This window comes from Rhodococcus sp. NPDC019647, from assembly GCF_044389235.1.
GTDB classification, from domain to species: domain Bacteria; phylum Actinomycetota; class Actinomycetes; order Mycobacteriales; family Mycobacteriaceae; genus Rhodococcus_F; species Rhodococcus_F oxybenzonivorans.
This window is the reverse complement of sequence record NZ_JBIRXS010000002.1, coordinates 393860-451530: the sequence shown is the minus strand read 5'-3', so window position 1 is coordinate 451530 and position 57671 is coordinate 393860. Positions and strand designations below refer to the sequence as shown.

General features: G+C 66.0%; 45 protein-coding genes and 1 tRNA gene (2 of these 46 running past the window's edge). 27 read left to right on the top strand and 19 right to left on the bottom strand.

Going from position 1 to position 57671, the window contains the following annotated elements:
• On the top strand, nucleotides 1-923 hold the 3' portion of the coding sequence (locus ACH49N_RS06750; RefSeq protein WP_159919317.1) for an NAD-dependent epimerase/dehydratase family protein. It extends 76 nt beyond the left edge of the window; only the last 923 of its 999 coding nucleotides appear in the window; its start codon lies beyond the left edge, outside the window; the stop codon is at nucleotides 921-923.
• Here ACH49N_RS06750 and ACH49N_RS06745 read toward each other — a convergent pair.
• Together ACH49N_RS06745 and ACH49N_RS06740 are read right to left on the bottom strand one after the other, a co-directional pair.
• Nucleotides 902-2494, bottom strand: coding sequence for a trehalose-6-phosphate synthase (locus tag ACH49N_RS06745; RefSeq protein ID WP_358271235.1), 1593 nt, complete (start codon nucleotides 2492-2494; stop codon nucleotides 902-904). The two genes, ACH49N_RS06750 and ACH49N_RS06745, sit on opposite strands and share 22 nt — an antisense overlap.
• A 33-nt stretch (nucleotides 2495-2527) precedes the next feature.
• Entirely contained in the window at nucleotides 2528-2701 is a 174-nt protein-coding gene (locus ACH49N_RS06740) for a hypothetical protein (RefSeq protein WP_201453505.1), read from the bottom strand.
• A 157-nt stretch (nucleotides 2702-2858) separates the two neighbouring features.
• Here ACH49N_RS06740 and ACH49N_RS06735 point away from each other — a divergent pair, with 157 nt between their 5' ends.
• Both ACH49N_RS06735 and ACH49N_RS06730 read left to right on the top strand, forming a co-directional pair.
• Nucleotides 2859-4565 (top strand): ABC transporter ATP-binding protein, encoded by a 1707-nt coding sequence (locus ACH49N_RS06735; protein ID WP_358271234.1) that lies wholly within the window; start codon nucleotides 2859-2861, stop codon nucleotides 4563-4565.
• Nucleotides 4562-6307, top strand: a complete 1746-nt coding sequence (locus ACH49N_RS06730) for an ABC transporter ATP-binding protein (protein ID WP_358271233.1) — start codon at nucleotides 4562-4564, stop codon at nucleotides 6305-6307. The genes ACH49N_RS06735 and ACH49N_RS06730 overlap by 4 nt, the downstream gene beginning before the upstream one ends.
• 90 nt (nucleotides 6308-6397) lie before the next feature.
• Here the strand turns inward: ACH49N_RS06730 and ACH49N_RS06725 are convergent, their stop codons facing one another.
• Complete coding sequence (locus tag ACH49N_RS06725; protein WP_358271232.1) at nucleotides 6398-7333, bottom strand: methionyl-tRNA formyltransferase; 936 nt, start codon at nucleotides 7331-7333, stop codon at nucleotides 6398-6400.
• Between the two features lie 111 nt (nucleotides 7334-7444).
• On the opposite strand from ACH49N_RS06725, the gene ACH49N_RS06720 reads away from it, so the two are divergent.
• The 4 genes from ACH49N_RS06720 to ACH49N_RS06705 all read left to right on the top strand — a co-directional run bounded on the left by ACH49N_RS06720 (nucleotide 7445) and on the right by ACH49N_RS06705 (nucleotide 26922).
• Nucleotides 7445-8248, top strand: a complete 804-nt coding sequence (locus ACH49N_RS06720) for an alpha/beta fold hydrolase (protein ID WP_109326929.1) — start codon at nucleotides 7445-7447, stop codon at nucleotides 8246-8248.
• 158 nt (nucleotides 8249-8406) lie between these two features.
• On the top strand, nucleotides 8407-25167 hold the full coding sequence (locus tag ACH49N_RS06715; protein ID WP_358271431.1) for an amino acid adenylation domain-containing protein: 16761 nt from the start codon (nucleotides 8407-8409) through the stop codon (nucleotides 25165-25167).
• A 160-nt stretch (nucleotides 25168-25327) separates the two neighbouring features.
• On the top strand, nucleotides 25328-26674 hold the full coding sequence (locus ACH49N_RS06710) for a SidA/IucD/PvdA family monooxygenase (RefSeq protein ID WP_358271230.1): 1347 nt from the start codon (nucleotides 25328-25330) through the stop codon (nucleotides 26672-26674).
• Nucleotides 26671-26922, top strand: a complete 252-nt coding sequence (locus tag ACH49N_RS06705) for an MbtH family protein (protein ID WP_109326935.1) — start codon at nucleotides 26671-26673, stop codon at nucleotides 26920-26922. Before ACH49N_RS06710 ends, ACH49N_RS06705 begins: the two co-directional genes overlap by 4 nt.
• A 96-nt stretch (nucleotides 26923-27018) precedes the next feature.
• On the opposite strand, the gene ACH49N_RS06700 is transcribed toward ACH49N_RS06705, so the two are convergent.
• On the bottom strand, nucleotides 27019-28452 hold the full coding sequence (locus ACH49N_RS06700; RefSeq protein WP_159926885.1) for a threonine/serine exporter ThrE family protein: 1434 nt from the start codon (nucleotides 28450-28452) through the stop codon (nucleotides 27019-27021).
• A 22-nt stretch (nucleotides 28453-28474) separates the two neighbouring features.
• Nucleotides 28475-28855, bottom strand: a complete 381-nt coding sequence (locus tag ACH49N_RS06695; protein ID WP_109326936.1) for a nuclear transport factor 2 family protein — start codon at nucleotides 28853-28855, stop codon at nucleotides 28475-28477.
• Nucleotides 28856-28927: 72 nt separating this feature from the next.
• Here ACH49N_RS06695 and ACH49N_RS06690 point away from each other — a divergent pair.
• A tRNA-Thr gene (locus tag ACH49N_RS06690) sits at nucleotides 28928-28999 on the top strand.
• Between the two features lie 45 nt (nucleotides 29000-29044).
• Here the strand turns inward: ACH49N_RS06690 and ACH49N_RS06685 are convergent.
• The 4 genes from ACH49N_RS06685 to ACH49N_RS06670 form a co-directional block, all read right to left on the bottom strand.
• On the bottom strand, nucleotides 29045-29203 hold the full coding sequence (locus tag ACH49N_RS06685; protein ID WP_358271229.1) for a hypothetical protein: 159 nt from the start codon (nucleotides 29201-29203) through the stop codon (nucleotides 29045-29047).
• 31 nt (nucleotides 29204-29234) lie between these two features.
• A complete protein-coding gene (locus ACH49N_RS06680; RefSeq protein ID WP_236603378.1) occupies nucleotides 29235-30137 on the bottom strand; it encodes a SigB/SigF/SigG family RNA polymerase sigma factor in 903 nt (300 codons plus the stop codon).
• Nucleotides 30138-30228: 91 nt separating this feature from the next.
• Nucleotides 30229-30405 (bottom strand): hypothetical protein, encoded by a 177-nt coding sequence (locus ACH49N_RS06675; protein WP_358271227.1) that lies wholly within the window; start codon nucleotides 30403-30405, stop codon nucleotides 30229-30231.
• A 229-nt stretch (nucleotides 30406-30634) separates the two neighbouring features.
• Nucleotides 30635-30778 (bottom strand): hypothetical protein, encoded by a 144-nt coding sequence (locus ACH49N_RS06670; RefSeq protein ID WP_358271225.1) that lies wholly within the window; start codon nucleotides 30776-30778, stop codon nucleotides 30635-30637.
• Nucleotides 30779-31267: 489 nt separating this feature from the next.
• Between ACH49N_RS06670 and ACH49N_RS06665 the strand changes: the two genes are divergently transcribed.
• Entirely contained in the window at nucleotides 31268-31585 is a 318-nt protein-coding gene (locus ACH49N_RS06665; RefSeq protein WP_159926889.1) for a helix-turn-helix transcriptional regulator, read from the top strand.
• A gap of 48 nt (nucleotides 31586-31633) precedes the next feature.
• Here the strand turns inward: ACH49N_RS06665 and ACH49N_RS06660 are convergent, their stop codons facing one another.
• A complete protein-coding gene (locus tag ACH49N_RS06660) occupies nucleotides 31634-32020 on the bottom strand; it encodes a hypothetical protein (protein ID WP_358271223.1) in 387 nt (128 codons plus the stop codon).
• Between the two features lie 192 nt (nucleotides 32021-32212).
• The gene (locus tag ACH49N_RS06655) at nucleotides 32213-33043 is read right to left on the bottom strand and encodes an NAD(P)-dependent oxidoreductase (protein ID WP_358271222.1); all 831 of its coding nucleotides are present in this window, start codon (nucleotides 33041-33043) and stop codon (nucleotides 32213-32215) included.
• Nucleotides 33044-33128: 85 nt separating this feature from the next.
• Here ACH49N_RS06655 and ACH49N_RS06650 point away from each other — a divergent pair, with 85 nt between their 5' ends.
• From ACH49N_RS06650 to ACH49N_RS06635, 4 genes are all read left to right on the top strand, one after another.
• Nucleotides 33129-34706: a methylmalonyl-CoA mutase family protein gene (locus ACH49N_RS06650; RefSeq protein ID WP_358271220.1), complete on the top strand. Its 1578-nt coding sequence runs from the start codon at nucleotides 33129-33131 to the stop codon at nucleotides 34704-34706.
• Entirely contained in the window at nucleotides 34706-35107 is a 402-nt protein-coding gene (locus ACH49N_RS06645; protein ID WP_109326953.1) for a cobalamin B12-binding domain-containing protein, read from the top strand. The genes ACH49N_RS06650 and ACH49N_RS06645 overlap by 1 nt, the downstream gene beginning before the upstream one ends.
• Before the next feature lie 87 nt (nucleotides 35108-35194).
• Nucleotides 35195-36151, top strand: coding sequence for an LLM class F420-dependent oxidoreductase (locus ACH49N_RS06640; protein ID WP_358271218.1), 957 nt, complete (start codon nucleotides 35195-35197; stop codon nucleotides 36149-36151).
• Nucleotides 36148-37200 (top strand): CoA transferase, encoded by a 1053-nt coding sequence (locus tag ACH49N_RS06635; RefSeq protein WP_358271216.1) that lies wholly within the window; start codon nucleotides 36148-36150, stop codon nucleotides 37198-37200. The genes ACH49N_RS06640 and ACH49N_RS06635 overlap by 4 nt, the downstream gene beginning before the upstream one ends.
• Here ACH49N_RS06635 and ACH49N_RS06630 read toward each other — a convergent pair.
• Entirely contained in the window at nucleotides 37191-38192 is a 1002-nt protein-coding gene (locus tag ACH49N_RS06630; RefSeq protein WP_250771031.1) for a ferredoxin--NADP reductase, read from the bottom strand. The two genes, ACH49N_RS06635 and ACH49N_RS06630, sit on opposite strands and share 10 nt — an antisense overlap.
• Before the next feature lie 73 nt (nucleotides 38193-38265).
• On the opposite strand from ACH49N_RS06630, the gene ACH49N_RS06625 reads away from it, so the two are divergent.
• The 5 genes from ACH49N_RS06625 to ACH49N_RS06605 are packed head-to-tail and all read left to right on the top strand — an operon-like array spanning nucleotide 38266 to nucleotide 43251.
• The gene (locus tag ACH49N_RS06625; RefSeq protein ID WP_250771027.1) at nucleotides 38266-39735 is read left to right on the top strand and encodes a class I adenylate-forming enzyme family protein; all 1470 of its coding nucleotides are present in this window, start codon (nucleotides 38266-38268) and stop codon (nucleotides 39733-39735) included.
• A complete protein-coding gene (locus ACH49N_RS06620; RefSeq protein WP_358271214.1) occupies nucleotides 39713-40618 on the top strand; it encodes an acyl-CoA dehydrogenase family protein in 906 nt (301 codons plus the stop codon). The genes ACH49N_RS06625 and ACH49N_RS06620 overlap by 23 nt, the downstream gene beginning before the upstream one ends.
• Nucleotides 40605-41693 (top strand): acyl-CoA dehydrogenase family protein, encoded by a 1089-nt coding sequence (locus tag ACH49N_RS06615; RefSeq protein WP_358271212.1) that lies wholly within the window; start codon nucleotides 40605-40607, stop codon nucleotides 41691-41693. Before ACH49N_RS06620 ends, ACH49N_RS06615 begins: the two co-directional genes overlap by 14 nt.
• A 1-nt stretch (nucleotide 41694) precedes the next feature.
• Nucleotides 41695-42462: an enoyl-CoA hydratase/isomerase family protein gene (locus ACH49N_RS06610; protein ID WP_159919348.1), complete on the top strand. Its 768-nt coding sequence runs from the start codon at nucleotides 41695-41697 to the stop codon at nucleotides 42460-42462.
• 6 nt (nucleotides 42463-42468) lie between these two features.
• A complete protein-coding gene (locus ACH49N_RS06605; RefSeq protein ID WP_109326963.1) occupies nucleotides 42469-43251 on the top strand; it encodes an enoyl-CoA hydratase/isomerase family protein in 783 nt (260 codons plus the stop codon).
• Nucleotides 43252-43304: 53 nt separating this feature from the next.
• On the opposite strand, the gene ACH49N_RS06600 is transcribed toward ACH49N_RS06605, so the two are convergent.
• Complete coding sequence (locus tag ACH49N_RS06600; protein ID WP_358271210.1) at nucleotides 43305-44228, bottom strand: TIGR03564 family F420-dependent LLM class oxidoreductase; 924 nt, start codon at nucleotides 44226-44228, stop codon at nucleotides 43305-43307.
• Nucleotides 44229-44367: 139 nt separating this feature from the next.
• On the opposite strand from ACH49N_RS06600, the gene ACH49N_RS06595 reads away from it, so the two are divergent.
• Entirely contained in the window at nucleotides 44368-45201 is an 834-nt protein-coding gene (locus ACH49N_RS06595) for a TauD/TfdA family dioxygenase (protein WP_358271208.1), read from the top strand.
• A gap of 66 nt (nucleotides 45202-45267) precedes the next feature.
• Nucleotides 45268-45828, top strand: a complete 561-nt coding sequence (locus ACH49N_RS06590) for a nuclear transport factor 2 family protein (protein WP_109326966.1) — start codon at nucleotides 45268-45270, stop codon at nucleotides 45826-45828.
• 74 nt (nucleotides 45829-45902) lie between these two features.
• Here ACH49N_RS06590 and ACH49N_RS06585 read toward each other — a convergent pair whose 3' ends face one another.
• Nucleotides 45903-46667 (bottom strand): SDR family oxidoreductase, encoded by a 765-nt coding sequence (locus ACH49N_RS06585; protein WP_109326970.1) that lies wholly within the window; start codon nucleotides 46665-46667, stop codon nucleotides 45903-45905.
• Nucleotides 46668-46720: 53 nt separating this feature from the next.
• Between ACH49N_RS06585 and ACH49N_RS06580 the strand changes: the two genes are divergently transcribed.
• From ACH49N_RS06580 to meaB, 3 genes are read left to right on the top strand one after another with little or no spacing between them, the layout of a single operon-like run.
• Complete coding sequence (locus tag ACH49N_RS06580) at nucleotides 46721-48160, top strand: AMP-binding protein (protein WP_358271206.1); 1440 nt, start codon at nucleotides 46721-46723, stop codon at nucleotides 48158-48160.
• A complete protein-coding gene (locus tag ACH49N_RS06575) occupies nucleotides 48153-49292 on the top strand; it encodes a thiolase family protein (RefSeq protein WP_208962634.1) in 1140 nt (379 codons plus the stop codon). The genes ACH49N_RS06580 and ACH49N_RS06575 overlap by 8 nt, the downstream gene beginning before the upstream one ends.
• Before the next feature lie 29 nt (nucleotides 49293-49321).
• Nucleotides 49322-50293 carry a methylmalonyl Co-A mutase-associated GTPase MeaB gene (gene meaB / locus ACH49N_RS06570; protein WP_358271204.1) on the top strand — a complete coding sequence of 324 codons (972 nt, stop codon included), beginning with the start codon at nucleotides 49322-49324 and terminating at the stop codon, nucleotides 50291-50293.
• On the opposite strand, the gene ACH49N_RS06565 is transcribed toward meaB, so the two are convergent.
• Genes ACH49N_RS06565 through ACH49N_RS06555 form a run of 3 tightly spaced genes read right to left on the bottom strand, consistent with a single transcriptional unit; the run spans nucleotide 50282 to nucleotide 52919 of the window.
• Entirely contained in the window at nucleotides 50282-51361 is a 1080-nt protein-coding gene (locus tag ACH49N_RS06565; protein ID WP_358271203.1) for a dihydrodipicolinate reductase, read from the bottom strand. The two genes, meaB and ACH49N_RS06565, sit on opposite strands and share 12 nt — an antisense overlap.
• Nucleotides 51362-51403: 42 nt before the next feature.
• Entirely contained in the window at nucleotides 51404-52219 is an 816-nt protein-coding gene (locus ACH49N_RS06560) for an acyl-CoA thioesterase domain-containing protein (RefSeq protein WP_358271201.1), read from the bottom strand.
• Nucleotides 52220-52265: 46 nt separating this feature from the next.
• The gene (locus tag ACH49N_RS06555) at nucleotides 52266-52919 is read right to left on the bottom strand and encodes a TetR/AcrR family transcriptional regulator (RefSeq protein ID WP_358271199.1); all 654 of its coding nucleotides are present in this window, start codon (nucleotides 52917-52919) and stop codon (nucleotides 52266-52268) included.
• A 173-nt stretch (nucleotides 52920-53092) separates the two neighbouring features.
• Here ACH49N_RS06555 and ACH49N_RS06550 point away from each other — a divergent pair, with 173 nt between their 5' ends.
• From ACH49N_RS06550 to ACH49N_RS06540, 3 genes are read left to right on the top strand one after another with little or no spacing between them, the layout of a single operon-like run.
• A complete protein-coding gene (locus ACH49N_RS06550) occupies nucleotides 53093-54091 on the top strand; it encodes an acyl-CoA dehydrogenase family protein (RefSeq protein ID WP_358271197.1) in 999 nt (332 codons plus the stop codon).
• A complete protein-coding gene (locus ACH49N_RS06545) occupies nucleotides 54075-55250 on the top strand; it encodes an acyl-CoA dehydrogenase family protein (protein WP_159919371.1) in 1176 nt (391 codons plus the stop codon). The genes ACH49N_RS06550 and ACH49N_RS06545 overlap by 17 nt, the downstream gene beginning before the upstream one ends.
• 10 nt (nucleotides 55251-55260) lie before the next feature.
• Nucleotides 55261-56043 (top strand): enoyl-CoA hydratase, encoded by a 783-nt coding sequence (locus ACH49N_RS06540; RefSeq protein ID WP_208962630.1) that lies wholly within the window; start codon nucleotides 55261-55263, stop codon nucleotides 56041-56043.
• Nucleotides 56044-56114: 71 nt separating this feature from the next.
• Here the strand turns inward: ACH49N_RS06540 and ACH49N_RS06535 are convergent, their stop codons facing one another.
• A complete protein-coding gene (locus ACH49N_RS06535) occupies nucleotides 56115-56882 on the bottom strand; it encodes a glucose 1-dehydrogenase (RefSeq protein ID WP_358271195.1) in 768 nt (255 codons plus the stop codon).
• A gap of 138 nt (nucleotides 56883-57020) precedes the next feature.
• On the opposite strand from ACH49N_RS06535, the gene ACH49N_RS06530 reads away from it, so the two are divergent.
• Nucleotides 57021-57470 (top strand): nuclear transport factor 2 family protein, encoded by a 450-nt coding sequence (locus ACH49N_RS06530; protein WP_358271194.1) that lies wholly within the window; start codon nucleotides 57021-57023, stop codon nucleotides 57468-57470.
• Between the two features lie 6 nt (nucleotides 57471-57476).
• Here ACH49N_RS06530 and ACH49N_RS06525 read toward each other — a convergent pair whose 3' ends face one another.
• A protein-coding gene (locus ACH49N_RS06525; RefSeq protein ID WP_358271192.1) for an acyl-CoA dehydrogenase family protein crosses the window boundary here: on the bottom strand, nucleotides 57477-57671 show its final stretch. Its footprint extends 609 nt past the window's final position; 195 of the gene's 804 nt are visible here — the last part of the coding sequence; its start codon lies off the right edge, out of view — the gene reads right to left on this strand; it ends in the stop codon at nucleotides 57477-57479.

The window sequence follows — 57671 nt, the reverse complement described above, 5'->3', positions numbered from 1 at the left end:
AGGTGACCGCCATCGACCGCATCCGTTCCGAGCACGCTCCCGAGGGAGTCACCTGGATGAACGGCGACGTGCTCGACGTGGAATCGATGAAGAGGGCCCTGGACGGTGTCGAGGTGGTCTATCACCTCGTCGCCATGATCACCCTCGCACAGAAGGACGATCTGGCGTGGACCGTCAACACCAAGGGTGTTCGCACCGTGGCCGAGGCTGCGCTTGCCGTGGGTGTGCGGCGGATGGTCCATTGCAGTTCCGTGCACTCGTTCGATCAGAGCAACTGCGGGGGAGTGCTCGACGAGCAGTCGCCGCGATCCGTGGACGCGTCGATCCCGGTGTACGACAGGTCGAAATGGGCCGGTGAGATCGAACTGCGTGCGGTGATCGAGACCGGTCTCGACGCGGTGATCTGCAACCCCACTGGGGTGTACGGCCCCGTGGACTATGGTCTCTCCCGCGTAAACAGTTTGCTACGCAACGCTGCTCGTGGCCGGGTGCCTGCCGCGGTGCACGGAGCGTTCGACTTCGTCGACGTTCGCGACGTGGCCGCCGGGTTGATCGCCGCGGGGGAGAAGGGGCGGACGGGGGAGAACTATCTGATCTCGGGGCACATGCTGGGCATGCACGACGCCGTGCGGAAGGCCGCCCGAGCGGCAGGTCGGCGTGGACCGATGTACTCGTTCCCCCTCAGCGTGATCGAACGAGTGCTGCCCCTCGCAGAACCCATCGGAGCCAGGTTCGGCTCCGACGTGCTGTCCCGGTCGGCGATGGCGGCGCTGCTCGCGGCACCCGTGATCGACGGTGCGAAGGCAGCGTCCGAACTGGGGTACGTCCCTCGTCCCGCCGACGAGACGATCCGCGACCTCGTCGCGTTCCTGGTCACGTCGGGTCAGCTGGGACGCCGCAGTCAGTTGTCCTCGGTCGTGTAACCGGCCTCGCCGGCCTCGGTGATGTGGTCCGCCTCGTCGGCCTCGGCGGCGTACTCGGCCTCATCGGCCTCGGCAGGCGCGATCAACGCCGGCCCGGCCGCACCGCTGTGCGACAGTGCGTCGAGGAATGCCTTCGCCCAGCGGTCGACGTCGTGCGCGAGCACCTGCCGACGCAGCGCACGCATGTGCCGGCGACCGCTTTCGTGCGGCTGGTTCAACGCCTGTTCCATCGCGTCTTTGACACCGTCGAGGTCGTGCGGATTGCAGAGGAAGGCCTGCCGGAGTTCGGCCGCCGCCCCGGTGAACTCGCTGAGCAGGAGGGCGCCGCCGAGATCGCTGCGGCAGGCCACATACTCCTTGGCGACGAGGTTCATGCCGTCGCGCAGTGGCGTCACGAGCATCACGTCGGCGGCCACGAAGAAGGCGATCAGTTCTTCGCGCGGGATCGGGCGATGGATGTAGTGCACCACCGGCCGGCCGACCTCGCTGTATTCGCCGTTGATGCGCGACACCTTCCGCTCGATGTCGTCGCGCATCTGGACGTAGCTGTCGACCCGCTCGCGGCTGGGCGTGGCCAGCTGGACCAGCACGGTGTTCGCCGGGTCGACCCGGTGTTCGTCGAGGAGTTCGTGCAGCGCAGCAAGGCGGACGTCGATGCCCTTGGTGTAGTCGAGTCGATCGACGCCCAGCATGATGTGCTTCGGGTTGCCCAGTTCCTTGCGGATCTGTCTCGCACGGTCGCGGATCGACTTGGAACGTGACTGTTCGTCCAGCTCGCCGGAGTCGATGGAGATGGGGAACGCCCCCACGCGGACCGTCCGCCAACCGACCTGCACGACACCGAGCTTGGAGCGGACACCGACGGTGCCGCGCGACGTCGGCTGGCCGGCGAGGCGTCGAGCGAGGAACAAGAAGTTCTGCGCACCACCCGGGAGGTGGAAGCCGATGAGATCCGCACCGAGAAGTCCCTCGACGATCTCGGTCCGCCACGGCATCTGCATGAACAGCTCGACCGGCGGGAACGGGATGTGCAGGAAGAAGCCGATCGTGAGGTCGGGGCGGAGCATGCGCAGCATTTTCGGCACGAGCTGCAGCTGGTAATCCTGGATCCAGACGGTGGCACCCTGCGCCGCCGCCTTGGACGTTGCCTCCGCGAACCGCCGGTTCACCTCGACGTAGGCGTTCCACCAGTCGCGGTTGTACTCCGGCTTCACGATGACATCGTGGTAGAGCGGCCACAGGGTGGCGTTGGAGAAGCCCTCGTAATAGTCGCGGATCTCGGCGCCGCTCAGCGGGACGGGGTAGAGCTCGAGCCCGTCCTCGACGACCGGCTCCAGATCAGCGTCTGCGACACCCGCCCAGCCGACCCATGCACCCTTGTTGCGTCGAAGGATCGGCTCGAGCGCGGTGACGAGTCCGCCTGGGCTCCGCTTCCACTTGGTGGTGCCGTCCGGCAGCCGCTCGAGATCGACAGGGAGTCGATTCGCAACGACGACGAAGGTGGCTTGCCCGGAGACAGGGTCAGATATCGAACTCGATGACGAAACTGACGATTCCGAGCTGAGTGCCACGGGCTTCCTTCGCGGTCGAAGTGGATGAAATTATCAGTCGAGCTTGGCGGTGGGCCCGATTCCGAGCATCGAGAGCAGCATCCTGCACTCGTCGGCGTCCTCGGCGTATGCAGCGACAACGCGCTGTGCCTGGCGGGCGGTCTCGTCGGCCAAGGGTTCGAGATCCTCGTCCGCGATGTCGGTCTCGGCGGTCGTGTTCGCGGCCATTCTTGTCCTCTCGGGGCTTGCTGCTGCGTCAACGCAGTAGTTCGTATCGGCGACTCTATGAGAACCGGGCACGTCGACGCTAGTTGCCCTTCCGATAGTGTTCCTCTAGTTAGGGTCTGCTTACTTGTCGGGAACCGTCAGGGTGGGAGTTGTCTGCGTGAAGACTGGTGGCGCCGCAATTCTGCGTCGAGCTCTGGTGCGCAATCGTGTGCGCCTGGGTATCGGCACAGTTCTGGTCTGCCTGCATCAGGTGGCCGAAACGCTCGTGCCGATCGCAATCGGCGTCATCGTCGACCGCGCGGTCGCGACGGGCGATACGTCGGCGCTGGTCGTCTGGCTGTGTGCTCTTGCCCTGCTGTTTGTCGTTCTCACCACAGCGTGGCGGTTCGGTGCCCGATTCCTCGTGCTGGTGATGCAGAACGAGGGACACCGGCTGAGGATGGAGGTGGCGCACCGAATACTCGACCCCCGCGGCGTGCGCACCGACCTGCGCGCCGGGGAGTTGCTCTCGGTGTCCTCGACCGACGCAGATCGGTCCGCCTTCATCGCGGACATCGTGCCGCGCGCGGCCTCGGCCCTCACGGCAGCCGTCGCCTCGGCGGTCGCCCTGCTACTCATCGACGTCCCGCTCGGACTTGCGGTCCTCGTCGGAACGCCCGTCATCCTCGGTCTCCTGCAACGTGCCGCCCCGCTCATCACCCGACGAGCCACCGACCAGCAAGCCGCCGTCGCGCGGGCCTCCGGCATGGCCACCGACCTGGTGAGTGGGCTTCGTCCCCTCCGCGGGATCGGCGCCGAGGACGCTGCGTCGCAGCGTTACCGCAGCGCGAGCCGGGACGCCCTCGACGCGACCCTCCACACCGCGCGAAGCTCGGCGGTGTTCACCGGGGTGTCGATGACCGTCAGCGCACTGCTCGCCGTCGGGATCGCGGGATTCGCGGGTTGGTTCGCTCTGGAAGGGCGGATCACGATCGGGGAACTGATCACCGTGGTCGGCCTCTCACAGTTCTTCATCGAACCGCTCGGCGTCCTGGCGGGTCTGCCGGGATCTCTCGCGCTCACCCGGGCATCGGCAGATCGGGTGGCGTTGGTCCTGGACGCCGAACCGCTGTTGCCTGCGGGTTCCGGACTCATCCCGGCCGGCAGCGAGCTGTCGTTGTCGGGCGTGAGCTACCGGTCTCTCACAGCGCTGGACCTTCGCGTCGGGTCCGGTGAGTTACTCGGCGTCGTCGCCTATCGGCCGCAGGACGCCGAGGCGTTGGCCGCGCTGCTGTCGGGGCAGGTTCCGCCCGAGCGCTACGAGGGCGAGGTGACCGTCGGCGGTGTTCGACTCTCGGATGCCGACCTGGGGCACGCGCGGCGGACTGTGCTGGTCGAACCCCACAACGGTGACTTGTTCTCCGGAACGGTGGCGTCGAACGTGACCGCAGGCCGGCCGGGTGCGCCGGAAGCCGAGGTCCAGGCGGCGCTGCGGGCGTCCGCAGCGGTCGATGTCATCGATGCACACCCGGACGGTCTCGACCACGAGGTGACCGATCGCGGGGCGTCGTTGTCCGGCGGGCAACGCCAGCGCGTTGCGCTCGCCCGGGCGCTGATGAAGAGGTCTCCGGTGCTGGTGCTGCACGACCCGACAACGGCGGTGGACGCGGTGACCGAACACATGATCGCCGGAGGAATCGCCGACTCGAGGCACCGCGACTCCGCTGGCAGCGGCCAGACGACCATCCTCCTCACGAGCAGTCCTGCGTTGTTGTCGGTGACCGAACGCGTCGTCGTCCTCGACGAGGGAACGGTCGTCGCCGAGGGCACGCATGCACAGATGGCCGCCGACGATGCGCACTACCGGCGGGCGGTGCTGCGATGAGTGAACTGCTCCCCATCGCGTCCGCACGCGACACCTGGGTATGGCTGAGAACCGAGCTGGGCCGGCGGCGCGGACGAAGCCTGCTCACCCTGCTCGTGGCGGCCTCTGCCGCCGGGATGGCACTGGTGCCCGTCTACGTGTTCGGTGTGCTCGTCGACCGAGTGCAGGACGGCGCCCCACCGTCGACGATCGGGTGGGTGGTCGCGGTGATCGCCTCGGCCGCTGTGATCGGCGGAGTCTGCGCCGGCTGTGCGTCGTTCCTCATCCGGAGTCTCGGCGAGGGCATCCTCGCGGACCTGCGGGAGCGGACCGTCGACCGGGCGCTACGGCTTCCGGTGCAGACGATCGAACGCGTCGGCAAGGGCGACTTGCTGTCCCGGGTGGGCGACGACGTGGCGGTGATCGGCAAGGCCGTGAGCGATGTGGTGCCCAACCTCGTGACGGCGATACTACTGGTGCTGCTGAGCATCGTCACGATGCTGGGCATCGACTGGCGTCTCGGGCTCGCAGGCATGGTGGCCTTGCCGATGTATGCGCTCGCAATGCGCTGGTATCTCCCGCGGTCGGCCCCCGTCTACGCGAGCGAACGTGTGGCGATGGGCGAGCGCTCGCAAGCGCTGATCAGCAGCATGCAGGGTGCCCGCACGGTGCGGGCCTACGGTCTCGAAGACCTTCACCTCGGGCAGATCGACGACGCCTCGCGGAAAACCCGGAATCTGTCCGTCGGCGTGTTCGCGCTGTTCACCCGCTTCGCCGGTCGCGGCAACAGAGCCGAATTCGTCGGTCTGGCCACCATTCTCGCCGTGGGTTTCGCGCTGGTGCAACGCGACCTCGTGACGGTCGGGCAGACCACCACTGCCGCTCTGCTCTTCCACCGATTGTTCAATCCGATCGGCATGCTCATGTACACCTTCGACGAGGTGCAGTCGGCGGGCGCAAGCCTCGCGCGGCTCGTCGGGGTGGTGGCTCGGCGTGACGAGGCGGGTGGCGTCGCAGGCGTCCCGGCTGCTGCCGAATCGACCCTCGACCTGGTCGAAGTCCGGCACACCTACGACGGCGAGCACGAGGTGGTGCACGGCATCAGCCTGCGCGTCGAGCACGGCGAACGAGTCGCACTGGTCGGGTCGACAGGGGCCGGGAAGACCACTGTCGCAGCGATTGCCGCCGGGTCGATCGTCCCGACGTCGGGCTCGGTGCGCATCGGGGGCACCGCGCTGTCGGAGTTGTCGCCGCGTGAACTCCGCCGTCGGGTGGCCATCGTCAGCCAGGAGGTACACGTCTTCGCGGGGCCTCTCATCGACGATCTGCGCCTGGCGGCCCCCGGCGCCTCCGAGGAGGACGCGGCGATGGCACTGAAGACGGTGGGTGCGGCCGACTGGGTGAACGCGCTCACCGATGGTGTCCGCACCCTCGTCGGCGAGGGAGGGCACGAACTGACTGCGGCGCAGGCACAGCAGTTGGCCCTGGCCCGCCTCGTCCTCGCCGATCCCGCGGTCGCAGTCCTCGACGAGGCAACTGCCGAGGCCGGCAGCGCCGGGGCACGGGACCTCGAGGCATCCGCCGAAGCCGCAACCCGCGGTCGGACCACGCTGATCGTGGCGCACCGGCTCACCCAGGCCGCCACTGCCGACCGCGTCGTCGTGCTCGAACACGGCCGGATCGTGGAGGGAGGGCCGCACTCTGCACTCGTCGACGCCGGCGGCCGCTACGCGCAGCTCTGGTCGGCGTGGGAGGGGCGCTGACCCCTGGAACGCGACGGCGAATGTACCTTTCGGCGCTCCTGAGGCGCTGAAAGGTACATTCGCCCCCTCGGAAGGTGCCGGGTGGGACGGTCAGCCTAGGTAGCCGCCGCCGTGGGGGAAGAACTCGGTGCCGGCCAGCTCGGTGCCGTCGTCGAGGCGGACGCGCCGAATCTTGAGTCCCTTGTTCTTCCCGGTGCGGGCGTCGGGTCCGGCGACGATGACCATCCCGTCGCCTTCGTGGATGAAGACACGCCCGGGGGTTCCGCCGTAGTTGCCTTCGGACACTGCGGCCTCGAGGATTCTGATGCGCTGTCCCTTGTAATGGGTGAACGCGTTGGGATACGGGTCGGACTGCGCGCGGACCAGCCGCTCGATGGCGTCGGCCGGCCATGCCCAGTCGATGCGACTGTCCTCGGGCGCCCGCTTGTGGAAGAAGGTGGCCTGCGAGCGGTCCTGCGGTGTCCAGTCGGTGCGGCCGGACGCGATGAGGTCGAGGGCGTCGAGAGTGATCGGTCCGATCATGTCGACGGTGCGGTGGAACAGGTCGGTGACGGTGTCCGTGGGTCCGACCGGGGTGGATCGCTGCAGGACGATGTCGCCTGCGTCGAGTTCCTCGTCCATGAGGTGCGCGGTCAGCCCGACCTCGTCTTCACCGTTGATGAGCGCCCAGATGAGCGGTGAGAATCCCGTGTACTTGGGCAGGAGGGAGTCGTGAATGTTGAGGGTGCCGTAGCGGGGCGAGTCGAACACGTCCCGCGGCAGCCACGTGCGCCAGTTGTTGGCGACGATGATGTCGGGGTCCGCTTGTTTCAGGGCCGCCTTGAAGTCTTCGTCGGGCTTGTTCGCGATATGAACGGGGACGCCGTGCTCGGTGGCCAGATCTGCGACGGAGTCGGCCCACATCTGTTCGTAGACGTGCTCGCTCTTGGGATGTGTGATCGCAAGGACGACCTCGTGCTCCGACTCGAGCAGGGCCCTCAGGGTACGGTGACCCCAGGTTTGATATCCGAGTGTGGCGACTCTCAACGCGGTCCTCCTGGACGAGCTTGACGATCAGCGCCGCACAGAAGCGGCAGCAATGCGAGCTTAGGCTATCCAACCCAATTTGGTGAGACCGCCCTTGGAAGGAAGGCAGACATGACGATCGCCACGATCAACGGAATATCCTTGAACTACCAGGTCAAAGGGTCCGGCGATCTCGTGGTACTCATCATGGGCACCGGCAGTCCGGGACGTGTGTGGGATCTCCACCAGACCCCCGCGCTCGTCGACGCCGGCTATCGTGTCTGCACCTTCGACAACCGCGGCATCGCTCCTTCCGCCGAGAGCGTGGAGGGCATCACGATGGATGACCTCGTTGCGGACACCGCGGCACTGATCGAACACCTCGGCGGCGGGCCCGCGCGAGTTGTCGGCACCTCGATGGGTGCCCGGGTCGCTCAGGAACTCGCGTTGTCGCGCCCGGACCTCGTCTACAAGGCCGCCTTCCTCGCTGGTCATGCCCGCATGGACTACTTCCAGCAGACGCTCACCGAGGGCGAGCGCGCGCTGCACGACAGCGGCGTCGAGCTTCCGGCCAAGTACCGGGCGGCGGTCACCGCGGTGATGAATCTGTCTCCGGCCTCGCTCGTCGACCCGCATACCGCCAGGGATTGGCTCGACCTCTTCGAGTTCAGTGGCGGCAGGACGTCCGCCGGTGTGCGCGCCCAGATGGAGATGGACCGCACGTTCGACCGCCGGCAGGCGTACCGGGCGATTACCACACCGTGTCTGTCGGTCGGGTTTGCCGACGACCGGATGATCCCGCCGTATCTCTCTCGTGAGGTAGCCGAGTCCATCCCGTCGGCTCGCTACTACGAGATCCCAGATGTCGGGCACTATGGTTACCTCGAGCAGCCCGAGGTCATCAACAAAGTTCTGCTGGAGTTCCTCGCGGACTGAGCGTTCCGGTCGACGTAGGGGTTGAGCCCCCGGCGTTACAGTGATATTTGGCACCTGTGAAGAAACTGGGAATCGGTTGTTGCTGGTGGGTAGCCTAACCTAAACTCCTTCGGGTGCTGGTCGTGCGACGAGCACTCTCGACGGACGATCGGATCACCATGTCACCGGACCACTCGGCGGCTGCCCAGGCTCAGTTCCTCTCTGCAGAGAGCGCGCACACGTCTGCTTCTACGCCGACCGCGCTGCCCCTCACTGCCGCGCAGTCCGAGGTCTGGGTGGGGCAGGAGTTGCACCCGGGCAGCCCGGTGTACAACCTGTCGCTGGTCGTCGAGGTCGCTGGTCCGATCGATCTGAACCGCACGATCGCCGCTGTCCGGAAGACGGTCGAACGTGCCGAGGCGCTGCACGTGCGTTTCGAGCGGGGAGACGACGACGAACTCCTGCAGGTGCCCACGCCCCCCGACAGCTGGTCCCTGGACGTCGTCGACCTGCGCGCCGACGAGGATCCGGAGTCCAGTGCGCATGCCTGGATGGACCGTGACATGCAGACCGTGGTCGCTGTCGGGGGCGAGGAGCCCTTGTTCCATCACGCCCTGCTGCGCACCGGCGACGAATCGTTGATCTGGTACCAGCGCTATCACCACAGCATCATCGACGGCTATGGCATCACCCTCCTGGTAGGTGACGTCGTCGAGCGTTACGACGACCCCGACCTCGAGACCGCCGCAGGACCCTGGCCCCTCGACTCGCTGCTTGCCGCCGATCGCGAGTACCGCGGGTCCGCGCGCTTCGCAGCCGATCGCGAATTCTGGCTGCAGCAGGTGATCGACGCACCGGAACCCCCGCGGTTGCTCCCTCTTGTCGACGACCGGTCGGAAGCACCGATTTCGGCGGTAGTCGAGATCGACGGGGAGGACGCCGACGCCCTTTACGCCTTTGCAGCCGACGCCGGAATTCGCCGCACGCGACTGCCTCTCGCGATCGTGGTGGCCTATGTCCACCGGATCACCGGCAGGCGCGACCTCACGTTGTCGCTGCCGATGGCGGCGCGGGTCGGGCGCGACATGCGCCGGGTGCCCGGGATGGCCTCCACCATCTTGCCGTTGCGGATTCAGGTCGATTCCGGCATGACTGTGGGCGCGCTGGCCCGGCGGATCGATACGACACTCGTCTCGGTGCTGCGGCACGGCCGTTACCGCGGTGAAGATTTAGCCCGTGACCTGCGATCGCTCGACCCGGACCGGCAGATTTTCGGACCAGGTATCAATTCGATGATGTTCGAGCATTCGCTCACCTTCGGCGGGTTCCCGGCGTGGGTGCGGAGTTCGGCCACTGGACCGGTATCGGACCTCGACTTTTCCATTCGCGGAGGACAGGATTCGGAAGCCATCGAGATCGATCTACGGGCGCCCTACGGCCTGGATGCCGAACTCGAGGAACACCGTCGCCGGCTCGAACACTTCGTCGGCCAGTTCGTCGCCGACCCTTCCGCGACCATCTCCACTCTCGACCCGTTGACCGAGGCCGAACGTCACCAACTGCTGACGGACTTCAACGACTCTGGGCGCGCACAGGAGTCGGCGACGATCCCCGAACTGTTCCAGGAGCAGGTGCGACGCAGCCCGGACGCGGAGGCGCTGGTCGCCGGCGAGATCCGCCTCACCTACCGCGAGCTCGGTGAACGGGTGGCTCAGCTCGCCCAGCACCTGCGGCTTCGCGGCGTGGGATCCGAAGACGTTGTGGCCGTGGGGTTACCGCGCTCGGCCGAGATGGTGGTCGGGCTCCTGGCCGTGGTGTGCGCGGGCGGCGCCTTCGTTCCCCTCGACCCGTCGTGGCCGCAGGAGCGTCGCGTTGCGGTTCTCGAGGACGCGGGGGCGAGCCTCGTCCTCACTGGACCCGGCGGGGTGGCGGACGCCGGTGGCAGCGCTGTCCCGGTCGACCTGGCGGACTGGGCGTACGCGGGCTACTCCACCGACCTGCCCGCTCCCACCGTGCAGGGTGCCCGACTGGCGTACGTCATCTTCACCTCGGGATCGACAGGCAGGCCCAAGGGTGCGATGATTCGCCACGACGCGGTGTGCGCCCGCTTGCTGTGGCAGCGTGACGAGATTCTGCATTTCGGAACCGGGGACGCGTCGTTGTTCAAGGCCCCCTTGTCTTTCGACATCTCGGTCAACGAAATTCTGCTACCACTGGTGTCGGGTGGGCGGCTGGTGGTGGCCGAGCACGGCGGGGAGCGCGACCCTCAGTACCTGCTCGACCTCATCGCGCGGGAGTCGGTGACGTTCGTCTACCTCGTCTCCTCGATGCTCGATGTACTTCTCGACCTGTCGCGGGGCACGGATCGGCTGTCGGTACTGAAGCATGTGTGGTGTGGCGGTGAGGTTCTCACACCGGAACTGTTCGAACGTTTCCGCGCTCAGTTGTCGACGACGCTGTATCACGGTTACGGTCCGGCAGAAGCGACCATCGGTGTCTCACACGTCGTGTACCGGGAAGACGCCGCACGGATCGCGACGTCGATCGGCCGCCCCAACCCCGGCACCCAACTCTACGTACTGGACGGCCACCTGAACCCGGTACCGCTCGGTGCGAGCGGTGAGCTCTACGCGGGCGGATTCCTGCTCGGACGCGGGTATGTCGGAGCGTCGGCGCTGACGGCGGCTCGCTTCGTTGCCAACCCCTTCGCCGCCGACGGTTCACGCCTCTATCGAACCGGTGACCTGGCCCGGTGGACCCCCGACGGTTCGCTCGACTTTCTCGGCCGCGCCGATAATCAGGTGAAGATCCGGGGGATGCGCCTCGAACTCGAGGATGTGGAGGCGGGACTCGCCGCGCATCCCGCCGTGCGGCACAGCGCCGTGGTGGTGCGGGAGACGCCGACCGGCGCCAAGTATCTCGCCGCCTACCTCGTGCCCGATTCCGGTTCGGCACTCGACGATTCCGAACTGCGGACGTGGGCGTCGTCGAGACTGCCCGAGTACATGGTGCCGTCGGCTTTCGTGATTCTCGACCGGTTTCCGCTCACGGCCAACGGCAAACTGGATCGGCGGGCCCTGCCGGAACCCGATTTGGGCGCGGCGGGGAACAAGGTCGCCCCGCGTACCGTCGTCGAGGAATCGTTGTGCGCGTTGATGGCCGGAGTCCTCGGAGTGGAGTCGGTCGGGGTCACCGATGACTTCTTCGCCCTCGGCGGCGACAGTATCGTCGCCATCTCGTTGGTGAACCATGCCCGCAGGGAAGGGCTGTCGATCAGTCCGCGCGAGGTGTTCCAGCTCCGCACCGCCGAAGCGCTCGCCCGGGCCGAGGCCGGGCGCGAGGTGGCAGCGGTCGACACGGAGGACATCGCGTTCGGCGCTGTGGCCGGCACTCCGATCCTCGCCCGCATCAGCAAGGCGGGAGACCAGATCACCCGGTTCCACCAGTCGGTGCTGGTGCAAACCCCGCCCGAATTCGACGAACAGTGTGCGCGCGAAGCGCTCTCCGCCGTCCTCGAGCGGCACGACGCCCTGCGAGCACGGTTGGTTCGCGGGAAGCGGTGGACACTGTCGGTGCCGCACTGGGATCCCTCCTCGGCATCCGACGTGCTGCGCGTCGTCGAGGTCGAGGGCAGTATGGATCAGCTCCTTTCCGAGCGGCTCGACGGCGAAACCGCGGCAGCGCTCGACCGGCTCGATCCTGATGGCGGCGCGATGCTGCAGGCCGTCCTCTTCCGGGTGGCCTCCGGTCCGGGCAGGCTGCTTCTGATCGGCCACCACCTGGTAGTGGACGGCGTCTCCTGGCGCATCATTCTCGAAGACCTGGCGCAGGCGGGCGCTGCTCTCATCTCCGGTGCCGAGCCCGCCCTTGCGCCCGTCGGCACGTCGTTACGCAGGTGGTCTGCGCTGCTCGAAGAACGCGCGCACACAGGATCTTTCGATACCGAACTGCCGTTCTGGAAGGCAGTGACGTCGACTCCCGAACCGATGCTCGGATCCCGTGCACTCGACCCCGCGGTCGATCTGGCCGGTCAAGCCGAAACTCTCACGGTCACGCTGGCGCCCGAGTTCACCCGCCCACTGCTGTCGGCCGTTCCCGCAGCGTTCTCCGGATCCGTCAACGACGTGCTGCTCACCGCGTTCGCCGTGGCTGCCGCGAGGTGGCGGGCCGCTCGTCGAGCGGAGGCCGCGCCGGGTCCGGTCCTGCTCGATCTCGAAGGACACGGACGCGAAGAAGACCTGGTGCGCGCGCCCGGCGGACCGGCGGTCGATCTGTCTCGGACCGTCGGCTGGTTCACCACGGTGTATCCCGTGGCGATCGACGCCGGTGTGGCAGACAGCGACGAGGTGCTGGCGTCGGCGCTGAAGGCCGTCAAGGAGCAGCTGCGCAGCATCCCGGGAGCCGGTTTCGGTTACGGGGTACTGCGTTACCTCGGTGACTCGGTGCCGGAACTCGAGCACGCGCCGACCCCTCAGGTGCTCTTCAACTACCTCGGCCGAGTCGCGGCCGGGGGAGACGTCGACTGGTTGCCTCAGGCGATGGGCGGCGCCGACGACCCACGCATGCCGCTCGGGCACGTCCTGACTTTGAACGTGATTGCCGAAGACGGCGGGGACGGGCCGGTGCTGAGCACCTCCTTCACCTGGGCGCCCGGAATTCTCGGGCGGGACGACGTCGAGGCGCTCGCCGAGGAGTGGACCACGGCGTTGTCGGCCGTAGCCGGCATCGAACGCCTGGGCGGCCGCACACCCTCGGACTTCCCGCTGGTCGGATTGACGCAGCAGGACGCCGACGCGTTGTCGGGGCCGGCCGATGTGCTCCCGCTGACGCCGTTGCAGGAGGGAATCTACTTCCAGTCTGCGTTCGAGGACACGGGTTCGGACTCCTACGTGGTGCAACAGGTCATCGAGCTGAGCGGCCCCGTCGACCCCGGCGCACTGCACCGGGCCTTGCAGACCGTGGTCGATCGGCACGCTGCACTGCGCACCGGAATCTCGTCCGTGTCGGACGGCCGGATCGTGCAGGTGATCCGCGACGGTGTCCGGGTACCGATGGACGTGCTGGACCTCACCGAAGTCGCGAACCCGTCTCAGCGGATCGAGGAGGTGCTGGCCGCGGATCGCGCTCGCGGCTTCGCCTTCGACCGGCCGCCGCTGCTGCGCTACACCCTCACCCGACTGGAGTCGGAGAAGTACCTTCTGCTGCAGTCGATCCACCACGTGATCGCCGACGGGTGGTCGGTGCCGGTGATGCTGCGGGAGATGCTGGCCCTCTACAGCACGTCGGGTACACCGCCGGTGTTGCCGGCACCCACCCCGTACCGCAGCTACCTCGAATGGCTGGCCGCGCGGAACCGGAACGCGTCCCTCGAGGTGTGGCGAGAGGCGCTCAGGGACCTACCGGAGCCGGTGGAGTTGCCCCGCACCGCGTCTCCGATCGAGTCCGGCATTCGCAGCGTGCAGGTGGCGCTGCCGGCCGCGGATACCGACGCACTCGTGGCCGTCGGCCGGTCCCGCGGACTGACCCTGAGCACGCTCGTCCACGGCACCTGGGGACTTGTCGTTGGCCGGTTCACCGGCACGGACGACGTGGTGTTCGGATCCACGGTGTCCGGGCGCGGCGGCGACCTGCCCGGAATCGAATCCATGGTGGGGTTGTTCATCAACACCGTTCCGGCGCGACTACGGTATCGGCCCACCGAGACGGTGGCCGAGGCGCTCACGCGATGGCAGGACGAGCAATCGGCGTTGCTCGACCACCAGCATGTCGGACTGGCCGAACTGCGCCGCGATGCAGGCTTGCACACCATGTTCGAGACACTCGTCGTCTTCGAGAACTACCCGCTGGGTGACGGCGCTGCCACCGACCCGTCCGGGTCCGTACACCTGACGAACGTGCGTTTCGAAGAGCACCCGCCGTACCCGATGACGCTGATCGTCGTGCCCGGTGACACGGTGGCCCTCGAGCTGAAATACGATGCGACGCGCATCGATTCGGCGACAGCCGACCGTTTCGCCGAATCGATGGTGGCTTATCTTCGCGAGGTCACTCGCGACGCCGACCAAGCCGTGTCGAGTGTGGCTCTGGCTTCACGTCGACCGGTCCACTCGGCCGTGCCCGATGCGCGTCCGGCGTTCCCCGACGCGACACTCACCGCTCTTCTCGCGGAGCAGGCGGCCCGAACACCCGACGCGGTGGCCGTCGTGTTCGAGGACGAACAACTTACCTATGCCGAATTGCATTTACGGGCCAACCGTCTCGCGCGGCTGCTGATCGAGCGTGGTGTCTACCCGGGGTCCAGGGTGGCCGTGGCGTTGCCACGTTCACTCGACCTGATGGTGTCGCTGCTGGCGATCGGCAAGGCGGGCGGAGCCTATGTGCCGCTCGACACCGGCTACCCCGCAGAGCGATTGGCGTACATGCTCGAGGACGCGCACCCGGTGTGCGTGGTCACCGACGGCGGATCCGCCGCTCTCTTCACCGACGCCGGCGTTCCCCAGATGCGCGTCAGCGAAGCGGACGACTACTCGTCGGCACCGCTGCCCGAGTCGGGCTCGCCGGGCCATCCCGCGTACGTGATCTACACGTCCGGTTCGACCGGTTGGCCCAAGGGCGTCGTCGTGCCGCACGCCGGCATCGTCAACCGACTGCTGTGGATGCAGTCGTTCCGGCCGATCACCCCGTCGGACAGGGTGCTTCAGAAGACTCCGGCCAGCTTCGACGTCTCGGTGCCCGAACTCTTCGGCCCTCTCCTCGCGGGCGCTACCGTCGTACTCGCGCGGCCGGACGGACACAAGGATCCGGGCTACCTCGCGGATGTCATCGTCGAAAAGTCGGTAACCAGAGCGCATTTCGTCCCCTCGATGCTCGAGGCGTTTCTCGCCGAGCCTGCCGCGGCCGGGTGCACCGGGCTGCGGATCATCGCCTGCAGCGGTGAGGCGTTGCCCGTGGCGTCGGCACGGCGGGTGGCCGAGGTGCTGCCGGGCGTGGAAGTCGACAACCTGTACGGGCCGACCGAGGCATCCGTGGAGGTGAGCTACGCGGCGTCGGTGCAGAACATCGACGCTGCAGCGTCGTCGGTGCCGATCGGCTTCCCGACGTCGAACACCGGCTTGTACGTCCTCGACCGGTACCTGCATCCGGTGCCGCCGGGTGCCTCGGGAGAGCTGTACTTGTCGGGACCGCAGGTGGCCGACGGATACCTCGGCAGGGCAGCGCTGAGTGCGGAGCGGTTCGTCGCCGACCCGTTCTCACCCTCCGGTACTCGCATGTACCGCACCGGCGATATCGCACGGATCAATGCCGACGGAGCCGTCGAGTATGTCGGCCGAGTGGACGATCAGGTGAAGCTGCGGGGCTTCCGAATCGAGCTCGGCGAGATCGAGGCGCACCTGTCGGCCTGTCCCGGAGTGCGGCAGGCGGCCGCCGTCGTCCGTTCGGACCGGCCGGGCAGGCAGCAGTTGGTGGGCTACCTCGTGGGTGACATCGACCTCGACGACGTTCGTGCCCGGCTCAGTTCCGCTCTGCCCGAGTACATGGTTCCCGTCCTTTTCGTCATCCTCGACGCGTTCCCGCTCACCCCGAGCGGCAAGCTGGATCGCACCTCTCTTCCCGCGCCCGCCCTCCCGGCTCCGGCAGCGTCGGCACACGCCGGCGGCAACGACACCGCAGAAATGCTCGCCGCCCGTTTCGCCGAAGTCCTCGGGCTCGACGTGGTCGGGGTGGACGACGACTTCTTCATGCTCGGTGGAGACAGCATCCTGGCCATCCGGCTCGTCAATCTCGCACGGCGGGAGGGGTTGACGATCACCCCACGCCAGATCTTCGAGCAGCGGACACCGGCTGCCCTCGCGAGGCTCGCCGGTGACACGCCGGCCGCCGTGGCCGAGGCCGCAGTGCCGATCGAGTCGGGGACGGGGGCACTGTTGCCGCTTCCCGTCGTTCACCGGCTGTCCGAGTGGAGCGGAGAGAAAGACCGCTTCAACCAGGCCGTTCTCCTGCTCACACCGGCCGGCACCAGCAGCGACGTGCTCACTTCCGCGCTGCGCTCGGTGATCGCCCATCACGACGGGCTTCGCCAGCACTTGACCCGGCATGCGCCCGGAGTCTGGTCACTCGAGATCGCGGAGACGGCGGAGGCGTCGATCCGCCGGGTCGACGCGACCGGACTCGACGACAAGGCACTGCGTCAGCTGGTGGCCGCGGAATCCGACGCCGCCACCGACCGGCTCGACCCGGACAGCGGGATCATGGTGTCGGCCGTCTGGTTCGACGCGGGACCGGACGAGCTCGGCAGGCTTCTGCTCGTCGCCCATCACCTGGTCGTCGACGGGGTGTCCTGGCGAATCCTCGTCGAAGACCTCGCCATGGCCTGGGTGGCCGCCGACAGCGGACAAGCCTCGGCACTCGATCCCGTGCCCACATCGCTGCGGACGTTCTCGCGCATCGTCACGGAACAGGCGCACGCGCCGACACGTCTCGCCGAACTCGACCACTGGCTCGAGGTCACCGAACCGGGCGCCGACCTCGTCCCCGGTGTCTCCGGTACCGCGGTCGTGGGCAGCGGCGCTCGTCGCACCGTGCGCCTGGACTCCGCGCTGACGAACGCGCTTCTGACCACCGTTCCCGCGGCGGTCGGCGCTGGCGTCACGGACGTGCTGGTCGCCGCACTGCGGCTGGCTGTCGACCGGTGGCGCGCAGCGAACGAACGCAACCACGACCTCTTGGTGGACCTCGAACGGCACGGCCGCGAGGAACTGGTTCGAGGACTGGACCTCTCGCGCACGGTCGGCTGGCTGACCAATGTCGCCCCGGTGCGGTTGCCCAGCGCCGGCGGCCCACTCGACACCCTGAAGGCCGTCAAGGAACAGCTGCGTGCGGCGCCCGACGGCGGCATCGGATACGGCATGTTGCGGTACCTCAACGCGCGGACCGCTCGACTCCTCGGGTCGCGGTCCGAGTCCCAGGTGTTGTTCAACTACCTGGGCCGGATGCCACACGCGGTGTCCGGGCCGTGGACCCCGGCGGCCGAATCCGATTCCCTCCACACGGACCCCGATGCCGATTTCGGCGCGCCCTACCGATTGGTGATCAACGCGCTCTGTGAAGACGGCGAACAGGGTTCGCAGCTGCACGCCGTCTTCGCCTGGTCGGAGGACGATCTGAGCGAGGACGACGCGATCGCGCTCAGCGAGGGCTGGGCGTCGGCTCTCGGCGAGTTGGCGGAGTCGGTATCCGAACATCGGGGGCCGGCGCTACTGACCCCGTCGGATCTGCCGCTGGTTCGCCTGACCCAGGATGAGATCGACCGCATCGCGGCGACCTGCCCTGCGGGCGTGGAGACGGTGCTCCCGTTGTCACCACTTCAGGAAGGGTTGTACTTCCAGGCAGGGTTCGCGGCAGGTTCGGACATCTACACGGCGCAGTTCTCGCTCGATTTCGCGCACCGACTGGACCCCGACCGCCTTGCCGCTGCGCTGCGCACCCTGCAACGACGCAATCCCACGCTCCGGGCGGGATTCGTCAGTGACGGGCTCTCGGCTCCGGTGCAATTCGTCAGCGCAGGGCTCGACGTGCCGATCACCGAATACGATCTTCGGGATCTGGGTGACGCCGAACGGGCCGACTACGCCGAGCAATTGGCCGCCCGCGACCGTCTGGCGCCGTTCGATCTGACGGCTCCGCCGCTGTGGCGCGTGATGGTTCTCCATCTCACCGACGACCACGACCGATTGGTGGTCAACCGGCAGTTCCTGCTGTGGGACGGCTGGTCCAACGGCCTGGTGGTGAGTCAACTTCTCGCCCTCTATGATTCGGCTGGTGACGACTCGAGCTTCGGTTCCCCGGAGGGGACCTTCGAGGACTACCTGACCTGGCTGGCCGCACAGGACCCGGACGCAGCGCAGGCGGCATGGACGGAAGCCCTCCGCGAACTCGAAGAACCCACCCTGGTGGCCGCGGCAGCCGTGGACGCCCCACAGCCGCCCCAACGCCGGGACGCCGTGCTCGATGCGGACCTCAGCGAACGACTTCGTGCCGCCGCCCGCGGTGCCGGTGTCACCTTCAACGCCGTGCTCAATGCCGCTCTGGCCGTCGTACTCGGCATCGAAACGGGAAGAGCGGACCTGGTGTTCGGCACCACGGTGGCCGGCCGGCCCCCCGAGGTGCCGGGCCTCGATGCCGTCGCCGGCATGTTCCTCAACACGGTCCCGGTCCGCATGACCTTGCGTCCCGGCGAGACCGTCACCGAGCTGCTGCGCCGGGCGCAGTCCGAACGGCTGGCGCTGACCCCGTACGACTATCTCGGTCTTGCCTCTATTCAGCGCGTCTCGGACCACCGGCAGCTCTTCGACGTGCTGTATGTGCTGCAGAACTTCGTGGACGAGAAGCAGGTTTCGGCGCTCAATGCCGCCCACGACATCAGCGGCGGCGACAGCATCGACCACACCCACTACCCGCTGACCGTCGTCGTGACGCCGGGCGCCAGCGTGAAGGTGAAGTTCGAATTCCATCCCCATCGCGTGTCGCAGTCGCGGGTGGAAGCCATGCTGGCCCGCTTCGTGGACCTGCTCACACAGTGGTCCACCGACATGTCCGCGATGGTGGGCAGTATTCCCGGTGCGGCCGCGGTCACCCCGCCGGCCACCAGAGAGTTGCCCGACGCGACTATCGCCGACCTGTTCGCGGACGCCGCCCGGCAGCGCCCGGACCTCTCGGTGCTCGTCTTCGGGGACCGCACGGTGACGTATGCGGAACTCGACGCCGACATCAACCGCATGTCGCGGCTCCTGCTCGATCACGGCGCCGGCCCCGAGAAGATTGTCGCGCTGGCACTTCCGCGGTCGGTGGAGATGGTCGTGGCGTTGTTCGCCGTGCTGCGCACCGGATCCGCCTACCTGCCGCTCGAACTGGACCACCCCGCCGAACGCCTGGTGGGCATGCTCGACGATGCGCGCCCGGTCACCCTGGTGACCACCGCCGAGGTCGCGGGCACGCTGGCCGCGGCCCACGTCGACGTCCTCCCGGTCGACACCGCACTTCTCGACACCGCACTTCTCGACACCGTGTCTTCGGAGCCGCTGTCCGATGACGAACTCGGAAGCTTCGTGCCGGGGACGCCGGGGCGGCTGGACCATCCGGCCTACGTCATCTACACGTCGGGGTCGACAGGCAAGCCGAAGGGTGTGGTCACCCCGTACCGCGGTCTGACCAACATGCAGTTCAACCACCGGGAGGCGATCTTCGAACCGGTGGTGAGCGCCGCGGGAGGCCGGCGTCTGCGCATCGCCCACACCGTGTCGTTCGCATTCGACATGTCGTGGGAGGAACTGCTGTGGCTCGTCGAAGGCCACGAGGTCCACATCTGCGACGAGAACCTCCGCCGCGATGCCGAAGCCCTGGTGTCCTACTGCGACACCCATCGGATCGACGTCGTCAACGTCACGCCCACGTACGCGCAACACCTGATCGAGGAGGGATTGCTCGACGACGGTGACGGACGCCATCGGCCACCTCTGGTGCTGCTCGGCGGCGAGGCCGTGTCGGATTCGGTCTGGAACCGTCTGCGGGACACCGAGGGAACGTGTGGTTACAACCTGTACGGCCCCACCGAGTACACGATCAACACCCTCGGGGCAGGTACCGGCGACAGCGTCACTCCGACGGTCGGAACTCCGATCTGGAACACCTCGGCGTATGTACTGGACGCCTGGCTGCGTCCGGTCTCGGACGGTGTTCCCGGTGAGCTGTACATCTCCGGTGTCGGGCTGGCGCGCGGCTACCTCAACCGGTTCGCGCTGACGGCGGAGCGGTTCGTCGCCGATCCGTTCGGCACGTCCGTACGTATGTATCGGACGGGTGATCTGGTCCGTCGCCGTGAGGACGGGAATCTCGACTTCCTCGGCCGCACCGACGATCAGGTGAAGATCCGCGGCCACCGGGTGGAACTCGGCGAAATCGCGTCGGCGCTCGAAGCGTTGGACGACGTGCGCCAGGCCGCCGTGGTCGTCGATACCGGCCCGGGTGGTTTCAAGCGGCTCGTGGGCTACACCGTCCCCGTGAGTACTTATCAACCGCGGGATGTTAATAAGTACTCACGGGCGCTGCGCGCAACCCTGCCGGACTACATGATTCCGGCCGCGGTCATCGAGGTCGAGTCGTTGCCGATGACCGTCAACGGCAAGCTCGACGTCAAGGCGCTCCCGTCTGCGGAGGAGGTGCTCGGCGTCCACGCCGGTGCCCGCACCGAGCCGCGGGACACCACCGAACGGGTGCTGTCCGACCTGTTCGGCGATGTCCTCGGTGTTCCGGCCCCGGGTGTCGACGACAATTTCTTCGACCTCGGCGGGCACTCGCTGCTGGCCACCCGTCTGATCAGCCGGGCCCGGGCCGCCCTCGACACGGACCTCGTCATGCGCGACCTGTTCGAGGCGCCCACCGTCGCCGAACTGGCCGACCGCATTCGGGGCAACACGGGGTCGACGCGTCCCGTGCTGACCGCGAGACCGCGCCCCCGGAATCTCCCGCTTTCGGCTGCGCAACAACGTTTGTGGCTTCTGCAGCAGATGGACCCGGATTCGGCGGCCTACAACTTCCCGATCGTGCTGCGACTGCGGGACGGGCTCGATCCCGGGTTGCTGGCGCAGGCACTGGCCGACGTGGTGGCGAGGCACGAATCGCTCCGCACCGTGTTCGGGCAGCACGACGGCGAACCGGTGCAGGTGATCCTCGACGACGTGCGACCCGAGGTCAGCGTGGTGGACGGCACGGATGCCGACCTCGTCCGACTGGTAGGCGACACGGTTGGTCGCCCGTTCGATCTGGCGACGGAGATTCCGATCCGAGCGGCCCTGATCCGGATCGGTGACGAGCAGGTGCTGGCGATCGTGTTGCACCACATCGCCACCGACGAATGGTCCGACCGGCCGTTCCTCCGGGACCTGATGACGGCCTATGCCTCCCGGGCGCAGAATTCGGCACCGGCATGGGAACCGCTCGACGTGCAATACGCCGATTACACCCTGTGGCAACGGGAAATGCTCGGCGATCCGCAGGACCCGTCGAGCCTGGTGAGCCGTCAACTCGACTACTGGGCGAAGACTCTCGACGGGGCACCCGAAGAATTGGTGCTCCCCGCCGACCGCACTCGCCCGGCGCGACCGAGCTTTTCGGGTGGTGCCATCGAAACGGTGCTGGACGCCGCCACCACGCGCTCGCTCCGTACCTTGGCGCGCGCCACCGGCACGACCATGTTCATGGTGATGCACGCGGCATCCGCGGCGTTGCTGCACAGGCTCGGTGCGGGGGACGACCTGCCGATCGGGGCACCCGTCGCGGGAAGAAGCGAGCAGGGTCTCGACGACTTGATCGGGTTCTTCGTCAACACCGTCGTGTTGCGGACGGATGTGTCCGGCAATCCGACGTTCGACGAGTTGCTGAGTCGAGTCCGTGGCATCGACCTGGCTGCGTTCGCGCACTCGGACGTCCCGTTCGAGGCGGTGGTGGAGAAGGTCAATCCCGGCCGCACCCTGGCCCGGAATCCGCTGTTCCAGGTGATGGTCGGCTACCACAGCCGGACAGCGGATGCTGCTCTCGCACCCGGTCTTTCGGTGACTCCGGTGCAGTTCGAGGAGCGCACCGCCAAGTTCGACCTGGTGTTCAACTACACCGAGTACCTCGACGAGGACCGGGTGGAACTGCGTCTCGAGTACGGCAGCGACCTGTTCGACCGCGACACCGCGGCGAAGATCGCACGTCGACTGATCTCCGTGTTCGATACAGTCGCAGTGCAGTCCGACGTTCCGGTCGGTGATCTCGACGTATTCCTCGACGAAGAACGAGAACTGGTGGTGCGTGGGTTCAACGACACCGCGCTGCCCGTGCCGGAGGAGACGTTCTACGATGCGTTCGCACGCCACGTGGATTCCGCTCCGCACGCCGTCGCTGTGGTCGACGAGCGCGGTCAGGCATCCTATGCGGAATTGAGTGCACGCGCCGACCGCATTGCAGCACTGCTGCATCGTCGCGGGGTGTCGGTCGAGAGCGTTGTCGGACTGGCTGTTCCGCGGTCGGTGGACATGGTGGCCGTGGTTCTCGCTGCACTGAAGCTGGGTGCCGCCTATCTGCCGCTGGACCTGAACCATCCGTCCGACCGCATCTCGTTCATGCTTTCCGACTCCGGCGCGCAGGTACTCGTGACGACCATCTCGGAGAGCCCGCGCATCGCAGAGGTTGACGGACTGAGCCGCGTACTCCTCGACGACGCATCGATTCTTGCCGAACTCGACACCGCGCACGGCGAAGATCTGCCGGGTCCGCCGCGAGGTGTGGACCACGCCGCGTACGTCATCTACACGTCGGGTTCCACCGGAAAACCGAAGGGCGCGATCCTCACCCACGACGGCATCCCCAGCCTGGTGGCCACGGCGCAGGAGCGGATGCGACTGGTTCCCGGTTCGGTGGTCATGCAGTTCGCGTCGATCGGCTTCGACGTGGCGGTCTTCGAGCTGTCGATGGCCCTGTGCACGGGTTCGCGTCTGGTCATCGTCCCGGACGACGCCAGGGTGGCAGGACCCGAACTCACCGACTTCATGGCCGAGCACGCGGTGACGCACGCGATCATCCCGCCGTCCCTGCTGGCGGCGCTTCCCGCGGGGTGCGTCGTCCCCGAGGGATGTACGGTGCTGGTGGGTACGGAGACGGTGCCGCCCGAGCTGATCGGCCGATGGGCGGAGAGGCTCAATCTTCTCGCCGCGTACGGGCTCACCGAGGCCACCGTCAACAACACTCTGTGGCAGGCCGAACCGGGCTGGACCTCGGCCGTGCCGATCGGCATTCCCGACCCCAATGAGCAGGCGTACGTGCTCGACGACCGCCTGCAGCCGGTCCCGCCCGGGGTGGCGGGGGAGTTGTACATCGCCGGGCGTGGGCTCGCACGTGGGTATCTGGGCCGGCCCGACCTCACCGCGGCACGCTTCGTGGTTTCGCCTTTCGGGGCCGCGGGTTCGCGGATGTACCGGACGGGTGACCGGGCTCGTTGGGGGGCAGACGGCAACATCGAGTTCCTCGGGCGTGTCGACGATCAGGTGAAGATTCGTGGATTCCGCATCGAACTCGGCGAGATCATCGCAGCGCTCGGGAGTCATCCGGGTGTCAAGCAGGCTGCTGTAGTGGCAGACAGGGAGGGCGACATCGTCCGGCTCGTCGGCTACGTGACCCCGTCGGAGGATCCCCTGTCCGACGCCGTGGACCCACGGGCCGTGCGCGAGCATGCGGCCACACGACTACCCGACTACATGGTGCCCACCCTCGTCGTGGTGCTCGACGGCGATCTGCCGTTGACGCCGAACGGAAAGCTCGACCGCAAGGCGCTTCCTCTGCCGGACTGGTCCGCGTTGACGGGGGACGGTACCCCCCAGACGCCGGAGCAGAAGGAGATCGCCGGGGCGTTCGCGGAGATACTGCACCTGCCGTCGGTAGGAATTCACGACAACTTCTTCGACCTCGGTGGAAACTCGATGGCGTCGATGCGGTTGGTGGGCAGGATTCGTCAGCGATTCGGTGTCGACATCGGCATCCGCGACATCTTCGACCGGTCCACGGTGGCCGAACTCTCTGCGATCGTGATCGCCGCCGGCGGAAGTGGGAGGCCCGTGCTCGCACCGGCGTACCCACGCCCGGACGTGGTGCCGTTGTCCGGTCCGCAACGCCGGTTCTGGTACCAGTTCCGCGCGGCCGGAAGCGACGCGACGGCCAGTCATGCACTGTCGCTGCAACTCCGCGGGACGGTCGATCCGGTGATCCTGGCGCAGGCGTTGGGCGATGTCGCGTCCCGTCACGAACCGTTGCGCACCGTGTATGTGGAGATCGACGGCACCGTGATTGCGCAGGAAGCGGTTCCGCCGACGCTCGACGTGGTCGACGTCGGCGACGGTGACGTGCATCGCACGGTCTTCGCCTTGGCCCAGAAGCCGATGGACCTCACCGAGGAGCCGCCGCTCCGTGCCCACCTCGTCGGCGGCGCGGACGGAACACAGGCCCTGCTCCTCGCGATGCACTACATCGGGGTGGACGAGTGGTCGGTGGTGCCGCTGCTCGGGGATCTGCTGGGGGCGTACGCCTCGCGTTCGGACGGCAGTGCCCCGGAGTGGGAACCGCTGCCGGTGAGTTACCCCGACTACGTCGTGTGGTCGCGGTCGCTTCTGGGCGACCCGGCGGACCCGGGCAGCCGGCACGCCCGACAGCTCGCGTACTGGCGGGAGCGGCTGGCCGGACTACCGGCGCAGTTGGAGTTGCCTCGCCCGGTTTCGCAGTCCGCGCCGCGAGCGGAGGTCGTGCCCGTGGAGATCGATGCGGATCTGCACGCCGCGATCGATGCGCTGGCGAGCCGTACCGGAACCAGTCTCTTCATGGTGTTGCAGGCGGCACTCGCGACCGTCCTGACGCGGCACGGTGCCGGTACGGACATTCCCATGGGTTCTCTGGTCGCGGGACGCCCGGAGGAGGCACTGGACCACCTGATCGGCTGCTTCTTCAACATCGTTGTGCTGCGGACGGACACGAGTGGAGAACCGGATTTCACGGAGCTGTTGCGGCGTATCCGTGCGAACAACCTCGATGCCCTCGACAATCAGGACATCGCCTTCGCCGAGGTCGTCGAGGCCCTCGGCGAAGGCGACGCGAGGGTAATGCGTCCGCAGATCATGCTGGTGCATCACGAGCAGGCACGCCTGTCGCATCTCGGTGCGTTGGACGGGTTGATGCCGGTGCCGGTCGGAGTGCCGGATGCGGACCTGACACTGAGCTTTTACGAGCCCGTCGGAGAGGGGGCGGTGCACGCCTACTTCTCCTTCTCCTCGGCAGTGCTGGAGTTCGACACCGTGGCGATGTGGGCCGCGGAGTTGACCGCGCTCGTGGCGAACTGGAGCGGGGAGGTGGCATGACTTCACGTGATCCGGATCGCAGAGTCGGTGCCGAGATGGCTGTCCCGGAGGGGCTTTCTTCTTGGTACTGTGCTCGAAATAAGGATAGGCTTCACTACCTTCTAGGGCAGACGGCAGCTGGGTCGGGTGCGACGCGGCGTCGAGGACGGGACAGCGTGCTATGAACGAATCGCCGGAAATGGTCGATACGGATCTCCCAGTGCGAGATGTCGTGGGTGTCGGGTTCGGACCTGCGAATCTCGCACTGGCGATTGCCATCGAGGAACACAACGCGAACTGCGCGCCGGGGGAGCAGATCAGCGCGCAGTTCCTGGAGAAGCAGGACCGTTTCGGGTGGCATCCCGGAATGCTGCTCGACGGGGCGACGATGCAGATCGCTTTCCCCAAGGACCTCGTCACATTCCGCAACCCGCGCAGCGCGTACACCTTCTTCAACTACCTCTTCGAGCGTGGCCGTCTCGTCGATTTCGTCAACCACCAGACGTTCTTTCCCACCCGGCACGAATTTCACGACTACCTGCAGTGGGCTGCCGGGCGTGTCGGCGCGGACGTCCGGTACGGCACGGCGGTGGAATCGGTGCGAGGAATCCGCAACAGCGAGGGAATGATCGACCGTTTCGAGGTCCGGGCGTCGGACGGCACAGCGGTGATCGCCCGCAACGTCGTGATGGGTGCGGGTCTGCGCGAGCGTATTCCGGAGTGGGCCACGCCCTCCATGCGGTGCTTCCACAATCATCAGTTCCTGTTCCGCATCGGTGAGTTGCCCACCCTCGCCCACCAGCGATTCGCCGTTCTGGGGGCCGGTCAGAGTGCTGCCGAAATTGTGCAGTACCTGCACGCCAACTACCCCGAAGCCGAAGTCCACAGCGTCTTCTCGCGGTACGGCTACAGCCCGGCGGACGACAGTCCTTACGCCAACCGAATCTTCGACCCGGAGGCCGTGGACGATTTGCACGGCGCACCCGAGGTCGAGCGCCTGCGGCTGCTCGATGTCCATCGCAGCACCAACTATTCGGTGGTGGACATCGAACTCATCAACGAGCTGTATGCCAAGGAGTACCAGGAGCGGGTACGTGGTCGCCGCCGCCTCTTCATGCGCCGCGCCTCCGAGATCGTTTCCGTCGAGGAAAGTTCGGACGGCATCGATGTGGCGGTACGCAGCGCCGTCGACGGCCTCACGGACACACTCGCCTGTGATGCGTTGATTCTTGCCACCGGGTTCACTCCGGCGCCTCTCGAACCGCTCCTCGGCGAACTCGCACCGGCTGTGCACCCGCCGCGTGAGGTAGGGCGCGATTATCGGCTGGCGGTTTCGCCGGACGTCACAGCGGGAATCTACCTTCAGGGCGGCACGGAGAAAACGCACGGAATCACGTCGTCGCTCCTGTCGAACGTTGCCGTGCGGGCGGGAGAGATCTTGACATCTGTCGTAACACGGCGTGGCCGGATCGGCACGCTTGCTAGTGTGAACGCACAGGACACGTATGCGACAAGCGAGGCGAGATGAGCACCAATCCATTCGATGACGAAGAAGGCCGCTTCTACGTGCTGGTGAACGACGAAGAGCAGCACTCTCTGTGGCCGACGTTCTCTGAGGTGCCGGCGGGCTGGCGTGTGGTTTTCGGTGAAGAGAGCCGCGCAGCATGCCTCGAGTACGTGGAGAAGAACTGGACGGACATGCGGCCGAAAAGCCTGCGTGAGGCCATGGAGGCCGATGAGAAGTCGGGTGGTCGTCACAGCGTCGACAAGAGCTGACCTGACCTGATCGGAGCTGCACTGCGGTGACAGCTCACGGAGTCCACGACCGTTCGATCCGCCCCGATTGGGACGGATCGAACGGTTCCGTGTCTTTCAGGCCGCCCTGGGCGTTTCCACGGGCTTCCGCCGCCTCGTCTTGATGACGGGGCGGCGGATGTTCTCTGTGTACCGCAGAATGCGCGGCCGTCGGAGGGTCCTGGCCAGCCATTCGCCGAGGGTGACGCCCGCCGCGAGTGCACAGCCGATACCGAAGGCGGCGAGCAGTGAGCTCAGTCCGATCACCACCTCGTTGTTGAGCAGCGCATACAGCCCTCGGTACAGCGAGAGGCCCGGCAGCAGTGGGGTGATGCCGGCCACGGCGACAACCAGAGGCGGGGTGAGCGCTCGGCGAGCCATCAGACCACCGGCGAAACCGACCACTGTCGCCGCGAGTGCGGAGCCGATGATGGGCCCCACTCCGAACTGATGCGCCACCATGTAGACCAGCGACCCGGCCGCGCCGCCCATCCAGGCCGCCGTCAGCGCACGCTGCTCGGCGTAGCAGGCGAGCGCGTAGAACATCGAGGCGAACGCGCCCGACATGACCAGCACGGGCAGCTGGGTGAGTTCGTCGATCTCCACGTTGACCGGCGGAAGTGTGGAACCGAACAACCCGGTGACCCGCAGCGAGATGGCCACACCAGCGATAATGCCGCCGGTCATCATGACCACTTCGAAGAATCTGGCCGCCGCGGTGATGGGTGCCCCCGTGATGGCGTCCTGGACGGAGCCGACCAGTGACAATCCGGACAACAGCACCACCACACCGGCCGCAATGATCTGCGACGGTCGAACTTCGACTCCCAGCTGATCCTGGAACGTATAGAGCGTGGCGGCCGGGGTAGCGGCCACAAGACCGCCGGCCACCTGCTGGAAGAAGAACGGCAGCCCCACCCGGTTGAGGACGCGGTTGACCCGGTAGATCACCATCGTCGTGAGGAAGGCGACCGACGCCACCAGCACCCCACCACCCATCAACACGGAGATGGATGCGGCCATCGACGACCACGCCAACGTCGCGATCCACCGGTTGTAGGGGTGCGGCGCCGTGGTGACAGCGGTCAGTGCCTCGTGGGCCTCACTTGGAGTGACGGCCTCGCGGCGGATACGCCGAGTGAGGCGGTCGACCGCGGCGAGGCGGGTGAAGTCCATGGAGCGGTAGTGCACGATCCGCATCGTGCTCGCGGGCGGAAGTGTGGGCCCGCGGTAGGCGGAGAGGACGATCGAGTTGTAGGTGACGTCCACGTCACACTGCGCGAGGCCGTAGGTCGCGGCGATGAACTGCACCTGTTCGGCGGTGTCCATCGCGCCCGTCCCCGAAGCGAGCAGAACTTCACCGACCCGGACGGCGAGGTCGAGAACCTCGGCAACCACCGCGTCATCGGTGAGGTCGATCGGCTGGAGTGGTGTCGGCGCCGCCGTCACCGTGTCGACGGTGGCCCGGCGGTCGCCGGTCAAACGCTGGAGCGTGTCTGTGAGCTTTGCCATACCCTCTGTGAGCTTCGCCATACTACGTGTCTGAGACACGATCCTTCTCGGTCAAATCGGTTGCTTTCAACGCTGCATCGAGTGTCTCGTGGCGGAAAGTGGAGATGACCTGATCGTGGACTACTCGGAACGCGGACGCCACAATACTCGTCTCCTCGGGTGCGGTCGCCCACGTGGCCTGCTGTTCGACGACGATGACGCCGTCGTAGTAATACATTCGCTTCGGGATCAGCGTGATGTTCGCGGTCGACGCCCATTCCCGCAGCGGCGTCAGGCCCTGGGTCGCACCCTTCGGTCCACCCATCTCGATGTCGTCACTCGACAGCGACAGCAACGTGTCGATGTCGCCGGAGTTGAGGGCGTCGTGCCAAGCAAGGACAGTGGCGATCTCCGAGGTACTCATGGCATCAACGCTATCCAATATGGCCGGAGGACGACGGCGTTCTCCTTATGGATATGATGGGCGCGCGTGTCCGCCTCCTTAGCTCAGTGGTAGAGCACTCGCCTTGTAAGCGAGCGGTCGTCAGTTCAATCCTGACAGGAGGCTCAAATACCGATCCTCGTGCCGAGTGCGGCACGAGGATCGTGGCCTTTACGGAATGAACGTGTCCCTCAGCAGGGCGGCGGGGTCAGCGCTTTCCCCGGAGTCCGCCGTCGACCCACGGTCGGGGCGGCTCGCGGTGTCGGTGAGGTCCTCACGCCGACTACGTGCCCGGGCCCGTCCCCTGACCTTGTCGAGAAAATTGACCATAGGCACTCCTTTCATGCTGGCGACGCTTGCATCATTCGAGCTTGGTTCGCAGATCCTTCAGTGTCTTGGCCAGCAGTCGCGAGATCTGCATCTGCGATACGCCCACCCGCGCGGCGATCTGTGACTGCGTCATGTTCCCGAAGAAGCGCAGCACGAGCACGGTGCGCTCGAGGTCGGGCAGCGCGTCCAGCAGCGGTTGGACGGTCACGTGATCTTCGACGCGGGACAACGCCGGATCGATATCACCGAGCGTCTCCGACAACGGCCTTTCGTCGTCGGTGAGCGGGTAGTCGACCGACAGGGTGCTGTAGGCGTTGGCTACGCGCAGTCCCTCCAAAACCTCGCTCTTGTCGATGTCGAGCGCCTTCGCCAGTTCGCTTGCGGTAGGCGCCCGACCGAGCGTGGTGGTCAGTTGTTTGGTGGCTCCCGTGAGGGCGAGGTGAAGCTCCTGCATGCTGCGCGGCACGCGCATGGCCCATCCGGTATCCCGGAAGTGGCGGCGCACCTCGCCGGTGATGGTCGGGACCGCGAAGGAAACGAAGTTCGCTCCGTAGCTTGCATCGAATCGGTCGACGGCCTTGACGAGACCGAGCCGCGCGACCTGGATCAGGTCGTCCAGCGGTTCTCCGCGTTCGTGGAATCGGCGGGCGATGTGTTCGGCCAGCGGGAGGCATCGTTCGATCAGCCTCTCGCGTAGCACTTCCCGGCGTGGATCAGAGGCGTCGAGCTGAGCGATGGCTTCGCATTGTGCGGGTACGTCACGGTACTGATCGCGGGCGCGGTGGGTGGTGTCCGGTGTACGCGCGGGGCGAGGATTCGGCGGGACATCGACGGAGAGCTGTGTCCGGGGCAATTTCCGGCACGTCGTAGAGGAGATCGGGGTGGTGCGGCGGAGCTCGCGGGGTGCTTCGGCGAGCGGGATGGACATGGTCATGTACTCAGCCCTTCTCTGACCGGCCGGTATCAGCGGGAGCGCTGATGGTGTCGGCAAAAAGTCTTCGTTGCGGTGGAGCGGCGGTGCGGCCCTAGTCGACGAGTGCCGGGGAGTGGTTGACGTCCCGGGCCGCAAACATGGCCTCGATGCGTGCCTTGATCTCCTCGGTGCTCATCGCGCTCGCGCTCCGCCCGGCGGCGAGTCGAGTGGGGGCGGAATACGACGAAGCAGTGGGCATGATCATGGCGTCCTGTCCTGTGGTCTGCATTGTTCTCATTCTCGAGCGGATTGGTGGGTAGCAGCGAAGAGGCCGGCGACCCCGAGGAGGGCTGTGCTGACCAACGCAGCAAAGGGAATCGAACCGGTCGCCGCGGCCGTGAACCCGGCAATGACCGACACTCCGATTACGCACTGGATGGCGACGGAGACGATCACGGAGGGTCGCGTTATCACCCTGGTCTCTCTTTCGACGGCGATGCGAGTTGCTTCGAGTCGGGTCAGGTCGGAAGCGAATCGAGGATGGCGAGGGTGCTGAGGGCGAGCGTCGCGAGGAGGCCACTGACGATCGCTCCTCCGCTGCCCGCTCGAAGGACCAGAACCTCTCCGTCGTCGGGGGTCGCGTTCGTATGTCGGCTGGCCATCGTTTTCTCCCTTCCTCGCGCCCGGCAGTCTGTCGTGCGATGCCCGCTCGATGCTGACCGAGAACTAATCTGCGTTGGTGAAGATAGATTTTGTTGTACAGCCCCGGAACCAGAAGTTCAAGCGAGCCGATCAAGAATTTTGTTCGTCGAGCGCCTCGGTATCTGCCAGAGGAGGGCTCGTCGGAGCGAGGTGCGCACGATCGAATAGCGCGCTTACCTGCGTTTTATCGGCGAGATTGGGCGGTGCGGAACGTGCGCCCAGTGCAGTGATGAGTCGAGCGAAAATTGGGATTCGGAGTAGCGATTGCGGCGAGAGTGCGGGTCGTGAAGTTGTGTGGCATCGCGATCGTGACGAAGATTGTCGATGGGCTCCTCCACCGAGGGTCCATCTCGACCGAATTTGTACCCCCCGCGTCACATTGTGTCTGTCGATCCTTGATAGGATTGGTATTCCCTGAGAAGAAGGGAGATCCGGTGACGTCCTCTCAGATGCCACCTCGTTCGAAGCGAGGTGTCTACGGGATCTCGGTGACGTCGGAGCTGACGGGCATCGGGCCCCAGACTCTGCGGTTGTACGAACGGCGCGGATTGATCACGCCGACTCGTACCGGCGGCGGCACGCGGCGGTACAGCGAAGACGACATTGCGCGCCTCGACAAGATCACCGAACTCGTCGCCGACGGGGTCAATCTGATCGGTATCCGCCAGATCCTCGAACTGGAAGCGCAGAACGCGCTGTTGGCGGCGCGAAACGCCGAATTGGAACAGGCAGTCGAATCTCAGAACTCGCCCCACGCGGGGGTGTGAACACGCGTCACCCGCACGGCAGCTGCCGGCGGGTGACTTCTCGTCACGTCAGCTTGCGGTCTGACCGTCGTTCGTCGGGTTGAATTCGTCGAACGAGGCATCCGCAGCTTGCCACTTGCCGCTGGCACGAATGTCCGCGAACGCGATGTCGAAAGCGTCGACCAGCCAAGAATGCTCCGCGACCGCCAGCACTTCGTCGGCGGTGCCGTCGGCCGTGCCCTGGTGGAGGCTCACCTTCCACAGAGCGGCGGCGTCGGTCTGGTCGACCAATCCGTCGGTGCCGTTCGATGCCAGCAGGTAGCGGTTGTACTCGAAATCGACGCGAATTGCGTAGCCTGCGCCGGTGTTGACGACGTTTGCCGGGCGCTGAGTTGCCGCAGCGAGCGCGGTGAGTGCGTCGCGGTAACGTTCGGCGTGTTCCTGAGTGCGGGGCACCGTTCTCTCGTCTCTGGCGCAGAGGCCGTGACACTCCCGGTCACGACACCTTCACGAACCTCTGCTTCCAGGCAAAGGTTCGTGTCGGTTCGCACCAAAGATTACGGCACTGGTTTCCCGGCCTGTCGCAGCCGGTCGGTCGATTGCCGACCCGTCGAGCGCGGCGAAGCTTCCTCGCAGGGTCCTGTCCCGTCAGTCGAGGAAGAGATCGAGCTGGGGAGCATCCCCGCCGCCGTAGCGGGACAGGTCCGAGACGCCCGACTCCGCGAGCACGTCCGCATCGATGTAGCAGTGTCCGCTGGTCTCCCTCGCAGGCCGGGACACAATCTCGACTGCTGCGTCGGCCATGATCTCCGCACTGCGCGACGAGGAGAGCATCGACGTGCCGTCTTCCATGTTCGCCACCGCGGAGGTGGCGATGTAGGTCTGTGGCCACAGGCAGTTCGCTGCGATCCCGGCGTCGGCATATTCGGCCGCCCAGCCGAGCGACAGCAAGCTCATCCCATACTTCGACAACGTGTACGACGGGTGGGCGCCGAGCCAGCGCGGGTTCAGGTTCACCGGAGGCGAGATGGTGAGCACATGCGGGTTGGGGGAGCTCCGAAGATAGGGAAGGCAGGCGCGGGTCAGCAGGAACGTCCCGCGGCAATTGATGTCCTGCATGAGGTCGTATTTCTTGGCTGACAGTTCCTCGGTTCCCTCGAGCGCGATGGCACTGGCGTTGTTCACGCAGATGTCGATGCCACCGAACCGCTCCACCGCGGTGTCGGCGGCGCGCTGCACATCCTCCTCGCGGCGGACGTCACCGACCACGGCGACTGCTTTGCCGCCGACGGCCTCGATATCCGCGACGGCGGTGTGGACCGTCCCTTGAAGGCGCGGGTGCGGCTCCGCCGTCTTGGCCAGCACAACCACGTTTGCGCCCTGCTTGGCCGCGGCGATCGCGATCGCCAGTCCGATCCCGCGGCTACCGCCGGAAACGATCATGGTCCGGTCACTGAGTGCGTTCTGCTGGCTGGACATCGTTCTCCCTGTTCCGACACTGTCGATCATTGCGTTCTCGACGATGATATTGGCATTCTCATTTTCTGCAAGTACTGTATCCATCGTGAACGACTTCGCTGAAACCTCTTCGGGCATCCCGCTGGAGCCGGTCTACGGGCCGACCGACAGGCGCGCAGAGCCGCCCGCCCCGGGCACCTTTCCCTTCACCCGTGGCAACTTCGCCTCCGGCTACCGGGGCCGGTTGTGGACGTTCCGCCAGTACTCCGGATTCGGCACCGCGGAAGAGTCCAACCAGCGCTATCGGTACCTGCTCGAACAGGGCGGCACCGGATTGTCGGTGGCACTGGACCTGCCCACCCAATGCGGTTACGACTCCGACGACCCCGAGGTCACCGAGGAAGTCGGCCGGGTCGGGGTCGCGGTCGACACCCTCGCCGACGCCGAAGTCCTCTTCGCCGACATCCCGCTGGACAAGATCAGCACCAGCTTCACCATCAACGGGACGGCGGCGATACTGCTGGCGTTCTATGTGGCCGCGGCCGAGCGGGCCGGCGTGCCGCGGGCGAAGCTCACCGGGACGATCCAGAACGACATCCTCAAGGAGTACGCCTCCCGGGGCACGTGGATCTGGCCGCCGGAGCCGTCGTTACGGCTGATTGCCGACACCATCGAATTCTGCGCGGCGGAGGTGCCGAGATTCAACGCTATTTCGGTCGCCGGCGCGCACTTTCGCGACGCCGGAGCCACCGCGGTGCAGGAAATGGCCTTCACGCTCGCAGACGGAGTCACCTACTGCGACACGGTGGTCGAACGTGGGCGAATGACGATCGACGAGTTCGCTCCTCAGATCTCGTTCTTCTTCTATACGCACGGGGACTTCTTCGAAGAGATCGCCAAGTACCGGGCAGGCCGTCGTCGATGGGCCACGATCGTGCGGGAGCGGTACGGTGCGGAGACGGACAAGGCGTCGATGTTCCGGTTCGGTTGTGTTGCCGGCGGCGCGTCCCTCTACGCACCCCAGGCACAGAACAATCTGGTGCGAGTGGCGTACGAGTCGATGGCTTCGGTGCTCGGGGGAGTGCAGTCGATGTTCACCGCGGCGTGGGACGAACCGTTCGCCCTGCCCAGTGAGGAGTCGGCGACCCTGGCGCTGCGCACCCAGCAGGTTCTGGCCTACGAGACCGGAGTGACGCGTGTCGCGGATCCGCTCGGCGGCTCCTACTTCGTCGAAGCGCTGACCGATGCCACCGAGGCCCGCCTGATCGAGATCATGGACGATCTCGATCAGCACGGCGGCATGGTTCGCGCCATCGAGGACGGGTACCTGCAAGGACTCATCGCCGACGAGGCGTACAAGCTGCACAAGGACGTCGAATCGGGGGAACGCCCGGTGGTCGGGGTCAACCGGTTCGTCTCGCCGGAGCCGCCCCCGGAAATCTCGACGTACGAGCTGAATGCCGAAGGGCGCGAGCTGCAGCTGAAACGGCTGGCGAAAGTGAAATCCGAACGTGATCCCGAGGCCGTCAATGCCTGCCTCACCGCTCTGTCCCGCGCCGCGGAAGGAACCGAAAACCTCATGCACCCGTTGATCGATTGCGCCAACGCCTACTGCACCGTCGGCGAGATGGTATCCGCGCTCAAAGCTGTCTGGGGCGAATTCCAGCAGCCGGTGGTGTTCTGATGAGCGCCCGCATACTCGTAGCGAAGCCCGGACTGGACGGCCACGATCGCGGCGCCAAGATCGTCGCCCGCGCGCTCCGCGACGCCGGTTTCGAGGTGATCTACACCGGTATCCGCAAGCGGGTCGAGGACATCGTGTCGATCGCCCTCCAGGAGGATGTTGCCGTCGTCGGTCTGAGCATTCTCTCCGGCGCCCATGTGGCGCTGACCACGCGAACGGTCGATGCGCTGCGCGCTGCGGACGCCGGTGACATCGCTGTGGTGGTCGGCGGCACGATTCCCCAGGAGGACGTTCCGCGCCTGCTGTCCGCGGGAGCAGCGGCGGTCTTCCCCACCAGCACCCCTCTGGAGGATCTGGTCACCGGAGTGCGCGCACTCACCGGAACTCCCACTCCTTCTTGACCTTTCGTCATAGAAGGCGAAAGGCGATTACACCGCGTCGACCACCCGGTCACGCGTGCGAGAACAATTTTCGGACCTGGAGGAACAGTGCGTATCGGAGTGATGATCGGGCCCGAGCGAGGGGACTCCGCGCGGAAGGTCGCCAGAATGCTGGACGACGTGGAGTGGGCGGAGAGCGCAGGGTTGGACTCCGTCTGGGTTCCGCAGGTCCCCACGGACTTCGACGCGTTGATCGCCGTGGCGTTGATGGGAACGAGGACGTCCCGCATCGAAATCGGCACCGCGGTGGTCCCCCTGCAGGCGCAACACCCCGTCGCACTGGCGCGACAGGCGCTCTCGGCGCATGCCGCCACTGGAGGACGTTTGGCGCTGGGAGTCGGCCCCTCACACCACTGGATCGTTCAGGACATGCTCGGTCTCCCCTACGAGAAGCCGGCCGCGTTCACCCGCGATTACCTGGACGTACTGGACGCCGCGCTGCTCGCACCCGGCCCGGTCGACATCGAGAACAACACGTTCACCGTGCACAACCCGCTCGAGATCGGACCGATGGCGCCGATGCCGGTCCTGGTAGCGGCCCTGGGCCCGGTGATGCTGACGATCGCAGGCGAGCGAACCGACGGGACCATCCTCTGGATGGCCGACGAGCGAGCGGTCGCCGACCATGTCGTCCCGCGAATTACCAAGGCTGCCGACAATGTGGGGCGTCCGGCTCCGCGCATCATCGCGGGTGTCCCGGTCTGTCTCTGCAGGCCTTCGGAAGTCGACACTGCGCGTGAGCGCGCCAACCGGATCCTCGGGGAAGCGGAGATCTCCCCCAACTATCAGCGGCTGCTGGGATACGGCGACGCCCAGGACATCGGTGACCTGTGCGTCGCCGGGGACGAGGACGCCATCCTCGAGGGCTTCCGCCGATACGCCGACGCGGGGGTCACCGACCTGTCGATGCGGCTGCTGCCGATCGGCGACAACCGGGACGAGCTGATCGCTTCGAAGCGTCGTACCCGGGACGTCGTGGCGGAACTCGTCAAGGAGCTGCGGTGACTGCGGGGCCACTCGAGGGCATCCGGATCCTCGAGGTCGGCCATATCCTCGCGGGTCCGTACGCCACCATGATGCTCGCCGACCTCGGCGCAGAGGTCACCAAGATAGAACCACCGAGCGGTGACCTCTCGCGGCAGGTGAGCGACGCCTACTTCGCCAGCCTGAACCGGGGTAAGCGGAGTATCTGCGTAGACCTGACGACCACCGAGGGGCAGGCCCGTCTCGGAGAACTTGCGGCCGAATCCCATGCCCTGCTGGTCAACCTGAAGCCGTCCGCCATTCACCGGTACGGCCTGACCTACGACGCTCTGCGTCGATGGAACGACAAAATAGTCTGTGTCGCGCTCACCGGTTACGGCCTCGACGAGGGAGACGACCCAGCTTTCGACTACGTGATTCAGGCTGTCACGGGTGTCGCCGCACTCACCGGTGACCCGGCAGGGCCGCCGACGCTGCCCGGGTACTCCGCTGCCGACAACTCGACCGGACTGGCAGCCGCACTCGGATTGCTGGCCCAGATCATCTCCGGACGCGGCGGTCAAGTGGAGGTGTCGTTGCGCGACGTCATGCTGTCGCAACTCAACTACCGCGCATCGGCGTATCTCAACGAAGGCACCGAGCCGCGGCGTATGCCGTTCGGTGCCCATCCGTATTACGTGCCGGCCCAGCTGTTTCCGACTGCGGAGGGCCATCTCGCCCTGTTCATCACACATGACGGGTTTTGGCGGAAGTTCGCTGCGGAAGCGGGGATCGAAGGATTTCCGACGATGGCCGAGCGCGCGGAACGTCGTGACGAGGTCCTCGCGGTTGTGACCGCGGCTCTGGCGGCCGACTCCGCGACGGGCTGGGAGTTTCGGCTGCGACCACTGGGAGTGCCTGCGGCAGCGGTGCGTTCACTGCCCGACGCACTCGCAGCCACACCGGAGATGATCGCCAATGCCGGTGACTTCCGATTGGTCGGAAGTCCCATCCGCGTGGCCGGCTTCGACCCGAATTACGGGCCGCCGCCGCGCCTCGGCGAGCACGGCGGCCTGCCGGTTCACTCGTAGCGGACCTTGATCGACCCGGTGTCGGGCACTGCTTGGCAGGTGAGGACGTAGCCTTCGGCCACCTCGTCGTCGCTCAGCGCATCGTTCACCCGCATGGTTGCGCTGCCCTCGGTGACGGTGGCGATGCAGGTGGCGCAGTTGCCCGATTCACAGGAGAACGGTGGCGTGAGCCCGGCGCGCCGGGCGCTTTCCAGGAGGGTCTCGTTCGCTTTTCTGGGCACCGACACCTTTTTCCGTCCGAGAACGATCGAGACGGTTCCCTCGACCTCGGAATCGGGTGCGTCGGCCGATGGCGCCGTCGGGGCGGTGGCGCCGAACCGCTCACTGAAGATCCTGCCCGGCCCTGGCAATGCCGACTCCACCAGAGCCATGAAGGGCTCGGGCCCGCACAGGTAGGAGTCGGCATCTCCTTCGGCGCCGACGAAGTGGCGTACGGCTGCCGCGTCGAGAAATCCGCCTCGGTCGTCGAGGTGCCGTACGAACGAGAACCGGTCGGGATAGCGCTCGGTGAGTTCGTTCAGTACTGCGTCGAACATCACCGATGCGTGGTCTCGGTCGGCGCACAGCAGCCGGACATGCCGGTCCGTGGTCGCCAGCGCGCTCTTCGCCAGTGACAGGATCGGGGTGATCCCGCTGCCACCGCTGAACCCGAGCAACGGCGCCGAGGTCGGACGCAGGCAGAAGGTTCCCGCGGGCCGTGTCAGTTCGACGGCGTCACCCTCGGCGACGTTGTCGTGCAGCCAGTTCGACACCTTGCCGCCGGGGACCCGTTTGACCGTCGTCATCAGCTCGCCATCGGTCTCCGGTGCGCTCGACATGGAGTAGGAGCGGAACAGCTCGGTTCCGTCCACGTCGACCCGGAATGTACAGAACTGCCCGGCCCGATAGGAGAACGGACCGTCGTGCGGTGCGAGCACGAACGTTCGTGCGTCCGAGCTCTCCTTGACGATTCGCGTCACGGTCGCGCGCTGGAACAAGGGTGGTCTCGACATGCCCGTCGCCTCCTGATATTGAGATTCTAACTGTGAGAGAATATCATTCTCTCTGACGAGATAGGACTTCTCAATGGTGAATTCCCACACGAGAGACGGGGCAGGCATCGGATACCGGGCCCCCGACGAGGAAGAAGAAACGACCGAGCCGACCGTGCTCGTGTTCGAGGAGCGCGAATACAGCCTCAGTGAACTCGACGCTCTGGCCGACGGGTTGGCTGCCGAGATGGCCGGTCGCGGCGTGAAAGCAGGTGACCGTGTCGCTCTGATGTCGTCGAACCGGCCGGAATTCGTCGTGGCCGTTCGAGCGATCTGGCGGCTCGGCGCCGCCGTCGTGCTGATCAGCCCGGCGTACAAGCATGATGAAGTCGCGCACGCGCTGGCGCTCACGAATCCGACGCTCGCGGTCGGGGACAGTCCGGTACTGGCCGGACTTCTGCCGATGCTGAGCCTCGACGATCCGGTCGACCCCGCGCAATGCTCCTTTCCGCCACCCGATCCAGCTGCCGAGGCTGTGCTCGTGTTCAGTTCGGGCACCACCGGGATGCCGAAAGCGGTGCGGCACACGCACGCGTCTTTCGGTGCCGCCGTGCGGCAGTGGTGTGACGCGCTGCAACTGTCGTCGGCGGACAGGATGCAGGTGCTTACTCCGCCCTCCCACATCCTGGGCGTCCTCAACATCATGACCGCCCTCGAGGTCGGCGCATGGGTGCGGCTGCACCGTCGGTTCGACGTGGACCGGATGCTGCGGCACATCGAGACCGATCGGATCACGGTGGAGATGGCCGTCGCGCCGATTGCGCTGGCCATCGCCCAGCATCCGGACCTCGAATCGTTCGACCTGTCGTCGCTGCGCTACATCATGTGGGGCGCCACTCCGGTCACTCCGAGCGTCGCCGAGACCGTCACCCGGCGCGCCGGGGTCGGGTGGGTACCCGCGTACGGCGCCAGCGAGTTGCCGGTGATCGCCTGCAACCCGATCGAAGGGGCCCGTCTGGACAGTGTCGGACGCCCCGTTGCGGGCGTCAGCATCCGGGTGGTGTCGCTCGAGACCGGTGAGCCGCTGGGCGTGGGAGAACCCGGCGAGATTCAGGCTCGAGCGAATTCGCTGATGGCAGGTTACCTGCCCGAGGAGACGAATGCCGAGGCGTTCGTGGACGGGTGGTACCGGACCGGGGACGTCGGTTACCTCGACGAGGACGGCTGGCTTCGGCTCACCGACCGGTCGAAAGAGATGATCAAGGTCAAGGGGTTTCAGGTTGCGCCCGCCGAGATCGAGGCGGTGCTGCACGGGCACCCCGGCGTGGTGGACTGTGCGGTGTTCGGGGTCCCCGACCCGGTCAGCGGGGAAGCAGTGATCGCCGCGGTCGCACGGACCGGCACGACCGAAGCCGAAGAACTCATCACCCTCGTGGGAGACCGGTTGGCGTCCTACAAGAGGCCCAGCCGGGTGGTCTTCGTATCCGACATCCCTCGCCTGCCTTCCGGCAAGGTGTTGCGCCGAGAACTCAAGGAGCGCTATGGACGTACGTCTGACAAGTGAACAGCAACAATTGCGCGATGCCGCAGCCAAATTGGCCGACGACCTGGGACCGGGATCGGTCCAGGACCTGGCCGACGACACTCGGCTCGCGCGGTTGGAGAAGGCGGTGGCCACAACAGGGTGGCGATCGCTTCGATCCGACGGGGCGTCGGGTGTGGAAGTCGCCATCGTCGCCGAGGAATTCGGCCGGGGCCTGGTCGATATTCCCTTCCTCGGACCCGTCCTCGCCGATGATCTACACCGGCACGTCTCCGACGATCAGCAGACATGGGCGGTGGCCCTCGACGGGGAAGCGACCGACGCGCGAGGACTGGAGCGCGCGCTTGTTCTGAGCGGAAACCGGATCTCGGCCGGTCGAGTGGGAGCCGTCGTTCCGGGAGCGGACCTGACCAGAGGCTTCGCGGACATACTCGAGCCGTTCGAACCCCTCGGCGAACTGTCCACCGAGCACGTCGAGCGCTGGCATGCTCTCGCCGTCCTGGTCACCTCCGCCGACCTGGTCGGCACGTCCCGCGGAGCCCAGGCGCTCGCCGTCGATTACGCGAAGATGCGCGAACAGTACGGCAACACGATCGGGTCCTATCAAGCCGTGGCGCATCTGCTCGCAGAGAGCCAGGCGCTGATCGAGGGTTCGGTGAGCGTGCTCCGCCATGCAGCCTGGGCGCTCGACCAGCTGACTCTCGGCGAGGCGCAGCAGGCTGCGCGGGTCGCGAAGATCTACTGCGCGCGCGCTGCCCGAACCGTGTGCGAGACGGCGATTCAGGTACACGGCGGCATCGGCAACACCTGGGAATGCCTTGCGCACGTCTACCTTCGGCGGGCACTGACGTCCACCGAATTGTTCCCCGTACGCCTGGAGGAGATGCACCGTGGACTTTCGTGACTCGCCGGAAGAAGCCGCCTTCCGGGACCGACTGCGGTCTTGGCTGGCGGACACGGCCAAGATGTTCCCGACTTCGGGTGACGTGTACTGGGAACGGCAGCCCGAATGGCACCGGGCGCTCTACGGCGCCGGGTTCTTCGGTTTGTCGTGGCCCGCAGAATATGGTGGTCAGGAGCTACCACCCGTCTACGACGTCATCCTGGACGAAGAACTGGCCATCGCGGGCGCACCCGCCCGGCCGAGCCTCGGATACCTGGTGATCGGACTCGGCAGGCATGGCAGCGAGAAACTCCGCCGCACTTTCCTGCCCGGAATGATCGACGGAACCGAGCGATGGTGTCAGGGATTCAGTGAGCCGGGCGCCGGATCGGATCTCGCAGCACTCACCACCACTGCCACCCGCGACGGCGACAACTACGTCATTCACGGACACAAGATCTGGACGAGCTATTCGGACGTGGCCGACTGGTGTCTCCTTCTGGCCCGTACCGAACCCGACAAGCCCCGTCACCGCGGCTTGTCGGCGTTCATCGTCCCGATGAAGCAACCGGGAATCGAGCAGCGACCGCTGCAGATGATGAGCGGCGTCACCAAAGAGTTCGGTCAGGTTCTCTTCGACGGAGCTACGGTGCCTGCGGAGAACATGGTCGGTGCGCCGGGGGAAGGGTGGGCGCTGGCGATGACGGTGGTCGGGCACGAACGAGAGCCCTCCACGCTCGGTTTCGCCGCGAGGTACGACAAGCTCGTACGCGATCTCGTCGCCCGGTCGGAAGGGAGCCCCTCTGCGGAATTGGCTTGGGCTGCAGTACAGACGGAGATGCTGCGCCTGCATGTCCGTCGCAGGCTGTCCGAACAGCTCGACGGTGTGTCGCACGGTTCGGAGGGGTCGCTCGACAAGCTGCTCATGACCTGGGTCGAACAATCGGTCGGGCACGCTGCGTTGTCCGAGGCCGGCACTCGCGACACCGACATGATGGGCGCCTACCTGTACAGCCGCGCACAGAGCGTCATGGGTGGAACGTCACAGATTCAGAAGAACATCATCGCCTCGCGAATTCTTGGATTGGGAGTCTGACATGTACGACATGCCCGAGGAGATCGACGTCCGCGCGGACGGTGCACTGCGCATCATCACGCTGAACCGGCCCGACGCGCTCAATGCCGTCAACGACGGCTTGCACACCGGACTGGCGCGGTTGTGGCCTCAGCTGAGCGAAGACCGGGATGCCCGCGCCGCGGTACTCACCGGAAGCGGCAAAGCCTTCTCTGCGGGTGGCGACTTCGCCTACCTCGCCGAGCTCGCGGCAGATCGCGAACTGCGCGCCCGGACCATCGCTCATGGCCGCGAACTCGTCCTCGGGATGGCACGCTGCCGTATTCCGGTGATCGCGGCGGTCAACGGACCGGCTGTGGGACTGGGCTGCAGCTTGGTTGCGCTCAGTGACATCGTCTACATGGCCGAGACGGCCTACCTCGCTGATCCTCATGTGCAGGTCGGGTTGGTCGCGGCCGACGGTGGACCGCTCACCTGGCCGCTGCAGATCAGTCTGCTGCAAGCCAAGGAGTACGCTCTCACCGGCGCACGCATACCCGCGGCGAAAGCATGCGAGCTCGGATTGGCCAACCACATGGTTGCCGATCCGCTGAGCGAGGCCCTCGCTTGCGCCAAACGCATCGCGGAACAGCCCCGGCAGGCTGTCGAGAGCACGAAGCGGTTGCTGAACATGCATATCGAGCGGGCCGTACTCGCCACGCTGGACTATGCGATGACCGCCGAGGAGCTGACGTTCCAATCCGACGACTTCCAAACCAACATCGCCAGGCTCACGGCGGGAAAGAGCTGAGAAGGTATGGGCGACGCCCTGGGGACGAGTGGTCTGCGGTTCGAGCGTGAGGGTTCGATCGGCTGGTGCGTCATCGATCGGCCGGCGGCGCGGAACGCGTTCACGCCCGCGATGTATTTCGGTCTGAAGCGGGCTGTCCGGCTGGTCAATTCCGATCCCGACCTTGCTGCGCTCATCATCACCGGTGTCGACGACGTGTTCGCGCCGGGCGGTGATCTCGGTGGCCGATCAGAGCCGGGCGACTCGCTCCCCGAGGGACTGGCGGGCAACGACGTGGTCCCGTTCCTCACGATCCGGGACAGTCGGGCACCGGTGATCGCGGCCGTCAACGGCATCTGTCAGGCGGGCGGTCTGCTGGTCGCGATGATGTCCGATATCGCAGTAGCCAGCGATCGGGCGACATTCCGGGTACCCGAGCTTCTCCGCGGTATCCCCGATGCGACCTTTGCGGCGGCCCTTCCCGCGCACATCGGCATAGCCGCAGCGCGGGACCTCATGCTGTCCGCGCGCCGTTTCGATGCCGCCGAGGCGCAGCGCCTGGGGGTGATCTCCCGCGTGGTACCTCACGAGAATCTGCGGGCCGCCGCGCTGGAGGCTGCCCGCGAGGTGCTGCAGACGTCCCCCGAGGCCCGCGCCCAGGTGAAGCGAATGCTGAACGAGCGTTACGGATTCATCGACTACCAAACGATGTTCGGCGCACTCGAAAGTTCACCGGAGCCCCGCGAGGGTATGCGGGCATTCATGGAGAAGCGCAACCCGAACTGGATCCCGGCGGATCTTCCGACCTGACTCGAGAGGAGGTCGGGGACCAGGCCTCTGTCGTGTGAGGCGTGGCCCGGGGATTACCCGTCGGTGGTCGCCAGTTCTCGGAGAAGGTCCTTGGTGCGGCCGACCGACGCTTTCGCGTCGGCGCCGACGGGGAAGACCGCCGCCCAGATGTCGGTGGCACCCGCGTCGAGGAGACCTTGCAGCTGGGTGCGCACCGACGTCTCGTCGCCGACGATGGCAACGTCGGCCGGGCTCGATGCACCGCCGACTTCCAGAATCCGTTGGTAATTCGGCATTCCCGCGTACATGGTGGCGGTTGCGGCAACGGCTTCGCGGGCTTCATCGGCGTCGTCGTGAACCGCAACGGGGAGCCCGGCGACTATCCGGGGAGTGGCACGGCCCACGCGTGTCGCGGCGGCATGGATCGCGGGCGCGACGCGGGATTCGATCACCTTCGCGGAAGCCATCCACAGGATGGTGCCGTCGGCGTACTGCCCTGCCACCCGGAGCATGCGCGGGGACATCGCCGAAAGAAGGACAGGCACCTCGTGGGCCAGGGGCACCATGCGGCCGGCACTCCGTGTGGTCCACTCCTGACCGCGGAAGTCGACCTCTTCACCGTGGAGCAGTGCGGCGACTATCCGTACGTATTCCTCGGTGTTCTGACCGGGCCGGTCGTAGGAGAGTCCGTACACCTCACGGACCAGGGACTCGTGTGAAGGGCCCAGCCCCAGAGTGAATCCGCGACGGCCCATTGCTTCGGAAACGGCGGCTACCCGATTCGCCTGCAGCAAGGGGTGGCACGGATAGGTCTGCAGGACAGCGGTTCCGAGTTCGATCGATGTCGTGGCGCGACCGGCAACCGTCACCGCCGCCAGTGGATCACCGGCGACGGTGCTGGCGTACCAGAGTGAGGTGAAGCCATCCGCCTCGGCTTGTACCGCTTGGTGCACGATCTTGTCGGTCGACGATGCGCCGCCGGTCAATCCGATACGCATGTGAATCTCCTTGCCGCACGGACATAGCCGTGCCTTATGCCTTGTCGATCAAGTACAGATCTCCGTATGAGAGAACTGTAGTGTCGAAATAAGAATATTGATAGCTTGCTATGAGAATCATATTTCCAAGGAGGAACTGATGTTTGCCAATGTCACCCCGATCACCGACACCGTCGGTGTCGAAATCACGGGAATCGAGGGCAGCCGACTCGCCGACGCGCAGGCCGCCGCTCGGTGCCGAGCCCTGCTCGACATGCACGGTGTGGTGGTTTTTCGTGACGCCCACATCGCGGATGCCGACCTGGTAGCCCTGAGTCGCATGCTCGGCGACGTCGTCGTGGCGCCTTTGGGTGGTCAGGAGAAGCACCCGGAAATCTCGGCCATCAGTCTGGATCCAGCCACGACTGTCCTGGCTTCCTACAACAAGGGCACCTTCCACTGGCACATCGACGGCGCCACTGACGCGGTCCCGCAGAAGTCGACGCTCCTCACCGCACTGGAGGTGTCAGAGGAGGGCGGTGACACCGAGTTTGCCAACACCTACGCCAGTTATGAAGCCCTCACCGAGGATGAGAAGGCGTCTTTCGCCGAACTGCGCGTGGTGCACAGCTTCGCAGCGGCGCAACTGCTGGCCAACCCTGATCCGTCGGACAAGCAAAGGGCGTCGTGGTCGCGGGTGCCGACGCGCGAGCATCCTCTGGTCTGGACGCGTCGCAACGGACGGAAGTCGCTTCTGCTCGGCGCGACTGCCGCGCACGTGGTCGGCTGGCCCGAGGAGCAGGGGCGGGCACTTCTCGACCGTCTGCTCGACTGGTCGACGCAACCTCGATTTTCTCTGCGACATCATTGGCGTCGCGGCGACCTGGTCTTGTGGGACAACACCGGAATGCTGCACCGCGCTGTCCCCTATGCGCCCACCTCACCCCGGTTGCTGCACCGGACCACCCTGATCGGCGAGGAAGCCGTCGCTTGAGCGCATGCAGCCGGCATGCATCGGCCACCATCCACGCTCACAGGACCATCTTTGAAGGAGAGGCAGATGACCACCGACGATGTCGCAAGGCTCCAGCGTGACGTGCGGTACTTGATGGACCGCGGCGAAATCCTCGACTGCGTTGCCAGGCATTCTCGTGGCTGCGATCGCCACGATTCCGATCTCCTGTGTGGCACTTACCACGACGACGGAATCGACGAACACGGCACCAGCACCAACAGAGGACCGGACTACGCGAACTGGGCGAATGCCGCACACGCGGCCACCTCGCTGGCGCATACACACAACATCACCACCCACACGTGCGAGATCGACGGCGATACCGCCCACTGCGAGAGCTACGTGTTGGTGGGACTACTCCTCAACGACGGGGTCACGGTGCAACTACTCAACGGCCGCTATCTCGACCGACTCGAACGACGCGACGGTGGGTGGCGGATCGCGGTGCGGCGCTCGACCGTCGAATGGAGCGCGAAAGCTGACGCGTCGATGTTGCAATCGCGCTTCTTCACCGAGAAGGCGTTCCTGAGAGGCACGCGAGCCAAAGATGACCTGTCTTACCAGCGCCCGCTGCGCATCGACACACCGGCACCAGCACGCTGGTGACCGACGTGCGGCCGGAATGAGTGCGGCGGAGGTCTCGGGACCGACGGTTCCCGAGACCTCCGCCGCATTCGCACTTATTTCGGCGGGAATCGCAGGCCACCGTCGAGCCGGATGACCTCGCCGTTGAGATAGTCGTTCTCGACGATCGATGCGGCGAGAGTCGCGTACTCGGATGGCCGGCCCATGCGCTTGGGATGGGGAACCTGGGGTCCCCAGTAGGCCTCGAGCTGATCTCCGGCCTTGCCATAGGCCGGAGTCAGGATAGTGCCCGGTGCAATTGTCACGACCCGGATACCGAGGGGGGAGAGGTCCCGGGCGGCCACGAGGGTCATGCCGACGATGCCGCCCTTCGCTGCGGAGTAGGGGAGTTGTCCGATCTGGCCTTCGTAGGCCGCGATGGACGCAGTATTGATGATCACGCCTCGGCCGCTGTCGTCGATCGGCTCCTGTTTTGCGATTGCGGCCGCGGCCAATCGCATGACGTTGAAGGACGAGATCAGGTAGGACTCGATGGTCGTCCGGAACGCAGCAAGATCCATGGGGCTTCCATCCTTACCGACGAGCCGCCCGCCCCCGGCTGGGCCGCCGTGTGTGTCCACCGAGATGCGCAGCGGCCCCAGCGACTCCGCCTCGGCGATCGCAGCCCCGACGGATTCCTCGTCCGAGGCGTCGGTACGCACGTAGCGGACTCCCAGCTCCTCCTCCAGTTCCTTGCCCTTGTCGTCGGCGACGTCGGCGACGACCACCTTGGCTCCCGCTTCATGGAGACGGCGAACGGTGGCTTGGCCCAACCCGCCCGTGCCTCCGACGACTATCGCGGAACAACCCATGATCTGCATCGCAATTTCCCTTCTTGCAAGTAACCCTCTTGTACTGAGAGAATCATGTTCTCATGAACATCAACATGATTCTAGAGATGGCCGCGACCGACAGCGACAAGGCGGTTGTGACCGTCGACGAGCGCTCGTTGACCGCCGCGCAGCTCCTCGACCTCGCCCACCGCGCCGCCGACCGGTTCCGGGATCACCCGGCCGTGCTCTATCTCGGTGCCAATCATCTCGGCTATCCGGTCGCCCTGTTCGGGGCCGCCCTGGCCGGCGTCCCCTTCGTGCCACTCAACTACCGGCTCGGTGATCAGCAGTTGACTGCACTGCAGGATCGCCATGCCGGCGCCGTGATCCTCCGCCCCGAAGATCTCGACGCCCTCGTCGATGTCGACGTTGTGCAGGACGAGCCCGCGGAGGTGCCTGCCCCGCAGTGGGACGGTGACAACGTCGCCGTGATCATCTACACGAGCGGAACCACGTCCGATCCCAAGCCTGCTGTGCTGCGGCATCGCCACTTACTGGCCTACGTCCTGAACACGATGGAGTTCGCATCCGCCGCGGACACGGATGCCGCGTTGGTGGCAGTTCCGCCCTACCACATCGCCGGCCTGACGAACCTGCTCTCGAACTTGTACACCGGGCGTCGCGTGGTCTATTTGGCCGGGTTCGACCCGACCGAGTGGCTGGACACCGTCCGGCGCGAGGGCATCACGCACGCAATGCTGGTGCCCACGATGCTGGCCCGCGTCGTCGCCGAACTGGGCGACGCCGACGCGGAAACGCCGACGCTGCAGAGCCTGGCCTACGGCGGATCCCGTACTCCGAGGCCCGTTCTCGAGCACGCGCTACGCGCATTTCCGGACACGGGTTTCGTCAATGCCTACGGTCTCACCGAAACGGCGTCGTCGGTGGCCGTTCTGTCCCCCGAAGATCACCGGGCGGCGTTCGCGTCGAGCGATCCGGCTGTGCGGGACCGACTCGGGTCGGTCGGGCGGCCGCTGCCCGGGATCGAGATCGAGGTCCGCACGGAAACCGGTGAGCCGGTCGCGGCAGGCGAGACCGGCCTGGTCTTCGTGCGGGGCGAGCAGATCTCCGGCGAATACGGCGGACGCAGTGTGCTCGACTCGGACGGCTGGTTCGCGACCCGGGACCTCGGTCACCTCGATGCGGACGGCTACCTGTTCGTCGAGGGCAGGGCTGACGACACGATCATCCGCGGCGGCGAGAACATCGCACCGGCAGAGATCGAAGACGTGCTGCTCCGCCACCCGGCGATTTCCGAGGCAGCAGTGATCGGAATACCCGACACCGAATGGGGACAACGAATAGTCGCTGTTCTCGTCGGAGACGCAGACCCGGCCGAAATCAGGCAGTGGGTCAAAGACAGGCTGCGTTCCTCGAAAACCCCGGACACCGTCGTCTTCCGAGATGAACTCCCGAAAACCGAGACCGGAAAACTACTGCGCCGCACCCTTGTGGCCGAACTGGAGAACTCCCATGCCTGAAGCTGTCATCGTCTCCGCGCTGCGCACTCCCATCGGCACTGCCGTGAAGGGAACGTTGCGCGACACCACCGCTCACGACCTTGCTCACCACGTCGTCGCCGCAGCGGCGGAAGATCTCGACCCGGGCCTGATCGACGATGTGATCCTCGGTGAAGGCCTGTACGGCGGCGGGGTGGTTGCCAGGCACGCCGCACTCACCGCAGGACTGACCGAGGTTCCCGGGCTGGCGCACAACCGGCACTGCGCCGCCGGCCAGGCCGCGGTGCAGAGCGCGGCCGCGAGCATCCGCGCGGGTATGGACGAGCTGGTCATAGCCGGCGGAGTCAACTCGGCGTCCACCTCGCCGAAATCACTGTTCAAGGTGGACGGCGAGTGGGTGCCCTGGTTCCCTCCCACCCATCCCGAACAGGCCAACGCCCCCACCATGGATATGTCGATCACGGTCGGATGGAACGCGGCCGTCGAGGCGGGCGTGACCCGGCAGGAGATGGACGAGTGGGCATTTCGCTCACATCGCAACGCCGTGCAGGCCATCGATGAGGGCAGGTTCAAGGAGGAGATCGTTCCCATCGACACGCCCCACGGACTCTTCTCGGTCGACGAGCATCCGCGGCGCGAGACGAGCTTGGAGAAACTGGCGTCACTGAAGCCGCTGCATCCGGAGATCGAGGGGTTCAGCATCACAGCGGGAAACGCGTGCGGTGGCAACGACGGCGCTGCCGTCCTGACGATCGCGAGTGACCGTCTCGGATTACCCGCGCTGGCCACCGTTCGGTCGTGGGCGTCCGTCGGGATCGACCCCGCACTCACCGGTCTGGCGCCGGTCAGGGCAATCCCGAAAGCCCTTACCCGGGCGGGTATCTCTCTCGCCGATGTCGACCTGTTCGAAATCAACGAAGCTTTCGCCGCGATGTGCGTTGCCACCATCAAGCTGCTCGAGATCGACCCGGACAAGGTCAATGTGAGCGGAAGTGGTTGTTCGCTCGGACATCCTGTTGCAGCGACCGGTGCCCGGATGCTGGTGACGCTGGTGCACGAACTGCGCCGTCGCGGTGGCGGTATCGGTGTGGCGGCAATGTGTGCGGGCGGGGGAATGGGGTCGGCGACGGTGATCGAGGTTCCAGCGCCGTGACTGTGAGCCGACCCGTCAGTGATTCCCCTGTGTCATCCAGTGTTTCGGACCTCGTCGCGGCAGCGCGTGCAGGCTCCGTGCGTGCGGCGGGACGGTTGCTCAGCCTGGTAGAGAGTAGCCGTCGCTCCGAAGTGCTCGACTCGCTGGCCTCGTTGGTCGACTCGCCGGCCGCGGCGCCCGCCCGGGTGGTCGGTGTGACGGGGCCGCCCGGCGCCGGCAAGTCGACGACCATCGGAGCCCTCGTCGCAGAGTATCGGCAGCGGGGCCTGCGGGTGGCGGTACTGGCGGTCGACCCGTCCTCGCCGTACAGCGGCGGTGCGCTTCTCGGCGACCGAATCCGGATGGCGGCGCACATCAACGACCCGGGCGTGCTCATACGGTCGGTCGCAACGCGCGGCCACCTGGGCGGCCTGGCCGCGGCGGTGCCCGCGGCCATCCGCTTGCTCGGGGCGCTGTCGTATGACCTCGTACTGCTCGAAACGGTGGGGGTGGGGCAGTCCGAGATCGAGATCGCGGCCATCGCTGACCCCACGATCGTGATACTCAACCCCGGTGCGGGTGACGCTATTCAAGCCGCGAAGGCAGGTTTGTTGGAGGTCGCAGACATCCTCGTCGTCAACAAGGCCGATCGCGATGGCGCCGACCAGACCGTACGAGACCTCCGAGCCGAGTTCCACGTGCCGATCCTCACCCTCGTCGCCGCACGAGCCGAGGGCGTGTCCACCTTGGTGGAGGTGATCGAGGCCCACCGTCGCGCCGACACACTCGCACGCCGGACAGCACGGGCGCGGGCACAAGTCCTCTCCCTCGCGCACACTCGCCTGCGGACTCATCCCGGACTGGCGCATCTTGCCGCCTCGGTCGCGGCCGGCCGCCACGACCCCTACACGGCGGCTGATCTGTTGCTCGCTCCCGCGTCCGAGGCTGCCCACGACATGCGGGCCTTCCGGTACGAGACGGAAGACCCGGCCTTCTGTGATGCGGGCGGATCAACCGAGTGAGGCAATGACCTGGGGAAGGTCGGTGGTCGAGCGGATTCCCGAGGCGGCAGCGCACACGAAGGGCACCGCGTTCACAGCGCGGTGCGCCGTGTAACCGGGCGCCACCGCACCCATCCGTTCGAGCGGCACCGGCATTGTGATGTCGACGTCGAGGGGTGCGTCCCCATCGACAGTGACATGCCACCCGGTGGGGCGGACGTCCCAGGCCGGGTCGACGTCGGCTGTGCAGTACCAGGTAGCGCGGAAGCGCAACAGTGCCCGGCCATTCCGCATCCCGGCGGCGGTAATTCGCTGGGCCGCCACAGTACCCGCCTCCAGGACCCCGGCGGCGATGTGGGTTCTGTGGCGGGCGGTGGCAACCTCGCCACTCGCCTCCACGGAATCGAGCGGCTGCCCGAGGGCGTCGGCGACGAGTTGGAGCGAGGGCCCGAAACTCGTACGAGCATGCGACAACCGGGCTTCGCTGAAAGCGCCGGGAGCGCGTCCGAATCCCATGATCTCGAACAGGAGGTCTGGTGAATCCCTCTGTGACAGATCGGCATACTCGTCGATCGTCAGGTTGTCGAGCTGTCGTTGGATCGAGGTCAACACGAGCGGAACGGCTTCGGTAATGAACCCGGGACTGCTGCCGGTGCTGTGGATCGAGGTGTTGCCGAGCTCGCACGCGGCCTCGACCCGTGCGCGTACCTCGGGGTCCATGCCCGCCGGATAGTGGAACTCACCGCGGATTGTCACGATATTGATCCCCGAGGCCAGCAACCAGCACACTTCGTCGAAGTCGCACGCACGCGGCATATACAGCACACAATCCGCTCCGGAGTCCACGACCTCCTCGATGCTCCGGGTGGCGGTGATGCCGATAGCGGGCAGCCCGCACAGTTCGCCTGCATCGCGGCCGATCTTCTCGTCTGCGTGGACGTACACACCGGCCAAGGTCAGCGTCGGATGTTCGATCACCGCCCGGAGTGCACGGGTGCCGATGTTTCCTGTCGCCCATTGCACGACCCGATACGGCCGGGTGGCAACAGTCGATTCGACAGCGTTCTCGGACAAGGGATTTACACTCATGTCACACCTTCGATCGGTCGACGTGCCACCACGGAACGGGCGTCACGGGTGGATGCGGAGTAGGGCTTCTTGCGCATAGGACGCGACGAGGCTCCCGTCCTCGGTGAGAACATCGCCACGGCCGAAGCAGCGGCCGTGCGCCAGCAGTGGACTGTGCTGGCGAAGGAGGAGCCACCTGTCGGTGCGGAACGGCCGATGGAACCAGAGGCTGTGCGAGGTGACGGCAGAGGTGAATGCCGTGCCGTTACCGAGTTGACTGAGCCCGTGAAGTGGGCGCAGCGCCGTGCCGATAAGGTTCAGGTCGGTGGCGTACGCAGTGAGCGCCTGGGCCAACTCACCAGCGACTTCCGGTGTGCGCATCCAGAATTCGAAATCGGGGGTTGCGGCCGCCGTTGCGTTCAGGTCGGCGGCGGCGCGGGTCTCCCACGGGAGAAGGTCGAGGTGTACCCGGAATTCTTCCGGAAGGACGGCCGGAACCGCGGGAACGCTTTGATGTTCGGGTCCGTCCTCACCGCAATGCAGGGAGATCGCGGCAGTCGCAACCACCCGTTCCGACTGCCGGGCGACGACCGTCACGGTTGCGAACGATCTGCCTTCGTGCTGAGTCGTGACCTCGTACCGGACCGGCTCGTCGGCGCGGCCCTCCCGTGCAAACAGCGCATGCATCGATTTGACGCTCTTGCTCGGACAGGTGAGACGAGCCGCCTCCAGGAACTGGCCCAGGATCTGTCCACCGAACAGTCGGTGGTAGTCCAGTTTCTGGTTGCTTCCCTCGAACACCGCGACCGTGGGGTCGGTGTCGGGTGGGTAGGGGCGCAGATCGAGGCAGGCGAGAAGGTCGTTCCATAGCTCGGGCACACACCGACTGTAATCGATGTTTCCCTCGATGAGAATACCGTTCTCGTCAGGAGTGAGCGAAACCCCGCGAGCAGAAAGCCCAGACCTCGTCGGCGGAAATGGGACGGACAGTTGCGTCGTCGTTGCCGCCGCTGGACTGAGCGATGAACATGACGGTCTGCATCGTCATGGCAGCCATTCGGCGCGGGTTGATCTCGGCGCGCAATTCACCTGCGGCTTCGGCCTGCTCCATCAGCTCGGTGAACAGCGAGAGCAGCGCCGAGTGCGCGACCTTCACCTCGGCGGGATGGGAAATCAGCAACTGCGGGGCAAAGTCGGTGAACAGCGGACGATGCGCCACCGGGTCGGGGCGGCACGACTCGAACAGCAACTCGACGGCGACGCGAAGCTGGTCGAGTGGGTCGGACTCGTTGGCTGCCGCGGCGCGGATCTGATCGGCAGACCGGGTCAATGCTTCCTCGAACAGGGCGAGGAGAAGTTCATGTTTACCGTCGAATTGCAGGTAGAAGCTACGCAGCGACTGCTTGGACCGGTCGACGAGCTCCTGCACCGTGAAGTCGGTACTGCCCTTTTCGGTAATGATCGCCTGCGCTGCATCGAGGAATTTCTGCACCCGCTGCTCGGCGCGAAGCTTGGCGGTTTTGATGGAGCGTTCGACTGCGCGCTGCTTCCAGGCCGGTTCTTCGCTGACTTCGGTCACCGCCGGACCCCCCCCTCTATGTGTAGCAAACATGTATCCACTGTACCGGAGAGGAGTATGACGTTGGGTCGCCAGCCTGCTGGCTTCGGGCAAAAGTGGAACTCTTACTTTCGTCTAGCGAGAATGTTATTCTCGCTAGACCATTCGCAGCTCTGGCAAGGAGGCAAGCCGGGATGCTTTTCGAGTTCGACTCAGATCAGCGGTTGTGGCAGAAAACCGTCCGAGAGGTCACGGCCAAGGAGTGCCCGCCCACCCTGATCCGCACGATCGTCGACGACGGCGGCGACCCCGGTCCTCTGTGGAAGGTGTACGTCGACCTTGGCTGGACCGAGCTCGCGGAACCCGACGTCGCCGTGGAATTGGCGATCGTCCTGGAAGAGCTGGGCCGAGCTACCGATCCCACGCCCTACCTTGCGACAATGACCCAGTTCGCTCCTCTGGCCGTGGGGTGTGCCGATCCTGCGCAGTCCGGCGCGGCGGTATTCGACGGTGTGAGCGCCCACCGCGACGGTAATGGTTGGCTCCTGAACGGCACCGCCCACCGAGTCTTGGACGGAGATCGCGCAGACCTACTGGCTGTGGTGACGGGCGCCGGCGTCTTCGTGGTTCCCGCGGAACGGGTGACCGCAACGCGCAGTCTGATATTCGATCCCGTGTTGCACCTTGCCGAGGTGACCTTCAGTGGGGTTCGCGTGAGCGAAAGCGATCGCAGTGCCGCCGATCCGGAGCGCGCTCGTCAGCTGGCCCTGACCGGCATGGCGCTGACGATGGTCGGAGCCTGTCAGCGCATTCTCGACTCAGTGCTCGTTCACGTGAAGGACCGCAAGCAATTCGGTGCTCCGATCGGCTCCTTCCAGGCGGTCAAGCATAAAGCAGCGGACATGCACGTGGCCGTCGAACGTGCCCGTGCACTCGCCTACTACGCCGCCCTCACGATCGCCGCCGACGATCCCCGCCGCCGTGTGGCTGCGGCAATGGCCAAGGCCGCGGCAGGGGAGTGCCAGTCGCTGGTCTTCCGCAACGGCCTGCAGCTGTTCGGGGCCATGGGATTTACCTGGGAGAACGACCTTCAGTTCGCGCTCAAGCGCGCCAAAGCCGGCGAGCTCCTGCTCGGCGGCGCGGCCGAACATCGGGCGCTCATCGCCGAGGAGTACCGTGCAACTCACCTTTGATGCCGACGTCGAAGAATTCCGGGCCGAGTTCCTGGCCTTCCTCGCCGAACATCTGCCCGACGAGGCCGAGGCGGGGGAAAGACCCCGCTCCAGTGCGGATGTTCCGGAGTGGGCCCGCCGCTGGCAGCGGAAGCAGTTCGATAACGGCTGGCTGCTCCCCGGAAACCCGCCCGAGTTCGGCGGCCGGAATGCCAGTATCCTGCAGCAGTACGTGCATCTCGAGGAACTTTCCCGGCGCCGGATCTATCACAGCTTCAATCCCCAGGGCCTCGGCATCATCGCCGCCTCGTTGTTGTCGTTCGGTACGCCGGAACAGAAGGAACGTTGGGCTGCACCCATTCTGCGTGCCGAGATCACTGCTGCGCTCGGCATGAGTGAACCCGGTGCGGGCTCCGACCTCGCGTCGTTGCGTACACGCGCGGTGCGCGACGGTGACTCTTTCGTGGTGAACGGCCAGAAGGTGTGGACGTCCGGTGCCAACGAGGCCGACGTGTTGCTCACCTTCGTCCGCACCGATCCCGACGCTCCGAAGCACAAGGGAATCAGCGTGCTTCTGATTCCCACCGACACCCCGGGGGTCACGCGCCGTCCCTTCGCCTCCGTGTGTGCCGAGGACGACTTCGACTTCAACGAAGTGTTTTTCACGGACGTCAGGGTGCCCGTGGAGAACCTCGTCGGTGGGCTGAACCAGGGCTGGGGCGTTGCGAACGGTGCCCTTGGCCACGAACGCACCCTGTTGTGGCTGGGTTTCGCCGATCGACTACAGGATCTCGTCGAGGATTTCCGGCCTGTCACGGCGCTCGACCGTGATCGCTATGCCACGCTCGCCATGGACAATCAGGCGCTGCGGCTGCTGGGCTCTGCGGCGCTGGCCCGTGCAGACAGGGGTGAGCAGGACGTAGCGGCCCTGTCGGTTCTGAAGATCCTGGGATCCGAGGCAGTGCAGACCGCTTCGGAGCACGCGCTGGACGGTGCCGGGTTCGACGGTCTGGTCCACCCCGCGTTGACGGCACCGTACACGCCCTGGAACAACGACCATTTCGCGTCGAGTTGGTTCGAACGCTATGCGCGGAGCTTCGCCGGCACCATTGCCGGCGGCACGTCCGAGATTCAGCGCACGATCGTCGCCGAGCGCGTGCTCGGCCTACCCCGAAGCTGAGGAGCCCGACATGTATATCGACTACGAGGTCGCCGACAAGATCGCGACCATCACACTCAATCGCCCTGAGGCCGCCAATGCCCAGAACGGCGCCCTCCTCGACGAACTCGACGCAGCCTGGACCAAGGCGGCAGAGGACCCTGATGTGGCGGTGATCGTCTTGCGTGCCGAGGGGAAACACTTCTCCGCCGGTCACGACCTCAACGATCGGTGGCCGGCTCCCGCGGAGATCACCCTGGAATGGATTTACGGGGCGGAGACCCGCCGCTATCTGGAGTACTCGCTGCGTTGGCGCAACGTTCCGAAGCCGTCGATCGCGGCCGTCCAGGGGCGCTGCATCGCGGGCGGGCTGTTGTTGTGCTGGCCGTGCGACCTGATCGTCGCTGCCGAGGATGCCTCCTTCTCCGACCCGGTGGTGATGATGGGCATCGGGGGAGTCGAATATCATGGCCATACTTGGGAACTCGGCGCCCGCAAGGCGAAGGAAATTCTCTTCACCGGTCGTCCGGTGACGGCCGCGGAAGCCGAGCAGGTCGGCATGGTGAACAAGGTAGTGCCGCGCGATCAGCTCGACGCGGAGACTCGGGCCCTTGCCGAACACATCGCCACGATGCCCTCCTTCGGGCTGCGCCAGGCCAAACGCGCGGTCAACCAGACGCTGGACGTGCAAGGCTTCTACGCTGCAATCCAGTCGGTGTTCGACATCCATCAGTCCGGACACGGCAACGCCTTGAGTGTCAGTGGCTACCCGATTCTGATGAAGCTGGACGAAATGAAGGAAAAAATCCAGTAGGAGGATCCGGTAGAAGTCTCGACTCCGATGGTGGGTCCCATAAGCGGGGCCCACCATCGGGCGGTAAGTCGTCAGACCTTTCTGGTGACGCCGCCGTCGACCCGGATGATAGCGCCGGTAGTGAAACTCGATGCGTCACTGGCGAGATGGAGTGCGAGAGGTCCGAGTTCCTCCGGCTTCCCCATGCGACGCAGCGGCACGAACGACGCTTCCTCACCTTCAGCCGGCGCCCACGACTTCGAGACGTCCGTCAGGAAGGGTCCCGGCAGGATCGCGTTCACCCGGACCTTCGGCGCGAATGCATCGGCCAGGCCGACCGTCAGTGCATTGACCCCTGCTTTGGCACAGGCATAGGGCAACTGACGCGCGCTCGCCACCAGGGACCCCGCGGTACCGACATTGATGATGGAGCCACCGTCGTTTTCGGCCATGTGAGTGGCAGCCCGAACGGCGAGCCGAAACGGTCCCTTGAGATTGACAGCGAAGGTCTTGTCATACAGCTCTTCGGTGATGTCGTCGAGGTTCTCGTACAGCGGTGACATTCCGGCGTTGTTCACCAGTACGTCGAGCCGTCCGAAATGTTCCAGGGTCTGTTCGATCAACTGGTCGCACTCGTCCCAGCGTCCGACGTGACAGGCTACGGGAAACGCTCGACTGCCGGTGGACGTCTCTACCTCCTTGGCCGCGAGCTCGCATGCATCGAGCTTGCGTGAGGCGATGACGACGTCGGCCCCCGCCTCGGCGAGAGCCTGCACGATGGCCCTTCCGATGCCGCGGGATCCGCCGGTGACGACGGCAACCTTGCCGGTCAGGTCATGTAGGGAAGCACTAGTGGTCATCCACGAATTATGCCCGAGTCGAGTGCCTTTGGAAAGGACGTTCTGACATTCGAGAATCGCATTCTGAAGGTGGCGGAGTGCTTGTGTGGTGAGCTACATGCGGGGGTCGATTGTGCTTGTCGAGAGGTGAGGAACCGCATGGATATGCAAGTGGTACAGGACAAAGCCGAGATCGCGGAGCTGATGTACCGGTACGCGCGAGCGGTCGACATGAAAGATTGGGCGCTGCTGACTTCGGTGTTCACGGAGGACGCTCACCTCGACTACAGCTCGGTAGGGTACCCACCGGGGCCGCGGGACGAGGTGGTCGCCCTTCTCCGGAATGCGCTGACCCAGGTTCCGCTGACGCAGCATTTCGTCACGAATATCGAGATCGATCTCGATGGCGCCACTGCGAAGGTGCGGGCAATGTTCTTCAACCCCATGCAACTACCCGGCGTGAGCGGCATGACCTACTGCGGGGGCAACTACCACCACGAAGTGGTGCGTACTCCGGATGGCTGGAGAAGCGCCCGACTCCGGGAAGAGAGTCTTTGGTTCTCGAATCATCCCGGACCGAGCGGCCTTGACGAGGCCGCTCGGTCATAGCGGGTGTCAGAGCTGGACGAGGCGCGGAGCCGATCCTTCGGCCCGGATCATCGCGCCTGCTTCGCGGGTGAGCTCTCGCGCACTGCCGAGGAGGCCGTCGAGCACCAGCGCGCGCCGGATGTGCCGGTGTAGATCGTGTTCGGCGGTGAAACCTATCCCACCGAGCACCTGCTGGCAGTGACGAGCCGTAGTGAGCGCCGC

Coding starts and splice junctions, on each gene's coding strand:
- ACH49N_RS06740 (WP_201453505.1), bottom strand. CDS start 2,701: ATGGCCGCGAACACGACCGCCGAGACCGACATCGCGGACGAGGATCTC.
- ACH49N_RS06730 (WP_358271233.1), top strand. CDS start 4,562: ATGAGTGAACTGCTCCCCATCGCGTCCGCACGCGACACCTGGGTATGG.
- ACH49N_RS06720 (WP_109326929.1), top strand. CDS start 7,445: ATGACGATCGCCACGATCAACGGAATATCCTTGAACTACCAGGTCAAA.
- ACH49N_RS06715 (WP_358271431.1), top strand. CDS start 8,407: ATGTCACCGGACCACTCGGCGGCTGCCCAGGCTCAGTTCCTCTCTGCA.
- ACH49N_RS06710 (WP_358271230.1), top strand. CDS start 25,328: ATGAACGAATCGCCGGAAATGGTCGATACGGATCTCCCAGTGCGAGAT.
- ACH49N_RS06705 (WP_109326935.1), top strand. CDS start 26,671: ATGAGCACCAATCCATTCGATGACGAAGAAGGCCGCTTCTACGTGCTG.
- ACH49N_RS06700 (WP_159926885.1), bottom strand. CDS start 28,452: ATGGCAAAGCTCACAGACACGCTCCAGCGTTTGACCGGCGACCGCCGG.
- ACH49N_RS06695 (WP_109326936.1), bottom strand. CDS start 28,855: ATGAGTACCTCGGAGATCGCCACTGTCCTTGCTTGGCACGACGCCCTC.
- ACH49N_RS06685 (WP_358271229.1), bottom strand. CDS start 29,203: ATGGTCAATTTTCTCGACAAGGTCAGGGGACGGGCCCGGGCACGTAGT.
- ACH49N_RS06680 (WP_236603378.1), bottom strand. CDS start 30,137: ATGACCATGTCCATCCCGCTCGCCGAAGCACCCCGCGAGCTCCGCCGC.
- ACH49N_RS06675 (WP_358271227.1), bottom strand. CDS start 30,405: ATGCAGACCACAGGACAGGACGCCATGATCATGCCCACTGCTTCGTCG.
- ACH49N_RS06670 (WP_358271225.1), bottom strand. CDS start 30,778: ATGGCCAGCCGACATACGAACGCGACCCCCGACGACGGAGAGGTTCTG.
- ACH49N_RS06665 (WP_159926889.1), top strand. CDS start 31,268: ATGCCACCTCGTTCGAAGCGAGGTGTCTACGGGATCTCGGTGACGTCG.
- ACH49N_RS06655 (WP_358271222.1), bottom strand. CDS start 33,043: ATGTCCAGCCAGCAGAACGCACTCAGTGACCGGACCATGATCGTTTCC.
- ACH49N_RS06645 (WP_109326953.1), top strand. CDS start 34,706: ATGAGCGCCCGCATACTCGTAGCGAAGCCCGGACTGGACGGCCACGAT.
- ACH49N_RS06630 (WP_250771031.1), bottom strand. CDS start 38,192: ATGTCGAGACCACCCTTGTTCCAGCGCGCGACCGTGACGCGAATCGTC.
- ACH49N_RS06625 (WP_250771027.1), top strand. CDS start 38,266: ATGGTGAATTCCCACACGAGAGACGGGGCAGGCATCGGATACCGGGCC.
- ACH49N_RS06620 (WP_358271214.1), top strand. CDS start 39,713: ATGGACGTACGTCTGACAAGTGAACAGCAACAATTGCGCGATGCCGCA.
- ACH49N_RS06610 (WP_159919348.1), top strand. CDS start 41,695: ATGTACGACATGCCCGAGGAGATCGACGTCCGCGCGGACGGTGCACTG.
- ACH49N_RS06605 (WP_109326963.1), top strand. CDS start 42,469: ATGGGCGACGCCCTGGGGACGAGTGGTCTGCGGTTCGAGCGTGAGGGT.
- ACH49N_RS06600 (WP_358271210.1), bottom strand. CDS start 44,228: ATGCGTATCGGATTGACCGGCGGCGCATCGTCGACCGACAAGATCGTG.
- ACH49N_RS06595 (WP_358271208.1), top strand. CDS start 44,368: ATGTTTGCCAATGTCACCCCGATCACCGACACCGTCGGTGTCGAAATC.
- ACH49N_RS06590 (WP_109326966.1), top strand. CDS start 45,268: ATGACCACCGACGATGTCGCAAGGCTCCAGCGTGACGTGCGGTACTTG.
- ACH49N_RS06585 (WP_109326970.1), bottom strand. CDS start 46,667: ATGCAGATCATGGGTTGTTCCGCGATAGTCGTCGGAGGCACGGGCGGG.
- ACH49N_RS06580 (WP_358271206.1), top strand. CDS start 46,721: ATGAACATCAACATGATTCTAGAGATGGCCGCGACCGACAGCGACAAG.
- ACH49N_RS06575 (WP_208962634.1), top strand. CDS start 48,153: ATGCCTGAAGCTGTCATCGTCTCCGCGCTGCGCACTCCCATCGGCACT.
- ACH49N_RS06565 (WP_358271203.1), bottom strand. CDS start 51,361: ATGAGTGTAAATCCCTTGTCCGAGAACGCTGTCGAATCGACTGTTGCC.
- ACH49N_RS06550 (WP_358271197.1), top strand. CDS start 53,093: ATGCTTTTCGAGTTCGACTCAGATCAGCGGTTGTGGCAGAAAACCGTC.
- ACH49N_RS06540 (WP_208962630.1), top strand. CDS start 55,261: ATGTATATCGACTACGAGGTCGCCGACAAGATCGCGACCATCACACTC.
- ACH49N_RS06535 (WP_358271195.1), bottom strand. CDS start 56,882: ATGACCACTAGTGCTTCCCTACATGACCTGACCGGCAAGGTTGCCGTC.
- ACH49N_RS06530 (WP_358271194.1), top strand. CDS start 57,021: ATGGATATGCAAGTGGTACAGGACAAAGCCGAGATCGCGGAGCTGATG.